Raw genomic sequence first — 43132 nt, 5'->3', positions numbered from 1 at the left:
ATGCGTTCAAGAGTTTTTGAATATATAGCTACAGATAATTCCTGCTTGGTGGAGATGGATGAAGAGCCTCCAAAGAGGCCAGATCCCAAAGCAATAGCCACAGCCATTGCAGTCAGCAGGGCCCTGAAGTGCGATATTCTGGATCATATAACATACATGAGGAAGATAGTGATAGATGGATCGAATACCACGGGTTTTCAAAGGACAGCCATAATAGGGATAAATGGTCATGTCGATACAAGCAGGGGGTCAGTCAGGATTTCTACGGTCTGTCTGGAGGAGGATGCTGCCAGGAAAATTGAGGAAAACGGAGGTAAGGTGGTGTATTCGCTTGACAGGCTTGGTATACCGTTGATTGAAATATCAACAGAGCCCGATATAATAGATGAGGAGCATGCGGTCGAAGTGGCGCGCACCATCGGATACATGGTCATCTCAACTGGAAATGCGCGGAGAACGGTCGACGCCGTCAGGCAGGATGTCAATTTTTCAATGGGATATGGCAGGGTTGAAATCAAGGGAGTTTCGAAGCTTGCTCAGATCAAGGACGTTATAGAATATGAAAAAGAGAGGCAGGAGAATCTACGAGTTGCCGTAGATATAATAAAATCAAGAGGCGGAATTGACAGATCAAGTTTCAGGCTTGTGGATGTATCGGATCGCTTCAAAAACACGAAATCCAAGATCATCAGAAGCGGGCTGGAGAAGGGCAGAATTTATGGATCGCTTCTGAGAAATATGGCCGGAACCCTTAAAAACGGTAAATTGAGGATGGGAAAGGAGATAGCGGATCTAGTGAAATCCTATGGTATCAAGGGTGTGATACACTCCGATGAACTGCCAGGATACGGTCTGAGCGAGGAGGAGATAGAGGACATATACTCTTTCTTCGGCAAGAGGGAGGAGGATGCAGTGATTTTGATAGCCATGGATCCATCGCGTGTAAACGTCATAGAATCAGCAGTGTTCAATAGGATTGAAAAGATCCTGAGCATGGATCTGTCGGAAACTAGGGGGCCATCCAGCGAAGGCACCGTATTTCTAAGGCCTATGCCTGGAAAAGATCGGATGTATCCAGAGACCGATGTACCATTGATTTCAGTTGACGATGATCTGATGGCCCTTGCCGATTCCATAAAATCCAGAACGTACAATGAAGTTGTGCAGGATCTCGTGGTGAAATACGCAATATCGCGGCAGAACGCTGAATATATAGCGTCCGAAATGCTTGTATATACCTTTGAAAAAATGGCAGATCTTGTGGACGCTAGAGAGGCCGCAAGATTGATCACGCAGATCATACCTGACCTTGAAAGGAAGTACAAGAGGGCGCTGGATCAGGACGTAATCTTGGATCTGTGCAGGAGATCAAGTGAACTGCATTTTGACAGATATCAGCTGGAAAAGGCCTTCGAAATAGCTTATGAGACCGGGGATGTTGAGTCAGCATTACGTGATCCGAGGATACAAGAACTCACGAAGGAAGATCTGAGAAACATGATCGAAGAAATTTTAAGAGATCGCGGCGACGTGAGTCAGGGTTCAGTGATTGCACTGATTAAGGATCGTACTGAGAGAGTATTCGATCCCAGAGTAGCGATCGAATGCTTCCTTGAAATAAAAAATAAAAAATGATTAATTTAATATATATTTTATCTAAAAATATTAATAAAATGTATGAATGCGTTATATAAAGGTTAGTTTTTCATCTAATTTGATCATATTTATGAATGATTGGATCAGAAAGATTCATTCAATTACGTTATAGGTTATGATTTGACGATTATCTTAAAAAAATACACGAATTCAAATTATCACATTATCGGTCAGGATTTACAAAAGAAATCTTATATAATGTCAAACGATACTCTCAATATGTTAGATGGGTATATCCCTCTGCTCATAATCATCGTCGTTATACCTCTGGCATTGATATTCGGCTTTAAAATTCTGCCCGCCCTTGGTGCCAACAGGTATGGAGACAACACGATTAAGCTAGATCCAGAAACCATATTGAAAAAGGCAGCATATGAGGATGCTCCACCTGGCGTTGACCAGAAATATCTTGAACCCTATGAAAGCGGAGAGGTGGCAAGGGAGATATGGGGAAAACCATCAATAAATCAGTATTATGTCGTTGTTCTTCTCTTCATTGTTTTTGATATTGATATGCTCCTTCTATTTCCATGGGCTGTGGATTTCAAACAGCTTGGCCTTATAAAGTTTATCGAAACTCTGATATTTCTGGCCATGCCGCTATTCGGAGTTTATTATGCCTTTAAACACGGTTACATGAGGTGGTTGAAATAAAGACTGGAGAGGTTGGCGTGGTCACTACCACGCTTGATCAGGCACTTGAATGGGCCAGAAGCAACTCGCTGTGGCCACTCACCTTCGGATTGGCCTGCTGCGCCATAGAGATGATGGCGATACAGGCTTCAGATATGGATATATCTAGGTTCGGCAGTGAGATCTTCAGAAATTCTCCCAGACAATCGGATCTTATGATCGTTTCCGGTACTGTTACGAAGAAGATGGCGCCGAGGGTTAGAAGGATATACGATGAGATGCCGTACCCTAAATACGTGATTGCACAGGGCGTTTGCGTAATACAGGGCGGCCCATATAATCAGGGTTATTCTGTTGTTCTCGGCGTGGATCGCGTTGTTCCGGTTGATGTTTATATACCTGGATGCCCGCCCACGCCGGAAGCGCTAACCAATGGAATTATCCTGTTGCAGAAGAAGATAAGGGGGGAGGCTGATAGATAATGGTGGACATTCTAGCGGAGGAAAAGACGAAAGATGGCAGAAAGGTGATCAGGGTAGCAAAGGAAAACCTTATCGAACTCATGAAGGAACTCAAGTCGCAGGGATACAACCTTTCGCTTACCACCGCGGTGGACTACATCGATCGCATTGAGGTTGTATACCATGTCTATAATATGCAGAAGAACGAATACATCATAGTGAAGACTGAAACCAGAGATAACCATGTTCCAAGTCTCACTTCCCTCTGGAATGCAGCCAACTGGGATGAGAGGGAAGAATACGATCTGGTTGGCGTGATATTTGACGGTCATCCTAACCTGAAGAGGCTCTTCCTGCCAGAGGGTTGGGTCGGTCATCCTCTGAGGAAGAACTACGACCTGAGCAAAGCTCAGTATGTTAATATGGATGAAGAGGGCAATGACTACGTTACATTTGATCCGGAGGGTGGTTGGTGATGGCTGAGTGGACTGAGGTTAACTTTGGCCCTCAGCACCCTTCAATGCACGGCGTGCTCAGATTGAGGGTTAAGCTCGATGGAGAGATAGTGAAAGAAGTGGAGCCAATCATAGGCTATCTTCACAGAAATGCCGAAAAGATAGGGGAACTTCAGTTTTATTGCGATAATATGATATATTTCGACAGGATGGATTATGTCGCAGCGATGAACATGGAGGTAGGCTACCTTGAAGCAGCCGAAAAGCTTTTGGATATAGAGGTTCCCGAGAGAGCTCAGTGGATCCGTGTCATGATGGCAGAGCTCAACAGGATCGCCAGCCATCTGGTGTGGCTGGGCGCTTTTGGTCTTGATCTTGGAATGCTCACTCCCTTCTTCTACTGCTTCAAGGAAAGAGAAAAGATCCTTAAGATATTTACTGAAGTTTCAGGATCGAGGCAGCAGCTCAATTATATGAGCATAGGCGGTGTATACCAGGATGTAACTGATGAAGCGCTTGATCACATAAGGACCTTTATAAAGGAATTTCCAAAGGAGTTGAATAAGATAGAGAGTCTTTTCGTGAAAAACGATGTTTTCATATCTAGGACTAAGGGCATAGGCGTGTTGAGCAAGGAGATGGCAATCGATTATGGTGTAACAGGGCCAATGCTCAGGGCCTCCGGAGTGGAATATGATGTAAGGAAGGCTCAGCCATATCTTGTATACGATAAGGTAAATTTCGATATCCCAGTATCATTCAAGGGAGACAACCTTGCAAGATTCCTTGTCAGGGTTGAGGAAATGAGACAGTCTATCAAGATAATCGATCAGACAGTCCAGAAGCTTCCTGCGGGTCCATACTTCAATCAGAAAGCCAAAAAGCCGCTCATGATAAGGCTCCGTGGTCAGGGAGAGGTGTATGCCAGGACAGAATCTCCTAAGGGTGAATTTGGAGTATATCTGATAGGTGATGGCTCTCTCAGGCCATATCGTGTGAGGGTAAGAAGCCCCACATTCAAAAATCTCTCAGTTTTGCCGGCTTTGGCAAAGGATCAGATGATAGCTGATCTAATTTCCATAGGTGGCTCAATCGATCTTGTTTTTGGTGAGGTGGACAGATGAATATACTTACAAGATTGCAGCTCTTTTTCCAGATAACTGGTCATTACGCATCCTACTTTCTTGCCTATATATTCGAGACCATATTCTTCCTAATATTTGTGGTCATAGCTCTCATAGCTATGATATACATCTTCAGGAAATACATGGCTAGGCTTCAGCTCAGGATTGGCCCTAACAGAGTAGGTAAATTTGGTCTGTTGCAGCTTATAGCCGACGCCCTGAAGCTGGTCGGCAAGGAGTCGATCATACCAAAGCTCAGGGATGATTTTGCCTACAAGGCAGCTCCGTATATTGTGTTTATTGGCCTTGTAGTCGGTTTCGTTCTCATACCATATGGCAGCTTCTACTGGATAGGTTCTCTGACGATAACTCATTCCAACGTATCGCTGATTCTATTCTTTGGAGCCATCGCCATGATGCCCATAGGTGAGGTATTGGCTGGAATAAGCTCCCACAACAAATATGCTGTAATAGGCGCCTTCAGGGGCATTGCGAAGGATGTCTCTTTCGAGGTACCCATGATGATAAGCGCGGTTGCGCTCGTCATGATGGATTCTGCCCTCAGCAGAACACCGTTAAATTTTGAGACCCTTGTCTCAACACAGTTCATTCCCTTCGGGATACTGCAGCCGCTGGGCCTCTTCGTGTTTATGGTAGCTATGATAGCCAGATCTTCCTATACGCCATTTGATCTGGCGGAAAGCGATAGCGAAATCGTGTCAGGTTATTCAACTGAATACTCTGGAATGAGATTTGGATTATTTTACATGGGTATGTTCGGTAGCATATTCCTGGGTTCGCTTGTTGTCTCTCTCCTCTATCTAGGCGGCTTCAACGGTCCATACTCATCGTACGCAGGTTTTGTGTACCTGCTCATAAAAGGCCTCATTCTGGTACTCATATCGTTCCTGATATGGCTTTCAATGCCCAGGATAAGGGTAGATAGATTCATCAATTTCGGCTGGAAGATACTTCTGCCCATATCTATTATCAATCTTATCTGGGCAGGATTTTTGACTTTGGGGGTGATCTCATGATAGAGGTAAAGGAACCAAAGAGAATACCGCTGATAGGTTCACTTCAGGGTATGTATACGGTGTTCAAGCATCTCTTCAAGAAGCCTATAACGGTGCAGTATCCTGAGGAAAAGGCCTACACGCCGGCTAGATTCAAGTTCAGGATTTTCTTGAGCATGGATGACTGTGTCGGATGCACACTATGTGAACAGGTATGCCCAAATCTATCAATAAGAATGATAGTGGTGGAGAGAAACAACCCGCACAATAAGAGAAATCTGTACCCTCAGGTGAACTTCGGAACCTGTACTGTATGCCGCAATTGTGAGGAGATCTGCCCAACTGAGGCCATATACCTCACCCATGAGCTGGAAACTGCAAGAACGAGGAACAATTTCTTCTACAGCCCAGAGGAACTGCAGAAGACTGAGAGCGAGGTGAAGAAATGATATATACACTTATATTCTCGCTGATAGCCATATTATTAATCGCCTTCTCGGTTATGTCAGTACGAGAGAGGAATTTAATACATTCCGTCATCTACCTTTTCCTATTTCTGGTTATCCTTTCTGCTGAATTTTTATTCATGGGTGCTTCATTCATAGCTGCTGTGGAAGTGCTGGTGTATATTGGTGCTGTTGTAACTATACTCGCATTCACTGTGATGTTGACCGGAGGTAAGGAAATTGAATAAGTATCTTGCTCTTGTATCTGTTATTCTCTTCTTCATTGCGGTGATAGTGCCTGTATTGATGATGTCAGGCGCGTTTATCCCGGTTTCACAGAATATAACATTCTATGGCTACGATCTGTTTAACCAATATGTTGTACCATTTGAGCTGATATCTGTCGTTATAGTTGGCGCCATACTGGGTATAATATACGTTGCAAGGGGTGATGAATGATGTTTGTTTCAGCCATAAGCTTTGTTGCAATACTGCTCTTCGCTATCGGTCTCTATGGCGTTATCACATCAAGAGTTGGAATCAAGATGCTGATCTCGATCGAGATAATGATAAATTCGGCCATTCTCAATCTTATAGGTATAGGATCTTATTTCTATGCCGGCTCTGGAACGATATCCCCATACGTCTTTGCTCTTTTTGCGATCGCCATAGGTGTGATTGAGTCTGCTGTAGGTCTCGGGCTTCTGATAGCAGTGTATCACAGATTCGGAAAGATAGATATATCACTGCTCAGGGAGATAAGGTGGTAAATATGTATGTATATGGCTGGATGATATTCATTTCGCCTCTCATTGGATTTCTGCTGACTCTTATAATCGGGAAGTATTACAGAAAATGGTCTGGAGCGGTAGCTTCGTTCTTCATCTTTCTGGCATTTGTATTTTCGGTAATCACGTATTTCACGGTTATAAAACATCCAATTTATAATCACTATACCTGGTTCTACAACATAGATTTCGGGATCTACATCGATAACCTCGCAATTGTCATGGCGATAATGGTTTCCTTCGTCTCGCTGATGATACATCTCTTTGCAATATACTACATGAAGGACGATCCAAACAAGCATGTATATTTCGCTGAAACTGCACTGTTCACAGCAGGTATGCTAGGATTGGTTATTTCGTCCAATCTTGTGCTTCTCTTTCTGTTCTGGGAGCTCGTTGGTCTCTGTTCATACTTGCTGATCGGTTTCTGGTTCTTCAAACCAAATGCTACCGCAGCGGCCAAAAAGGCATTCATAGTGACAAGAGTTGGCGATCTTTCATTCATAATAGGGATGTCTATCCTCTACTATTCGCTGATCAACGTTACAAAGGATCCTCTTAGTATACCATACCTCATAAGCAATGCTAGCTCCATAGCCGTAGCCATAGGCAAGGTAAGGCTTGGAATAATAGCGATATTTATTCTTGGTGCTGCAATAGGAAAATCAGCGCAGTTTCCGTTGCATGTCTGGATACCGGATGCAATGGAAGGCCCTACTACCGTTTCAGCGCTCATCCATGCAGCCACGATGGTCACCGCCGGTGTTTATCTGGTTGCAAGGCTGTTCCAGGTTTTCCTGTACGCGGCTCCATTTGCCATGTATGCTGTGGCCATTGTTGGTTCGTTTACGGCGCTGTACGCAGGTATAGTTGGTCTGGTTGTCAACGATGTTAAAAGAATACTTGCTTATTCCACCATAAGCCAGCTTGGATACATGCTGGCAGCTATAGGCCTCGCGCCCATAATAGGTGGAGTTGCCGTTTCGCTCGGTATGTTTCACCTGGTGTCCCATGCAATCTTCAAGGCATTGCTCTTCATGAGTGCAGGTGCATTCTTAGTTGCTATGATGGATCTGAGGGATGCCAAGCAGATGGGCGGACTATGGAAGAGAATGCCCATAACTACCACACTGTTCTTCATAGGATCTCTGGCGTTGGTGGCCTTCCCAGGAACAGCCGGATATTTCTCCAAGGATCCAATAATATTTGCATCTTACAACTACTTCACATCATCGCCTTCTTTCTCAGGTTTCCTGCCGTTTCTATTTCTGATAACAGGATCGCTGTTGACGACGCTTTATACGTTCAGGATGTTCTTCCTGGTCGCTACAGGCAAGCCCAGATCAACGCTGGCTGAAAGGGCAAAGGATCCGCCTGTGATCGCGCTGTTGCCCCTCATCGTGTTATCCATATTTGCGTTGATACTGGGTGTATGGCAGGCCCCGTTCTACAGCTTCGTTAAGCCCACGCTGGACATCGCTCATTATACAGTATCCGTACCCACGGCACCAGTTTACATAACTACGCTTCCTATTATATTGCTAGCGATAGGCTTTTTCGTGGATCTTTACATATACGGATTCGAGAAGTGGAAGACATGGGACATTTCAAGAACCTGGTATTATAAGCTTGTTAAGAACAAATTCTACATGGACGTTCTCTATACCAGGATCATATCAGAGCGTGTCATATTGCCTCTATCCGCAGCCTTCAGCGGCTTCGAAAATGCGTACAACAATTCAGTTAACAGGTTTGGATCAGACACTGTTTCAACTGGATCGTATTTCAGAAGGTTGCAGTCTGGTGTTTTTGAGAACTATGTTGCGGTGCTCATAATAGCTGCGATTGTTATTTTCATCGTTATTGAAATCGTGGAGCTGGTGTAAAATGTTGGCTTTTGATATTTTGATAATTTCAATAGTATTCGGGATCGCAACTTTCTTCACTGGACGTTATGCTAAGGAGGTCGCATCGATCCTCTCAGGAGTGCTGCTCATACTGATCGCTGCATTCTCCATACTGAGGTTCTCCTCCTATACGGGTGGTTTCGTTTCATCCTACAGCATTACAATATCCAGCAGCATAGGCCTGTATTTCTCAGTTGGCGTCAGCGGTCTGACCGATGCTCTGCTCATACTGACCGGCATAGTTATGCTCGTATCCATACTCATAACCGGAAGAGAGTATGGTTCAGCTTTCTTTGGTCTTGAGATGCTCGTTGAGGTGGGCCTCATAGGCCTTCTGATCTCTAGAGATTTCCTCTTCTTCTACATATTCTGGGAGCTGGTCCTCGTTCCCGTCTACTTCATGATAGGGCGTTATGGTAGAGACAACAAGGATTCGATATCATTGAAATTTTTTGTCTATACGCACATAGGATCCGTCTTCATTCTGCTTTCAATATTTACTCTTTACTCCTATTCATTTACATATTTAGGCAGTTATACATTTGAGATTGGGCCATTGATGAGCATAGTTCACCTTCTGCCTCCATTTGAACTCGGCTTCGTGCTCTTCGGGTTCCTGTTCGGATTCCTGGTAAAGATGCCATCATTCCCGATACATTCCTGGCTTCCTGATTCCTATTATTCGGCGCCATACCCGGCAACCGTTATTCTGGCAGGTGCAATTTCAATGATGGGCGGCTATGGGCTGTTCGGCATCCTGATGGAGGCGTATACGGCAATACCTCTTTGGGTTCTCTACTTCCTGATCGCTCTTGGAATCATAAGTATCATATACTTTGCACTTACCGCAATGTTCCAGAGAAACATAAAGAAGATGATGGCCTTCGCAAGCGCCTCCGCAATGGGATTTGTGACGCTATCATTTGCCGCATCCATAATAGAATCGACCGGTTCTGAATATAGCGTGAAACTCATAGAAGCCTCAGGAGGAATGTTCCAGATAGTTGCACATGGTCTCATAATGGCCCTTGTATTCTCTGCGCTTTACTATATCAGCAGAAACGCGAGGACGGACTCCGTGTACGGACTCGGAGGTATATATCGTGAGGCACCCATGCTCGCTTCATTTTCTCTGATCGGATTCCTCGCGTCCCTGGGATTGCCAGGTTTCGCTGGCTTCATTGGAGAATTTTCAATAGTTGTAGGGGTGTTTCAGGCGATTAGCTGGTATATATTCTTCGTTATATTCGGTATGATAATAACCGCATCATATCATATCTGGACTGCTCAGAGATCATTATATGGGCCGTACAATGAGAATCTGGGATTCATAAGGGATGTGAGAGCAGGAGAATTCCTGATCCTGATATTCCTCGTGCTGGTGATATTCCTTCTTGGAATATATCCCAATCTCATATTCCATAATCTGGTTAACTATACCAGCAATGTGTTTAAGGTGGTATCATGAACGCTATAGATCTTTTCTATCCAGAGATATTCCTTGCGATCATGGGCTTTGTGGTCCTGGCCGTTGGAATACCAATCAGAAAATCGAACGTCAATGCAGGAATAACGTTTGCGACACTTCTGGTAGCAATAATCATAATATTGTTTACCCCATACTCTTCAGCATACGGAATAACAATGAACAAATTCTCTGAATATTTCGCCATAGTTCTGTTGATATCGGCCCTCTTCATCTCGCTGCCAGTTGCCAAATACCTCGGAAAAAGATCAGAGATCTTCTACTCTGCGCTAATATTCTCTTCACTCGGTATGATACTTGTCGCTGCGACTTGGAATCTGATAATAGCATTTGTGGCATTCGAATCCGTTAGTATAATGACCTATGTTATGTCTGCTTACGGTGGTAAGCAGAGGAATCTGGAGGCAACTGTAAAGTATTTCTTCACCGGAACCATCGCGACCACCTTTATAATATTGGGGGTAGCATTCTATTTCTTCTCCGTACACACGTTTGTCCTATCTACGAATAATATCATTTCAATCGCAACCAGGCCATCGATGCTACTTGCACTGCTATTTCTTCTAATAGGCTTTGGATTCAAACTTGCAATATTCCCCATGCATCAGTGGGCTATCGATGCCTACGATGGAACTGAGAACGATGTATCAGCATTCCTCTCTACAGGAACAAAGATAATGGCCTTTGTGATAGTCCTGAAGATATTCCTGGTTGGTTTCAGCGCTTACACTGCTCCGGTATACTATTTCTTCGTTGTTCTTTCTGTGTTGACTATGACCTATGCCAATGTGGCAGCGCTCTCACAAAATAATGTTAAGAGACTGCTTGCATATTCTTCAGTGGCTCAGGCCGGATATCTTATACTTGTGCTTGCTGTTGTATCCTATGTTGGAATAGGGAGCGGTTCAAAGGCGGTTGATCTTGCCATAGCCTCAGGTATGTTCTATTCTCTGGTATATATATTCATGAAGGGAGGTTCTTTCCTCGCCATGAACATGGTGAAACAGGATAACGTTACGTTCGATGCAATTGCTGGGCTTGGAAAGAAATCACCATATGTCGCTGCGAGTTTCTCCATACTGCTGCTTAGTCTGGCGGGCATACCTCTGACCGGAGGTTTCCTGGCCAAATATTTCCTCTTCCTCTCCGTCATAGATGGAGGGCTCTGGTGGCTCGCTGTAATAGCCATATTGAACAGCGCCATTTCAGTCTTCTATTATATGAAGGTGATGAGATACCTGTTTTGGGAGGATCCAAAGGGTGAATTCTCCACTGATATCGGGAATAAGGCAATGGTCATCATATCTGCAGCTCTTGTTGTGCTGCTCGGTCTTCTCTACGTAATATTCCCGATGCTTATCAATATCTCATCGCAGATAGTGGGGTGAAAAGATGAATGGAAATTTAAACATGGATGTTATAAGAAGCGCCCTGCTGGCGGGCGAGATTGACGATGCATACAAAGTAATTTTCAACGCTAAGAAGAGGATAGAGCTCTACAAATCGACAACAGGCGACTCAAGATACGACGTGTACTATGGTTTCATAAGCCTACTTGATGAAGTCGTGAGGGGAAGGCGGAGCTGGAAGGACCTAAAAACATATACGGATGAGAATTTTGAGAAACTGTCAGCTTACGTTGATCCAGATTTCCTTAAGAGTTTTCCATACTATCTCTTCTTCTCAATAGACAGATACAACGTACGATTCCCGTACTATGATGGAAAGAGGTGTGATGACAGATGAGCTTCGAGAAATGCTTTCAGCATGTCGAGGATGAGGAGGAAGCCGCAGAATGCATTCACTGTCTCAAGAAATACGGCGAACAGGTCATGTACGATGATGACCTTGGCAGGCTCGTCCTCGGCAGAGAGATCTATGATGACAGGTACAGAGAAAAGATGGAAGAACTGACGAAACTGTTGAATATTAGAAATCGCAGGGACTATGAGTACATGGATAAAAAATACAATCTAACCATGTACTGATGACGATACTTTCATTCTTTTTTAGAGATCAGCTTCTACCTTGAATCCTTTATTCTTGAATTTTTCTGCCGTGGATCTTATGATGCGCTTCATGTTTTCATCTATATCTGAGAATGAAACCGACATAAGCTTCTTCTGTGCATTTATCACGACAAAGCCAACGGTCTTATCGTCCGGCATTATCTCGTCTGTTCTGGCATATCTAGATATAAAATCCATCATCACGTCAGGATCGTCCTCGTCGATTACGTCATATAGCTCGTTAAACGATTCGAGAAATCTCTCCATAACCACGCATATTGTGGTGGGATGAGATCCAGCTATCGAGATATTGTACATTGCGCAAAGAGTCATGATCTGGATATTCAATCATACTATAATTTATTTAACAAGTAATTTCAGCTAATAATTGAACCTGTACATACTATTTATCTCAAGAAGCAATGCACCATCATGTTCCCAATCGTGAGGATGAGAAGGTACAGAAAAAAACAGAATTTCAGAGATCTTTTCTCAGAGACAGATATAAGGCCAGAGAAGCTTGTCATGCCCATATTCGTTGAAGAAGGAATCCAGAAACCTGTTGAAATAGCGTCTATGCCAGGAATACAAAGGTATCCGCTGAACCAGTTGAAGGATTATGCAAAGCATCTTGAGGATATAGGCGTCAGATCCGTGCTATTGTTCGGTGTGCCGGCGCATAAGGATAGCACGGGCAGCAGCGCATATGATCAGAATGGAGTCATACAGAGGGCGATATCCTCGATTAAAGAAAACACCGATCTCATCACGATAGCCGATCTCTGCCTGTGTGAATATACCGACACAGGCCAGTGTGGATTGATAAAGAATGGCTATGTGGACAATGATTCTACTCTAGAAGTATACAGAAAGATAGCGAAGAGTTATGCTGAAGCTGGTGTCGACATAGTAGCACCAAGTGGAATGATGGACGGTCAGGTATCGGCGATCCGAGACGAGCTGGACAGTGACGGCTTTGAAAATGTGATGATAATGGCCTACAGTTCAAAGTTCTCATCCAATTTATACGGCCCTTTCAGGGAAGCCGCAGAATCCGCTCCAAAGGTGGGAGACAGGAAGAGTTATCAGATGGATTACAGGAATCAGAGAGAGGCGCTCAGGGAGATTGACCTCGATATTTATGAAGGTGCAGACATAGTTATGGTTAAACCTGCCCTGTTCTATCTCGATATCATCGCAAAGGCCAGAGAAAGATTTGATCTGCCGCTGGCCGCATACAGCGTGAGTGGAGAATACAACATGATCTACAATGCCATTAAGAACGGCTATCTTTCAGAGGACGCCATAAGAGAATCGATCGTATCAATATTCAGAGCAGGTGCGGACATCGTTATAACATATTTCACCGAACAAATACTAACTGATTCAAAATAATATAGATTAAATATTAGCATTGCACAATTCAATACCCTTATATTTTTTCTATCATTGTTCCTATGGTGATCTAAATGCCAGTTACATTGGGACAAAAGGCTCCGGATTTTACCGTGAACACATCCAAGGGTCCTATAACCCTGTCAAGCTACAGGGGAAAATGGGTTTTGCTGTTTTCGCATCCAGGCGACTTCACGCCGGTATGCACCACAGAGTTCATAGCATTCACGGAACGCTATAAAGATTTTCAAGCTCTGGGCGTAGAGCTCATTGGCCTCAGTATTGACAGCGTATACAGCCACATTGCATGGATAAGAGACATTAAGGAACATTTCGGGATAGAGATACCGTTTCCTATAATAGCTGATATCGATAAGGAAGTTGCCAGGCAGTATAACCTGATAGACGAGAAATCTGGAGCTACGGTGAGGGGAGTATTCATCATAGATCCCAATCAGATAGTAAGATGGATGATATATTATCCAGCCGAAACCGGAAGAAACATAGACGAGATAATAAGAGTCATAAAAGCGCTCCAGTTCAACTGGGAACGCAAGCTAGCAACACCTGCAAACTGGCAGCCTGGCCAGGAGGGAATAGAAGGAGCACCCTTAACAGTGGAGGCCAGCCTGAAGAGAGATGGAGAACCCGGCGTGAAGACCTGGTATCTCAAATTTGTAAAATAAAATTATTCAATCTCTATAAACCTTATTTTTGGCCATCTTTTTTCATCAGGTATTATCTGCACGAGATAAGATGATGTTTTGTTGGAGGAAACCGCAGCATATCCATTGACTGAAAATATATCCAGGGAAATATGTGATGCTGAAAACATCTTATCGTAAGTTGTATCGTCCGCAACTATGAATATCACGCCGGTGGTCCTTATGTCATCCACCACCTCTATGATCTGATTGAGGAATTCAGGTCCATATACAAGGTAGAGATAATCGGAGGAGAGGAAGTATACATATGGGCCCTTTGACTGAGCCAGTTTAACCTCTATTATTTCACGGTTAATATCATCCTTTAACCGAATGCCCTTGAGCGAGATAACGTACGGGTTGATCAAATCTGATTTTGAGGTCGTTATGTAGTTGTTGAGATATTTTCCAGCCAGAGATTTGAGAAGAACAGTGTATGTTTCATATCCGCTGGCGGTAACATCGATCACACCACGTCCCTGAATGATGTTGTTGATGATGAGGTTCGTCTTGAATAACGATATGAAGTCGTTGACCGATGGCCCTTTATCCTTGATATGCAGAATAACGATTGAACCTCCAGGTACAGTATCTGTACCCTCAGGCGTTAGCTTCCCATACTCCAGATCACCGAGAGATACCTGGAATTCGGCCGGATCGGATATTCTTGTTGGCTCATATTTAACATCAGGAAATACAAGGCTGCTACGCATCACGCTATTGAACTTACCACCGGCTAGAGAGAACATGTAGTTTGGATAAGGCCCAATGGATATGCCCCTCATCTTCTCCAGCGTGAGCGACCTTATGAGCATATCATTCTTTATGTTGTAATCCAGGCTTACAACACCATCTGCGAAGTATTCCAGCCTCTCATTTTGCTTCGCCTCCAATATGGAGATCAGGTTTGCTCCGGATCCTTCAACGAGATCATTCTTAAGCATCAGAAAGAGAAAATCCTCTGGTATGTTGTACTCCTCAGCTATAGCATCAATTGAGTCTAGAGCAATGATTGGTCTCTCACCACTGTGGGCATCGACGAATTCGTAAAGAGAATGTATAACGGGCACGATCTTCTTTGTATCTATGATGAGGCCATCCCGAAGGTAATCACCAAACTTTCCTTCTTCAACCATCTTTTCGAAGCGGTTCAGATAGTCGGTTCTAACCTTCTTTATCTCACCCTCACCGCTGAATCGTTCCTTGATCCAGGGATAGGCATCCGCTATCGAAGCTTCAGTGGTCCTTGATGATATGTAATACACGGGATGATGATCCCTTATGGACGTGAGAAAATCAAGTGTGAAGGTTGTTTTTCCAGATCCAGGTTTTCCCTTAATAACCATGGACTTTCCGAAACGTTGATCGAAAAATTGCTCGAATATATACATGATAGGATCGGTAGCCAAGTTACATCGACGCCTCCCAGATTATGTTATGTCTAACTTTTTTCTATATATTAATTTATTTACGAATGGCTAAATTTTCCACATTTTTCATTGCAGTTAATACATAAAAATGAGAACAATTTTTTAATAAAGAAGAGATACTCATCCATGGCAAGAAAGAAGATTTCTGTAATAGGCGCCGGTAATGTCGGTGCAACCGTTGCTCAGTTTTTGGCCGCAAAGCAGCTTGGCGATGTTTACCTTTTCGATGTCGTTGATGGTATTCCTGAGGGAAAGGCACTCGATATTCAGGAAGGTGCACCACACTGGAGATACGATCTTGATGTAGTCGGATTCAGCACCAGCGATGAATCGAAGTATAAGAACATGGAGGGAAGTGATGTAATAGTCGTAACTGCAGGACTTGCAAGGAAACCAGGTATGAGCAGGGACGATCTCTTCGACAAGAACGTTGAGATAATCTCAGATGTGTCCAGGAATATAAAGAAATATTCACCGGATTCGATCATCGTTGTAGTATCTAACCCTGCGGATATCATGGCCTACGCGCTTCAGAAATTTACGGGCATCACTCCGTCCAAGATCATGGGCCTCGGCGGTTCTCTGGACAGCTCAAGATTCAGGACATTCCTTGCAAAGGAGCTTAACGTATCCGTTGAGGACGTGAACGCATTCGTTATAGGAGGACACGGCGATGATATGGTACCCTTCATAAGATACTCAAGCGTAGCTGGTATACCCATTGAGAATCTTCTGTCGAAGGAGAAGATTGACGAAATAGTCAAAAGGACAAGATTCGGCGGTGGGGAGATAGTAAATTACCTGAAGACGGGCAGCGCGTTCTATGCGCCAGGCATATCCATAACCGCCATGGTTGAATCTGTGATCATGGACAAGAAGCGCGTGATCCCGTGCGCAGCATACATAACCGGAAAGCATGCGGATCACTATGGAATTAAGGACAAGTTCATAGGCGTGCCGATAAAGATAGGCGAACAGGGTGTGGAAGAGATCTATGATATAGATTTCAAACCGGATGAGCTGGAACTCTGGAAGAAGAGCGTTGCCTCGGTGGAGGCCAGCTCAAAGAAAGTGGATGAGTGGATCACAAAGCACAACCACTGATCCAAATTATTTTTTTCTACCTTTTAGATACTGTTCGTAGAATTTTGGATATTTTTCATATTCTAAAGGATCTTCCAATCCAGCCTCCATGAATCCTTTCAGTCTCAGCTGGCATGAATCGCACTCACCGCAGGCTTTATCTCCACCACGATAGCATGACCAAGTGAGACGATATGGAACGCCGAGCTTCATACCAAGTGTTATTATCTCTCCTTTTGTAAGATACTGCAAAGGAACGTTAATATGCATCCCATGTTTCAATCCTATCTCAGTCCCAAGGCTGAGCGCGTTCTCCATGGCATTGAAATATTCCGGCCTGCAGTCAGGGTATCCACTGTAGTCTATCGCATTTGCACCGATGAATATGTCCGTTGATCCAATCGATTCCGCATATGCTGCAGCAATGGCCAGAAATATTGTGTTTCTTGCCGGAACATAGGTGACCGGGATCTCATCTGATATTGATTCCAGGCTTCTGGTGGGAACTTCTATATCATCGGTCAGAGCGCTCTTCCCGATGGATCTGAGATCCACGTGTACTATTTTCCTATCCACGCCGTAATATTTCGCTAGATCCTCTGAACTTTTCATCTCCCTTGAATGCCTCTGGCCATAATCAAAGGAAATGGCATGGACATCATAGCCTTTCGAAATGGCGTAGGCTAGAACAGTACTTGAGTCAAGTCCGCCGGAGAGCAGCACGACAGCCTTTCTCTTCTCATCCATCTCCTCTTCACCCTCAAGTTCCGATCTAAGGAGGCATAGCCTCTGAGAATACTCCCTGACCCGGTCCTTCCTCCACGGAAATCTCAAGCTTTCTGATGTTCTTCTTCAGCCTTAGTTTTTCACCGACACGCTTTGCTACGTAGGCAGATAGCTCTTCGCTGGTTGTGTTGTTCACGTCAACGAGATACACGAATTCGCCCGGGATGATCATCCTCTTGTTGCTGTACACTATCTCATATTCGTCCTTTTCTTCGTCGTATTTAGCTACATTTGCCTTTGCAGGAACAAGAAGTTTATGATCCATTTCATTGATGACAGATCTTATTGCATTCTTAAGCTCAATAAAGTCTATAAGCATACCATCTATCATTTCGCCTTCAACGTTCACTATTATCCCATAGTCATGACCATGAAGACGAGAGCACTTTATGTGTGATGGTATGAAATGCGCGGCCGAAAACCGCATATTGGTATACCAGCCATTCACAGTCAATCTCATAATACCCTATTGAACATGAATATATATTATCGATGATCATTCTGCCCCCATCTCTTGATAATGTTATTGCTGGCCATGTGACCGTATCCTGAGATTAAAGAAATATGGTTGTAAAGTGTGATTTACGCATTTTGGTACAGTAAACAAATGCATTTTTCAAAAGTGGTATCGCTCAAACGTTTCATAGATTTAGTATCTTCTTCGATTGAACAGAGACTGAAAAGTTTCAGCGAGAAATGCAACTTAGATGTCGCAGAATAAACTATGAAATACCATCATTCATATACCATTCGAACTATCTAGCGTCTACGAGGATCATGTAATGATCGGTGTCGTAGGGTGAAAGATCTATGATCTCCCTGATGTTATATGAGGACATCTGATCTACGGTATTTTTGAGAATTGTCCTCGAATCCTGCGTTGAGGCTATCGATCTGGTCTTCAATATAAGAAATGCTGATCTTGGGTTGAATTTTTCCATGTTTCTCTGGAATATTGCGATTTGATTTCTCTGTGATATATCCTGATACATCACATCGATATGATCTATGAAGAAACTGTATCTTTCTGGTAAGTTGGCATCTTCCATAATCGGATAAATATTATCACGCTGTTCAGCCAGATCGAGAAGCTTTGAAAAGGGTTCGTAGGCCACCTCAACTGCAAATATGGATCCCTGGGAAGCTATATCCGAGATATGGCTTACAGTTGTACCTGTTGATGCTCCCAGATAGAGAACATAGCTTTTTTCGCCTATCGGCATATGATGAAGTCCCTTCAATATGGCTGCGGAAAGCTTGCTTCTCTCCGGCTTCCATTCTCGGTAATTGTTATGATCGAATCTAATTATGTCCTCACCGTAAACCTTCTTGTTCTTATTTGTTCTGGTGTATATCTTTGTTCCGATCTTCAATATACTCTTCGAACCATATAGAAATACTGGTTGGACTGATCTTTTCTGCTTTCTTTCTGCCATCCCGAATTAGCATCTTTAATCAATATAAATAAATTGGGAAGTTTGCTTGAAATGTCTGGACGTAATATCAAGATCAGAGAGATGGGTGTACAGTTGATGGTCGAAATGTCGTATCATCATGCTATGGTGCACATTCCATGAAGCATGACTTCTACATTCTGCATCAACTTGGTAAAAGATTAATTATCCTGAAGGCATGCATAAATCATTATGGAATGCGAAATGTGTGGTAAAAAAGTATCAAAGACAACGAAGATCATTATTGATGGTGCCGTCCTCAATGTATGCGATGACTGCGCCAAATTTGGCACTCCCGTTATAGAACATAACAAGTTCAAGCCTGTTGAACAGCCGATAAAGGTGCAGCTTCCGGATAAGCCTCAGCCCAAGGTTGTCGCGGCAAAGAAACCAGCCAGAAGGGTAAACGAAGAGGATCTCGATATCGTGGAGGATTATGCAGAACTGGTGAAGAACGCAAGGGAAAGGCTTGCTATGTCGCAGGCGGATCTGGCAGCCAAGATATTTGAAAGAAAAAATGTAATAGCGAGCATAGAGAGAGGAGAATTGATGCCTGACCTGAAGATTGCCAGAAAACTTGAGAAGATACTTGGCATAACCCTTGTGGAGAAAAGCTCCTGACGGTCTTTTTTGATATGACATAATTGCTACATAAACGTCTCTGCGGCTCTCTGAAATGGCTTAAATGGGTTATTATCGAAATTAAACGATTTTAACCTTTAATACAGGAAAAGCTTATATAATGGTCTTTTTTATTAGAAATTGGGTAAGCAAATTGAAAATAGAAATAGGGCAACGAATAGACGTTGAAGTAGAAAGGGAGGATATTGAGCGAGTCTCCAAGGGTTCGATAATCGCCATATGGTACAACAGGGGTGTACCCATATATGTCGAACTGTTTGTGAATAAGAGTCTTGTGTATGAGATTCGGAAGATGTTTGCCAACAACAATAGAAAGTCTGCCCTAATTTCTATTACACGGATCTCAAAGTCAAAATACATAGTTGAGCCCACAGTCGTGGTGCTCAACAAACAGAGAACTGATCTTACCCCTATAAAATAAATTAATATTTATAAAACCCACTTCTTGTTTTTCTTCCAAGTTGTTTTGCCTCCCTCATCCTTCTCAATATTACCGATGGTTTGTAACGTTCGCCATAGGCAGATTCAAGCACCTCCATGACGTCCACCACCACATCTATACCTATCATATCTGCAAGTTCAAGTGGTCCCATCGGGAAGCCTGCTCCTTTCTTCATTGCCGTATCTATGTCCTTTGCGGAGGCCATGCCACTGTCCAGCATTTCTGCAGCCGTATTTATCATCGGTATAAGGAGTCTGTTGACGATGAACCCTTCACGTTCCTTTACCATCACAGGGACCATACCTTCCCTGTGATTTTTCATTCTGGATATCAGATTGAATGCAAGATCTCTGATCTCACTGGATGTATACATGGATGGAACAATCTCCACCAGAGGAAGGAGATATGGCGGATTGAAAAAGTGAAGTATCAATGCGTTTTCGGGCTTCCTCAGAAAGCCCGCCATCTCGGTTATGCTCAGGGAAGAAGTGTTTGATGCTATTATGGCTCTTTCAGAGAATCCTGACAGATCCGAGAAGATCTGATCCTTTACCTTCTGATCCTCGAATGCGGCCTCGATGATCAGTTCGCACTCGGAAAGATCCGAGTACTGATCCGTTATCTTTATTCTTCTCAGTATGGGTTCTATTTCGATATTGACCTTGAGCTTCTTTTTTATGGCATCTTTCTGATCATCGCTCAGCCTTATTCCATAACTCTCTATTCTGGCTATCTCTTTGTCAGGTTTTTCATCGTTTATCCTCTTCAGATCGTTCACTATCTTCTCTATCTTCGAGTATCCTGATCTGGCCAGATCCATGTTCTGATCCTTCAGAACAACATTAAACCCATTATAGGCAAAGAGTTCGGCTATAGCAGAACCCATTGTGCCTGCTCCGATCACTCCAACGGTCTTGATCTCCATGAGAAAGTATCCAGATATGGGATAAATGTCTTCGCTGCTGACATGTCTTAGCATGGTATTTTATAGATCAGGAATTTAACATCACGATTTCATCCATGAACGTTTTATCGCAGAACAGGATAAAAAAATTTATATAGTGAAATTGTGTAATAATTCATGTTGAGCAATGGGCTCGAAAAAACTCGACGACATATTGAAGGACGAGATTGGATCGTCCGACGACATGGATAGGTTAGTCTTTGACGAGGGTAGAAAAGATAGGAGATCAAGGAACAATACGGGTTCTATCCCTAGGAAATAAGGTGGTTTCTCTTATATTGTTTAGTCCTAGAAGAATCATGGTAAGGCGTTCAAGCCCTAGCCCCCACCCAGCATGTGGAGGCATTCCATATTTAAATGCGTCTATATAGAACTGAAATGATTTAACATCCAACTTTTTTTCTCTGAATCTTTCCACCAGCATTTTCGGATCATGTACTCTCTGCGCACCTGATGTTACCTCTATCTCACGGTACTGAAGATCGAATGAATTGGTGAGCTTAGGGTCATCCTGTTTTGGCATTGTGTAGAATGGTCTCACGGATGCTGGCCACTCTGTTATGAAATAGAAGCCCTTGAACCTGGATCCGATCATCCTCAGGTGATCCGGGGAAAAATCGTCACCAAACTTGAAATCAATACCTTCGCTGGATAGTAGCTCTATGCATTTCTCATAGGTTATCCTGGGGAAAGGAGTTTCCGGAACACTGATTGATATTCCAAGAGCCTCGAAGTCATCGTTGTTTGTCCTTATTGCATTCTCTACACCAGACTTTATTGCATTTTCGAGCATTGACATAGCATCATTGTGATCTGCGAAGCTCATCTCTATATCTATCGATGTGAACTCATTCAGATGTCTGGTGGTATTGTGCTCCTCTGCCCTGAACGCAGGGCCTACCTCGAAAACGCGATCGAATCCAGCGGACATCAGAACCTCCTTATAGAGCTGTGGGCTCTGATTCAAATAGGCATCCTTCTCAAAATAACGGACTGGGAAGAGATCGGCGCCCCCCTCTGTAGCAGCCGCGACTATCTTGGGCGTATGAACCTCTATGAAATTCTGCCCATGCAGATACTCTCTTATGCCCCACAGAAGCGAGCTTTCAATGCGAAATATGGCCGAAACGTTTCTCTTTCTCAGATCGATAAATCTGCTGTTAAGCCTGGTCTCAAGATCCGCCTGAACGGGATCTATAACTGGCAATGGCAGTGGAGCTTCAGCCTCATTTACCACAGACACTGAGGTTCCCTTTATCTCTATACCTGATTTACTTACACTCTTTTTATTGATCACGCCCTGAACCTTCACAATGCTTTCCCTGTTGATTCGTTTGATGGTTTCAAGAGTGGCTTCATCATTCTTGAATGTTGCCTGTATTATTCCTGTATTATCTCTTAAAATGAGGAATGAGACATTTTTCATGATCCTGGCTTCCTGCAGCCAACCGTATATGACCACATCGGTACCATCGTCAAATCCCCTGAGAGCACCTATGTATGTTCTGGGCATAGCCGTTTATTGCAAACGCTATATTAAATTATCCCAGCCGCATATGACCATACCAGCTCCCTATTGGTGGTATCTTATCCGTATCGGCTTCATAACAGGCCATCATATACAATATGTTTGATGCGTTTTCGATGACTGTCCTTATCCTACGAAAATCGTAAGGACGATCATTGATGAAAAATATGCATATTGTTCAAAGAAAGATACATTATAACTGAAATATTCTTTTCACGCTATGAGAACAAAAATTAAAATACATTTCGATCTATGGGTATCCATCGTACTTATATCTTTGGGTATAAAATGATTGCTATTTTAATTTTCTATCGTATTGTTTGCAGAATATGAAAAATTTGTATAGAAATGATATGAGTGTATATTATTAAGGAGTAACTAAAAATAAAAAATGTTTAAATAGATCCAATGATGTAGATGCGTTATAGTGATAAGATGACTGTTGAGGGAGAAACACCAAAGCGGTGTCCTGAATGCAATTCTGAACACCTGATAAGAGACTATGAGCATGGCGAGCTTATTTGTGCTGACTGTGGTGCAGTCATTGAGGATGCATACATCGATCAGGGCCCAGAATGGAGGGCTTTTGATTCTGATCAGGACGAGAGAAGGGCTAGAACCGGATCGCCTATGACATACCTAAGCCACGATAAGGGGCTGGCAACGGAGATATCATGGTCCAATAAAGATTATTATGGCAAGAGAATACCACATAAGAATAGAGCCCAGATATATCGTGTAAGAAAATGGCACCAGAGAATCAGAGTCTCCAACGCTGCCGAGAGGAATCTTTCCCTCGCGCTTCAGCTTCTGAACGATATAGGTGCAAAGCTAGGTATTCCAAAGGACATTAAGGAAACAGCTGCGTTGATTTACAGAAAAGCTGTGGAAAAGAACCTCATAAGGGGGAGAAGCATCGAGAGTATCGTGTGCGCTTCAATTTATGCTGCCTGCAGGAAAGTCAATATACCGCGCACACTGGATGAGATCTCAAAGGCCTCAGAAGTCAACAAGAAGAAGATCGGAAAGGCCTATAGGCATCTAGCAAAGGAACTTGATCTCAATCTGAAGCCAACCACACCATTCTCTTATATATCACAGTTCTGCAATAAACTCGATCTGGACAAGCAGGCCATCGTCATAAGTGAAGATATCGTAAGGCAGGCCATGTCCATGGGTATATCTTCGGGGAAGGGCCCAACAGGTATAGCAGCAGCTGCGATATACATAGCTTCGGTGAAAGTGGGTAAGCCAAGAACACAGAAGGAAATAGCGAGAATATCAGGAGTAACTGAGGTCACCATAAGGAATAGATACAAGGAGATAAGCAAAGCATTGAATATTTCAATCTCAGAATAGATATGTTGAAGATATACGTTGTAGACAATGGCGGGCAGTGGACACACAGAGAATGGCGCGTGCTCAGGGAGCTTGGTGTGGATACGAAGATAGTCCCTAACGACATAGATTCCAGCGATCTTGATGGGCTCGACGGTCTTGTGCTCAGTGGTGGAGCTCCAAACATAGACGAGGAAATAGATAAACTTGGAAACGTTGGAAGATACATAGACGATCATAATTATCCAATATTGGGCATATGCGTTGGGGCTCAGTTCATTGCATTGCATTTCGGTGCATCGGTCGTGAAGGCAAAGCATCCAGAATTCGGCAAAACAAGGATTTCAGTCATGCGATCTGAAAACATCTTCTATGGGCTTCCATCGGAGATAACTGTATGGGAAAATCATAATGACGAGATAATGGGGCTTCCGGATGATTTTGTCCTTGCCGCATCTTCAAGCACCTGCCAGGTACAGGGATTCTATCATAAAACACGGCCTATCTACGCTACCCAATTTCACCCTGAAGTTGAGCATACGCAATTCGGGCATGAGATATTCAAAAATTTCATATCGATCTGCCTATCGCACAGGGATCTGCAGAAGGAAAGTTCCCAGCAATGAACTGACTGATCCGTCCGTTATGATTACGGACACTATTTTTTATTGAAGATGGGCCTTACGGCAACAAAGTTTTTCGCGTAGGAACGGTGGAAGGTTTCATCTCGCGAAAGATGAACGGATGGATCACAAAATTTAATACGATTTTCATCGTTATCTTTTTTGCAGTACGTTAAATGGCAGAGGTAAAATGTTGGATGAAGCGTCTGAAGCAGGCTACACTTTCGAGATAACAAATCTGATCGGGAAAGAAGTTTATACAATGAAGGGCATCAGGGTCGGCAAGGTCACAGATATAGTGCTCGATTTTGATAAGAATCAGATTCATGGCCTATTCATCATGGATAGCAATGATAAACTGGTGAAGAACGGTGATCCTATATCCATACCATACAATTATGTAAAATCAATTGGAGATATAGTAATACTGAAGTCATTTCCAGATCTGATGCATATATGATCACTAGCTTTCAACAAGCGTGTTTCTTCTGATAATGGATGATATATTCAAAGAACATCACGCGATCAGGCGAAGAAAATGGACTATTTTCGGTAGCTAATACATCAACATTTCAAATAAGAATGGTTCAAGATGTATTTTGCTGATAAATGCGTCATATTACTATCTGCGGAATGAAATTAAAAATGCAGTATGTTTTTGAGATCTACATTGCAAATGGTTCATGAGTGAGTGAAATAGGCCACGCTGTCACTGTCGGCTATATTCACATATCCGTATCTTTCTAGTTGTGCTATTCCTCTATAGCCCGCTGACATGGGTTCTATCAGTCCGCGATCTATCGATCCATCTGGCCTCAGTACTGAGAAATCCCTAGATCCATCAGGGCACCAGTTTATTATCTTTGTCTTTTCAGTCATATCAAGTCCATCGTATGATATCCTGTCGCCTTTTTTTCTGATATAGCAGAGATCCTTGAGTCTGATCCTTTCTCCTTCGTCCATCTTTGTAAGATCGGATTCGGATAGATACACTGCCCCTTCAACCTCGTACTCCCTGAACCCGTACTCAGGATGCGTTGGATGCAGTGGAAGTTTTGACTTTATCCTCGGCATGTTATCTATGACAACTTTAACGGGATTTTTGACGAAAGAAAAACGATATGATTTTGGATCCACGATCTCTCTGTTAATGGAATCAAATATCTCTATGGAGAATATTGCGTCGATCTCTCGAAGTCCCGAATTTATCCAGTATCTTCTGAAAGTTTCAGGCTGATAACCTCTCCTTGCAAATGCGCGAACTGTGCCAAGCCTGACATCTGACCACCCATCATACTGGCCACTCAGAATACCCTTCTTCATCAGCGACGTTTTCAGCTTCAGGCCTGGAAATTTTATCATTCCATAGTGATAGTAATACGGTCTCTTCCATCCGTTGTATTCAAAGATGTACCTCTGTTTGTCAGTATTCGTGAGCTGATCTTTTCCTCTTAGGACGTGCGTCAATCCCAGGTAATGATCATCTATAGCGACACTGAAGCTCATCATAGGATATACGCGGTATCTGTCTCCTACCCTTGGATGAACGGCATTTATTATTCTGAATGCGATCCAGTCTCTCACCGACGGATTTGGATGATTTAGATCCGTCTTGACGACGGCTACGGCCTCACCCTCATTTATAGTACCGTCAAGCATTTTCTCAAACAGATCCATGTTCTTTTCAGGCGGATTATCACGATCCTTGCATGGAATCGACTCCAATTTCTTCTTCTTGAACTCCTCTCTGGGGCAGGTGCAGATGTACATATGGCCATTCATTATGAGCTTTTTAGCTTCCTCATAGTAAAGATCGAAGCGATCGCTCTGAATGACTGTCTTCGTAACATTGACGCCCAGCCACTGCAGATCCTCAGGTATCATATGGTAAGCTTCAGGATCTATATTCTTTGGGTTCGTGTCCTCAATTCTCAGGATAAGTTCGCCGCCATAGCGCTTGACATATTCATCATTAAGTATTGCCATCCTTGTATGTCCAACATGAAGTGGGCCTGAGGGTGAAGGTGCCATCCTCATTACAACAGGACCATCGACACCTTCAAGATCGGGTAGCCTGTGATCCTCCGGTTTCTTTTCCTTTTTGATGGATGATGAATACCTGCTCTCCACGATCTCCTTTATTTCGGCAGGGCTCATTGCATTGACCTCATCAACTATGCGTGTGACGAGATCCTTTGCTGCTTTTGGATCACGGCGCAGATCGGCTATCTCTGCCATCACCTTTCCCATGACTGATTTTACATCGGCTTTTCCATCGTGCTGATACGCATTGATAAGGGCTATCCTTCTTATGTCGTCCTCATACATGATCATCACTCCCTCCGAATATGACATTCTTGAGTGGATCAAGGCCACCCTCGGAGTTGACGGAAATGGCTATCTCTTCCCTCTTTTCTTTGCTTATGTCCATTTTCGTCTGAACCCTAATAACATTCGGATTAATATGATCCTTTATCTGTCTATAGAGATGCTCCTGCATTTCCGATGAATATAGGGATTCATCGCTGTAATCAAAGAGAAATATGACTGTACCCTGAATATGCCTCAGGGCAAGAACAGCATTCTTTTCGATCTGATTCATCTCACTGAAATCGCGATCAAGTATTCCAGGGGTATCTATGAACTGTATTCTTTCATGCCCATGCTCGGCAATTCCGATCAATACAGATTTGGTTGTGAATGGGTAGGGCGCGATCTGGGGCTTCTTTGTGGTCAATGCAGCCAGCAGGGAACTCTTACCAACGTTTGGCATACCAGCTATTATATATGTACGCAGATTTACATCTATGTCTGGTATCTTCTTCATGTAATCTCTGCATTTTCCGAGAAACACGAGATCCTGATCTATTTCATGTACTATGGAGGCAAATCTACCGTAGTAGGATCTCATTATTCTGTTTGCATCCTCCACGGTTTTTACAGCTTTCAGTCTTCTTATATGATCGCCGCTTATCTGTTCTATCATCTGTGCCGTTCGGTCGATCTTCGATAGTGAGATCTTATACTGATCTATATCGAACATCAGATCTATGAGACTGCTGTAGAATGGATGAAGGTTGTTTATCGACGGAAATTTTTTAACAAGCCTATCAAGGAAGGATACGCTTATACTTTCAATGGTCGATATCCGATCCTGTACCTCCTTCTTTATTCTTTCTACCTTATCGGGATAATATGGTTCTTCAATTCTACTTGCCCTCGAAAAGGCCTTATCAATAAGCTCTTGTCCCCTGAGCACTGTGGGTATCTTTAGTAGCATTCCTACCTGTAGTATTACCGGCGATAAATCATTATCGAATTGTTACCGAAAGGAGACGTATGGTTTATGCAGGATCTTCTAAATAGATATTTTTCCATAATAGAATTGTGATTTATACTATGTTCACTGATATTTTTAAATGATTACTATTATTAATATTGATTTATTATCATTAAATAGCAAGTAGACTTTATCCAGTTATTTTCGATGCAGTGGACGATTTTTGACATCAAAGTTTTAATAATGGAAATAAAAAACTTAAATACATTTCGTAATGTTTAAATACTTCGATGTGATATGATAATCTGAATGCACGCTTATAAGGTAACCAACATCAGAGGTAGAGATATGGTGATTCAGCTGGATAAGCCCCTGGATCTGAAGACTAAGATATACGATGCTAGTGGAAAGAAGATAGGGGTACTCGTCAAGATAATGGGACCTGTAGATGAGCCCTATGGGCTCGTTAGTTTGGACAGTCAGGGCGTGCAGACAGATGTTGTTTATGTTAATTGAGGTGATTTAGGATGGTTGAAAATACGAAGAAGAAAAAGGTAGAGGAGATAGAAAGATGCCCTGAATGTGGTTCCACAAACCTCATAAGAGATTATGAACACGGTGAACTTGTTTGCGGTGAATGTGGAGCTGTCATTGAGGATGCATACATCGATCAGGGTCCAGAATGGAGGGCATTTGATTCAGAGCAGAATGAGAGCAGAGCAAGGGCCGGCTCTCCGATGACGTACACCATTCACGATAAGGGTCTTTCAACAGATATATCATGGAAGAATAAGGATTCTTACGGAAGATCTATACCCACTAGGAACAGAGCGCAGCTGTACAGGCTCAGGAAATGGCAGAAGAGAATTAAGGTTTCAAACGCCGCCGAGAGGAACCTCTCCCAGGCGCTTCAGGAACTTGAGAGAATGGCCTCGAATCTGAGCATACCTGATGATGTGAAGGAGACAGCGGCGGTCATTTATCGTAAAGCCGTCAAACAGAACATGATCAGGGGAAGGAGCATAGAGGGCGTAGTTGCTGGAGCACTTTATGCCGCATGCAGGATAACAAACGTACCTAGGACTCTTGGTGAGATAGCGTCCGTAACCAGAGTCAAGAAGAAGGAGATAGGCAGGACATACAGGATCATGAGCAGATACTTGAAGTTAAACATAATGCCTTCAAAGGCTGAGGACTACATCAGCAGATTCTGCTCCAAGCTGAAGCTGTCCATGGATACCAGGAACAAGGCACTTGAGATACTGAGAACCGCTGAAAATGCCGGTTTAACGTCCGGTAAGGGTCCGACAGGTGTGGCAGCAGCTGCGATATACATAGCATCACTTATGACTGGAGAACGGAGAACTCAGAGGGCGGTCGCAGAGGTAGCTGGTGTGACCGAAGTGACCATAAGAAACAGATACAAGGAACTGACAGAAAAACTGCAGCTCAACGTTGAACAGTGATCTGCGACATAAGATCCCTTATTTTTTTGAAAACCTCATAATTTCTCAGTATATCGTCCAATAATGTGAATACCGTACCATATTTATCTTCATCTATTGTTATTTTTATTCTCTCGCTGTTGCATTCCATCTTTATGTTGCCATAATTATCTGGGGAAATGGTTTTTAGAAATGGATCGCAATCCCGATCATCTATGAAAAGTTCTGATCGCATTTCCTCACTTCCAAGATGCAGAGGGCCGGATTCGAACCGGCGAATCCCTACGGAGGCAGATCTTGAGTCTGCCGCCTTTGACCTGACTCGGCAACCTCTGCAGATACATTCACCCTCAGGATCAGCGGAAGCAGATCTTAATGAAGGGCATAAATTTTGTCATTTTTCAAGGTCAATCGGTGCAGTGTTCTCGCACTCAATTTGTTCAATGCATGATTATAGCAATCACTATTCTAAAATATATATCATTCTAAATCTATTTAAATTTAAATAGACTTTAAGTATATGTACACTATGATCTGTCCAGTATGTGAGGGTAAAGTGCAGACGCTTCATGATCTCGGCGTTCATTTCGGAAATATGTCAATCAGGGGTGATGCAAACCACACCTCATGGATCTATGCCGAGCTGGGAGGTAAGTATATGGATTATTCTGATTTGGAAGAAGCCTTCGATATGGTATTCTCTCCGCAAGTATCCTTGGCGAAATGGGCGAGACTCGCATTCATTAGAAAATTCTACACAGATCCGCATCCATTCATACAGGCAATGCAGAGGCCAAGCATTCCAGTATTGCTAGGATACGTTATTGAACACAGATTTTTCCTCAGAAACTGGATCAGGACTCTTTCATCCGTTATACATTCCACAACTTCAGAAGAAGCATTCAATTATGAGATTGAGAACGTGGCGACGGAATACATAGGCTTCAACGGAAGACCATCGCATCTCGATCTGCTCATCAGGATGGGTGAGGCTCTTGGCATGACAAGAAAACGTATAATGGAATACACACCGTTACCGGAGACCTCGAAGGCAATTGAGGTTTGGTATAGTATATCCAGTCACTATTCCTGGGTGGATACTATGGGTGCAATGCATGTGCTTGAACTTGTTGCCGACAGGACGCTTGTGGATGATGGTGCCAAGATGCATTACTTCGATCCAGGCATACTCAATAGTTCAGAATATCCACAGGAGGTACGGGATTTTCTGATGGAAGGTTATAAAGCGGACGTGGATCATGCTGGAAAAGCTTTGAAGATAGTGGAATCGGAGACCATGGACGATCTTACAACAAGATCAATAATGATCCGTTCGATGGACGCTTTTTATTTATATTTAAACGCGAGGCTGAGAAGATCAAGAATGCTTGAAGCCGCTTGGGGTGAATGACTTGAATATAATCGTCAACGGAGTCAGGGCCGGTAGCAAGGCCACCGGTTGTGCGCTTTGCGGAGCAACATGGGGCGATCATCACGAGGAGATGTTCGGTGAGGATCTGTTCTTCTGCTGCGACATATGTGCTGCCGAGTTCAGAAACATGATCGAGAAGGCATTGCAGAATACTCCAATTAATAAAATAGATGAACTAAGAATAAATGGAAATTATCGAGACGGAAGACATGTCGTTATAAATAACGAAAAGAATTCCCTGAGTTTCTATGTAAAATTTGGGCCTGGTGCAGTCATAGAAGAATTTAGGATGGAGAAATGATTGCGGAAACACAATATGAAGAGACAAAGAAATTTAAATATCGTTCTTAAATTCTAAGCAAAATGGAGAACAAGAAGGATAACTTCAGCGAATGGTATAACGAGATAATCACACTTGCGGGACTAAGCGATAAAAGGTACCCAGTGAAGGGAATGAATGTGTGGCTTCCCTATGGCTGGAAGATAATGAGTCTGATCGATTCAATAGTTAGAAAGGCGGTGGATAAGAGGAATTTTCAAGAGGTTAACTTTCCAGTTCTCATAGGCCGCAGCATGCTTGAGGTTGAGTTTGAACACATAAGGGGTTTCGAAAATGAGATTTACTGGGTCACCAAAGGAGGCAAGGAGAACCTTGAGGAGGAACTCGCGTTGCGTCCCACAAGCGAATCTGCGATGTATCCAATGTTCTCACTTTGGGTCAGATCTCATGCTGATCTTCCGCTGAAAATATACCAGATAGTCAGCGTCTACAGGTATGAGACCAAGCATACCCGTTCCTTCATAAGGATAAGGGAAATACACTTCTTTGAGGCTCATACTGCCCATGCGACCTACGAGGATGCTGAAGCGCAGATGGATCAGTACAAGGAGATATGGAGGGAAATATCCGCCCAGCTTTGTCTCCCGTACTTCTACGATCAGAGGCCAGACTGGGATAAGTTCCCAGGAGCCATGTATACCATCGCTTTTGATACCGTTCTCCCCTCAGGCAGATCGCTGCAGATAGGTACGATACACCAGTACGGCACAAACTTTTCGAAGAACTATGACATAAAATATCTCAAGGAAGACGGAACATTCGATTATGCTCATCAGACAACCTATGGTATGAGCGAGAGGTTGCTGGCCGCCATCATAGGCATACATGGAGATGATAAAGGTCTCATACTTCCGCCTGACGTGGCACCTATACAGGTAATAATAGTTCCGATCCCCGGTGATGGAGTAATGGAATATGCCAGGGATATTGAGAACACCCTGAACAGCATAAACGTTCGTGTGAAGGTTGACGACAGAGAAAACTTCACCCCGGGTTATAAATTCAATGACTGGGAGATGAGAGGAGTCCCGCTCAGGATAGAGATAGGGGAGAGAGAGGTCAAAAATAAGACTGTCACATTATCCATGCGGAACATTCCTGGTAAGATAACAATAGACAGATCGAAACTCATATACGAGATACCGGACACGCTCATAAGGATAAGAGAGAAGATGATGGACGATGCGAAAAGGCAGTTCAATGAGCATGTGTTTAAGGCCTCCAGTATTGAAGAATTCAATAGGGACGGTCTTATAACAGCGTTCTGGTGTGGTTCGAAGGAATGTTCAGACAGCATAGAGGCGAAGACAGAGAAATCCGCACTCGGGTTCATGGTTGACGCGAAGGAGACTGGCAAATGTGTGGTGTGCGGTAAGGAAGGTAAATTGGCCGTCTTTTCCAGATCTTATTGAAGGATAGTGCAGATGATAAGACTGGCCATTTTTGATATGGATGGCACGTTAACGGAGGAGCCTAGCAGCTGGGAATATGTTCATCGACGCCTGCGAACAGACAACCACAGAAATTTCAGACTTTATAAAAATGGTTTTATTACATACGAGGAGTTTTTCAGAAGCGACGTTATGGCATGGCTGAGGATGCATCCGAGATTGACGAAGAATGACATCAAGGAAATCCTACGTGAAATAAGGATCAGAGAAGGCGTTATGGAGGTTATAGAAACGCTCAGGAATTCAGGTGTGATAACTGCTGTTGTTTCTGGAGGTATATCCTGGCTTTTTGATATACTGAGCGAGAGTATGAAGTTGGACTACAATATATCAAACGTCATAGGCACAGATGAACATGGCTTCGTTGAACCGTATGGTAGGATACAAGTCATACCTGAGCACAAAGACATAGCAGTACAGAATCTTCAGATGAAGCTTCAAATATCAAGGAATGAGACTGTATCGATCGGAGATCAGATGGAAAACGGAAAGATCCATGAGAATTCTTCCAAGGCCTTCGTGATAGGCAACAGAGGCATCAATGGTGAGATACCACTGGGCTACGATATGAGAAAACTAATCCAGATGTTGAAGGATGATATAAAGGCCTGAAACGAAAATATCATTGCACAGGTTCATCCTGATGCCGGGCATGCTTTTTCGCATACCAGAATATCATAATGGATGACAGGAGCGATAATATAAGATACATCATCAGGAGTTCGAATTGGATGTGCTTCATAGGATGGTGGATGTATATGAGTCCATGAAAGGTTATCAGTGCGGATGCTGTACCAACTACGAAGAATATTAGCGTGAGAAATCTTGTTAGCATATTTGGATAATAGAACAGAGCAAGTGTTCTGGAGGTTATGGGCAGAAAGAGCAGTAAAAAACCATAAAGAGCCGAAAAACTTACGTCCGCATGAGGCACGATCAGCGGCCTGGAATAGTCCATTATAAAATAGGCCAGAAGAAAGATGGCAGATATTTTTATGGATGTAGATCCCTCAAGAAATCCATATGTAATGAGGAGAGCAAACAGTATCCCCAGGGAAAAGGTATTTATGTAAAATACTATGAAATTGAGGCTGGAAAGAGGTAAATATATACGCACCAGAGATTGCAGAATATCTACCATTATTGTGAAGGCGACCATAACTGTTATGCCTCTGTATATATATGCATACTCTGGTCTGTGAAACATCATTAGGGCAACTTATACTATGTTAAATCTTTGCCGGTGGCGGGGCTTCTCATCGGTATGTTTCTTCGATTCAGTACGACGCATCTCATGACATATACTCTATTACGGTTATAACAATGCAGACAGGAAACATCGCTGCTATGCATATTGTTCATCTTCTTCAGATTGAATGGCAGTGTGGTTATGCATATGTCAAACGTATCAGATCCATGCGATGCGGATAAGACAGGGAAAATTTTAACGTGTTAGCGATATACTCCGACATGGATCTCATTTCTATGCCAGATAGGGATTTTGTAATTGAGGTTGCGAGGAGAATTATAAGGATACCGGCCATATCCCCAGCCTCCGGTGGAGAAGGAGAAAAGAACAGGGCAGACGAATTGGAAAAGATATTGAAAGAGCTTGGTTATAGTGATTACAAGAGATATGATACCAAGGATGAATACGGAAAGATCAGGTCAAACATAGTCCTGAGGACAGGAAATGCACAGAAAACGCTCTGGCTTGTAGCTCACATAGATACTGTTCCTGTTGGCGATCCTGGACTGTGGACAAAACCGCCATTCGACGTTACAGTGGATGGAGACAGGATGTATGGAAGGGGAACTGAGGATGATGGTCAGGCTGTGTTCACTGCGCTCCTTATCCTCAGAGATATGAAAGTCAAGAATCTGAAGTCCAAAATAGGCTTCGGTGTGGCTTTTGTTGCTGATGAGGAGATGGGAAGCAAATACGGAATACAGTACCTTCTTGACAAGAATATATTCGGCAAATCCGATCTTATAATAGTGCCGGACGCTGGAAGCGAGGATGGTATGACAATAGAGGTGGCGGAGAAGAGCATCCTCTGGGTAAAATTCAGCGTGATGGGCAAGCAGTGGCATGCGAGCATGCCTGTAAACGCCATAAACGCCTTCAGGGAAGGTGCCAGGTTCATGCTTGATCTCGATAAGATCCTTCATGAGAAATACACGGCAAGGGACGATCTCTTCAACGTTCCATATTCTACCTTTGAGCCCACTAAACATGAAAAGAATGTGGACAACGTCAATACAATACCTGGAACAGACGTCTTTTACTTTGACTGCAGAGTCCTGCCGGAGTACAATCTTGATGACGTTCTGAAAACGATAGATGGCGCCATAAGCAGTTTTCAGAAGGAGAGCAAAGCCAGAATAACTTACGAACTCATACAGAAGGAACAAGCACCGGCGAAGACTCCGGAAGATTCAGAAGTTGTGACGAGACTGAAGGAATCAATAAAAAAGAAGAGGGGAAAGGAACCCAGGGCCATAGGCATCGGCGGAGGAACATGCGCCGCATTTTTCAGGAGGCTTGGCATGCCAGCAGTCGTGTGGTTCACGACGATAGAGGAGAACGCCCACAAGCCAGATGAATTCTGTCTGATCTCGCATATACTTATGGACAGAGACGTACTCGAAGACGTTCTCGTCTCATAATTTTTTTGATCATTTTGGGCATCATACAGGCTATCTGGTCATTTTTTCGGCCTGAAGCCCTGACCGTTTAACCGTAATGGCACTTCATTTACCATTTTCATGATAGCCTTAAGATGGTTCACTTTATTTTTACGATGAAGAGGGCAGGCACAAGGGAAATTATGCCAAGGAGATACCATCCAGTATTCACGGATACGCTGTATATTGCATATGTATACAAATACGGTACAGCAGAGCTTATCATCATCTGAACAAAATTAACCACAGAGAGCGAGAAGGAGACGGCAGATCTGTTTATGTTACTGGCCTCCATATAGAGATATGAAAACCCATAGATTGAAAGGACGCTGAATGCGAAAAGCGTGATCAATATCTCGGCCAGATTTCTCTCAAAGGGGACAAAGAAGAATATGAGAGACATCAGGACAAAGAGTGACGTCACCTGCGCCTTCCTGCTGTACCTGCGTATTATAAATGCAGAGATAAAGCCTCCAGGCAATCCAACAAAGAGGAAAAACGATCCAGCAAGGGATGCAATTATCGCCGAGAAATGTCTGTACTCTTCAAGATAATAGACAAATAGCTGTCCCATTATGGTTTCAGAAACCGCACTTCCAACGGTAACAACTGGAAGAATCCAGAGGGCAGGCTTCTTCACGGCAGCTATGAGATCGCTCATCGGCCTTCTCTTCTTCAGATTTTCTCTCCTCATCAGTATAAACAGAGCAAGATCCGCCAGAATGAGAAGCAAACCGCCAATGACAAGGGATAGACGCCAGCCAGTGATCGTGTCTAGGTAACCGAAGGCAAATATGCCCGTTCCAGCTCCGAAACTGAACGCTCCATTGTAAACACTCACATAGGATCCGTATCTTTCAACCGGTACTATATCTGATATTATGCCAAGCGCAGGCGAAAAGAACAGTGCTGATCCGGCTCCAGCCATGAACCTGGATATAGACAGTTCCACGAAGTTTGTGGAGAGCCCAGAAAATATACCAAATGTCCCAAGTATCCCAAGACCAGTTACCGATACAACCAGATTCCCGATACGATGCGCCAGAGATCCGCCCACAAGCTGGAAAAGAGCCAGACCTATATAGAATGAAGTGGTGGCCAACCCTATCTGTATGACGTTCATGTGTAGATCCGCTGATATGTATTTCAGCGCTGGCGCAATATCGAACCAGTTAAGCGCGTACAGAGATCTGGCAAATATTATGCTGTAAGCTTTGGGCCTGTAATCCATTTGGATAGGGAAATGTATAGGCTTAATAAAACTGTATCAGTCTAGATGCTGTGATTAAATTTCTGGATCAAGTTTTCAAGCAGCATGGCGTCTATACTGCTGTCTTCATAGAGTTCGCGCATCTTCTTCGGCGTCCTTCTTACCACCTTGAAATCAACTCCTTCGTAATATATTTCCCAGAGTATCAGATTATTCGGTCTTGCAACTCTAGGATATCTGCCTTCTATCGAAAACGGATCGATTCCGGTTTCAGCATTATCCTGTGCAAATGCCACCATGGTTCTGACCTGATTCCAGAGAAAACTTCTGGCTTTAAATTCAATATATTTGTGATTATCCTCTTCACCGCATTTTGCATCGAGTATCGTTCTCATCGTCCTTCTGCTGTCTACCCTTGCGAAACTGCGAAAATCATGCGTTCCTATGAATTTCCTGATAACATTTTCCATGGCCCGGCAGTCTATATCATCAAAGAGATAATATCTGTATGTCTTGTATGTGCAGTGTCTGGGATTAAAGTCATCCGGAACAACCGCATATGAATGCACAAAGATATGTCTTTCCTTTGAGTTTATAAGATTGGCCACTGAATCGGGTTCCCTCATCGTTTCTAGAGCGAAAACATTGGAAACTGCCGAGACATAGCGATCGGTCCTTGCTGCGGTTCTTATATCATATTCGAAGTTATTTTCTCGGAGGACGTAGATTATTGCATCCTCTATGCTGTGTTCACCATTACCTCTCTGGAACCCTGTAAAATACTGACCCTCATAACCGAATTTGAATGCGTAGTGCGTCATGATGTACTTTTCATTGAATATCGTCTATGTCCATGCCGACGATGGCGCTTAGCTTTCTGTGCAGATCACCTATTCTCTCAGCAGCATCATTCAGTCCTCTTTTCCGATAGGTTTCAATGATATCCCTGACCTTCAATCTTCTGTTTCCTGCAAATAGATTGTCGGCATGCGCAACTATCATCTCCTCCAGTGACTCAGGGATATAATCCTTAGGCGGGAGCCCAAGTTTAACAGCTTCTTCCATGGATATTCCGGCACCGATATGTCTTTCCACGACCTGTACAACGCTTTCATGTATATTCTCGGATCTGAGTATCCCTGCACCGACCACGGCATGATCTATACCATTGGTTTTTGTACGGCCTATATCGTGAAGAAGAGATCCGGCAACCACGATGCGCTGATCTGCATTGCAGCGTTCGGCTATCCTCACCGCAAGTTCCTTTACGGCTTTAACATGTTCTATAAGTTTCTCGCTAGCTCCATATTTTTTCAGGAGATCCATGCACTCCTGTTCATCTGGGATCAGCTTCACTATCTTCCCTCTATCTGTGGGTTGCACGTTTATCCTCCCTATAAACTCCTTATTGAGTTCAGCGCCTTGATAATAGCGATCCAGGAATATAGCGAGAGCGGAAACCTCACTTATGGGTTGATTTGTTACCGAGACATTGTAATCAGCTATCTCATAGGCCTCCATGGGAACCTTTTCCGATCCGACGAGAATCATGAGATCTTTGCCGCTTAGCCTAATCTCATCTATCACATCTGATATCTTCCGTCCGTACATGGTCAGATGCACTCTAATTCCATTGAAATTCCTGAACTCTGATACCCAGCTGCATCCTGTCTTTATGGAGAAATTTCCTCCAAAATTTTTGACAACATCATTTATAGTGTTTTCCAGCGTCTCGTCTTTCTCATCAACCAGTATTGAGGAGGCACCGAAGGCCCTTGCAGTCAATGCCACATGCGTTGTTATTCTCTTATCTCGGAATGGTCTATGATTTATCCTGAGTACGGTGATCATTCAGCACCAGAAACCAGCTCTATCTTATATCCTTTTATCTCAAGGATGCTCGATCTCTTGACTATACCCCTTATGAGCGTCTGCGAAATGCCGAGAGCATCCGAGACATCGCCAAGAAATACACCTTCGCCATTTTTCATCATGGATCTTATCTTCTCCTCATATTCCCCGAGCTGTTCATCTGAAAGCGTTGCGGCATATATGATGTCTGAGAGCTCGCTTAGCGAGCCCATTATGTTTATCTGAACATTTGTATAATATGTATGGTAGGCTTTTTCAGGTCCATTTTGCCCAGTGATCCACTGCGTCTCTATCATCTTGATCTTGTCCAGGTATAGAAGGGCCTTTCTCCCCTCCTTTCCGTATTTCTGCTCTATCACAGGCAGTGTGATCCATCCGGTGGATAGATCCAGAAGCAATTTTCTCTTGATCTCACTATCAGCAGCATGAAATATGGATACCAGTTCACCAGGGTCGTTAACAACTTTTATTCTGCTTACCATAATATTCAGGATATGCTAAAAAATAATATAACTTTTATTGAGAGTGAAAGGATTATCATGAAATTGAATTATGGGCCCCATATAACTGGTTCACCTCCATACAGGTGCATGGTTAACGACTATATGATGAGCGAATACTTACGTTTTCAGTGGAAAAAAACTTAAATATGTATGATCATATGTCGATATAGCCGCATAGGCCAAAGTTTACAAAGGAATATCCATGGAAGGAGAAAAGAAAGTTGCTTTTCCCGGGGACATAATAGCCACTACGGAGGAATACCTGCCAGGACGCAATACTGAGGAGAAGAACGGTGAGATAGTAGCAACAAAATTCGGGAATATAATCAGGGATGATATAAACCTCATGATATCAGTGGATACTGAAAAAAAGGAGTTCACATTGAAAAAGGGCGATGTTGTGTATGGGCAGGTAATAAAGAACGATTCGCACAGATACATAGTCAGGGTTGTTGGTGTCTTCCAGAGAGGAACAGGCCTGAAGGAAGTTGATGAAGAGATGCAGCTTTCTTTTGGAATGTCCAAGAGGCCCCAGTCCGATTTCATCTCTGTGGGAGATCTGATAAGGGGTTATGTGGTGAGGACTGGAGATATGCCGGAAATATCAATAAATGGCAACCATTATGGAGTCATAAGTGCGGTATGTTCCAGATGCAGGCAGCCTCTCGTGAAGAAGAATATAACTCTGTACTGTGAGAACTGTCAGCGCACGGAGATACGCAAGATAGCGGATGATTATGGCAATGTAGATATATTCAATTACGAAAACAGGATAACCCATGGCAACAGCCATGGTGAGGCCCGCAGGCAAAATTAAGGGGGTTTTGATGATGAAATACGCAGGTAATGATAAGGCGAAGGATGTTGAGGCACTCAACAAGGAAGTCAAAAATATGAGAAAGGAGCTGGATGATGTTAAAGAGGTACTCCGTGGTCTGATACAGGTCATAATGAGCCGCGAAGATAACTTTGATGATGATGAATACAATTGAGGGGTGAAATGATATTGATGATGCCAATGAAAATGCTTGAGGAAAGCGTTAATAAAAGGGTTTCTTTGCTGTTGAAGGATAACCGTGTACTTGAAGGCGTGCTCACAGGATTTGACGAGTATATGAATATGGTACTGGATGATGTGGACGAAAGCAGCGAAAACGTATCAAGGAAACTTGGCACGGTAGTGGTTAGAGGAAGCAACGTTGTAAGAATAGTACCAAAATAATCAGGTGAGTGAATTAAAATTCAGTTAACTCAACCGATTTTATATCGGATCGATGAGAAACGGTTTGGTAGATAAACTTTACATTTTTGTATTACCTTATTTTTGATGATGCGGTTGTTGATATTTTAGTGAACGGTTTGCCTCTTATTTTGCGCAATTCATATCCGGAGTATCCTCAGCGTGGTTGAAACATGAAACATCTTGGGTGCGTACGACTTTACAATATGGGAGTCCTCCACCGATGAAAGATAGCCCATCGTGGATGTATAGTGCATTATATCATATCTATATCTGGTGAGATTTTCCTGCGATACAAGATGGTGGAGTATTATTCTCGTGTTTTCCTTCGATCGCTTGAGTGCTGCGGGTAGAAACATCAGGGATTTGAAATTGCCCATGATTATGGAATCGAATGGGCCCTTGGGACATGAGACTCTTGAATCTCCGATGATTGGTATTATTCTCTCTTCCACACGGTTAATTCTAGCATTCTCCTTTAGATAATGAACTGCCAATGGATTTATGTCGCAGGCATATACTTCTTCCGGCTGGCCATATTTTGCGATGGGCAGAGTGAAATAACCTATGCCACAGAACATATCAAGCACGGTTTCCCCCTGAAATTTTAGAAGGCTCATCCTCGTTCTTTCATTGGTATTTCCAGGGGAAAACATAACCTTCTCCGGATCGAAGAGATACCTTATGCCATTTTCTATATGAAGAACCTCGCCTCTCCTCCCATATAGAAATTCAACCACCGGTATCCTTTCTGCTGATGCGATTCCATGATAGACGTATATCGAATCTATACCGAGAACACGCTTCATAACTTCAAAGACAGATTCTTCGACAGGTCTATTCAGGAAGAGGCTGTTTCCATACCTCACCCATTTTTCAGGTATATATCCAGTGTATCCATACTCCCTGGAAAGGATATCACCTATCATATCCTTCACATTGGCATCCTTTCTGCTTTCAAATTCCAAATACTTTGATTCGAAATTATATGAAGTATCCTCATCGAATATTGGAACTGCAACATAATCCCCGATCTTGCGGATCTTCAGATCCTTTCTGATCCTACCAGATGCTATCAGATCCCTTATGACCCGATCGGCTAAGCTGCGTGGAATAAGATAGGCCTTGGATCTCATCCAATCGTGTATGTACATCGACATATAAACGCGATCATGATCATTTCGGACGCCAGAGGACATTTGCGTAAAAGTATAATATAGGCAAATCATTTAAGGCTTGATAGGTATGACAGAGGAACTGGCTCAGGTTGAGGTATCTAAGGATGGCGATATATATTATGCGAAAATAATTCTACCGAGCGGAGAAATATTCACCTTTGAGAACGAGGACTTCGAAGAGATGCTGGAGCAGATAGCCAACGACCTTCAGGAGAGGTTCAGCCAGTGAGATTGTGGGCGGGGATGGCCCAGAGGTAAGGCGGCAGCCTGCTAAGCTGTTTCTCTTATGAGAGCGTGGGTTCGAATCCCACTCCCCGCGTTTTTCCTAATCTATAAAAATATTCAGCGGAAGGCCGAATAGAGGGGCAGTATTTTTTGTGATACGAACTTTAAATAATCCCGTCAAAATATCGTAAATAAATGATTGAGGATCAGGCCATATTCGGTTATTCCAGGTACGGAAAAATTGGCGATGTAGTTTTTCCGGCATTACTCAGAACAGCATCTGATATAAATTATGATGAGAAATATATCGAAATTCTTGGAGAGAGAATACCGAGGCAGATACTCTATCCAGCAAAGATAAAGCAGGAATTGTTGGAGACCGAAAATCTCATCATAATACCCAACGGCATGGAACTTGTAAGGAGACCAAAGGATCTTGTCAGGCTGATCATGGATATACATTCGAAATACGGTTTCTCCAAGTTGATATTTATCTCAGGATTGAGCGATCCCTATTCGATACCAGCGCTAGTTTACCTCGGTGTATCGTTTTTCGATGATTCAGTCCTGGATATGCAGGGTAAGATGGGCTATAGATTCACTCCATTCGGAATAGATCGAACGGATCATGACGTTTCAGCTGAGAATAATGCGTTCATCTCTGAGATCATCCAGGACATACGCAGCTCAATAGCAGACGGTACGCTGAGAGAAATTGTCGAAAAAACCGTCGTATCCAGCAAGGCTGCAGAGATAGTGCGCATAGCCGATTATTCATATTATCAGGAATTCGAGATCGTATTTCCTGCGCGTACTCCTTACATAAAGGCGAACACCATAGAGGATCTGTACAGGCCAGACCTGATAAGATATCGTAATTATATAAGCAACTCATACGTCAAGCCAGATCTGGATGTGGCGCTTATACTTCCATGCTCTGCAAAGAAGCCCTATTCTTATTCCAGAAGCCATCAGAAGGTGATCGGGGCCATAGGTGATCTGAGAAAATATATTCATGAGATAATAGTTACATCACCTCTTGGTATAGTACCCAGGGAGCTGGAAGAAACGTATCCGCCGAGGTTTTACGACATACCTGTGATCGGGCTCTGGTATGAGGATGAAAAGGTCATGATGAAACGCATGATGCGGAGCTATATGGATCGCAACAGATACAGAAAGGTAGTAGCCTTCATTCCTGATGATCTGGAATTTATCACTGAGGCCATACCATATCCATATGAAGTCATAGAGTTCAAATCTACAAATCTGTCGAAACTAAATGATATATTGAAGAAAGAGGTAGATTCCGGTAAATCAGTAAATCAGAAAATTGTCAAATATAATTCCATACTTAAATACCAGTTTGGGGATTGGCTAATGCCATTGATATCTGGATACACCATAAGGAGAAATTACAATCAGGATATGCTAGTAAAGGATGGGAAAATTCTCTTTGTATACAATGAAAAGATGGGAAAGTTCACAATAAATAAGGCTTCAGCAGACATGTTTCTGAACAATGGAAAATTCCTTGTCGAGATAGATGATTTCAAACCCACCTCAAACGTATACGCTATGGGAGTTGTTGATGCCACTGAGGACATAAGACAGGAAGACGAAGTTGTGCTTGTCCATAATGGTGAGATCCGTGGGGTCGGCATCGCAAAGATGCCGGCAAGGGCAATGATAGAATTGAAGAAGGGTGTGGCGGTTAAGGTAAGATGAGGCTGTATTCTGTCATAAATCGTAGAATAAGTCTCATTAGAGTATGGCCTGTTCTCTCTGAGACATCTGCCTTTCCGGACATCCGTATAAGCCCGAAGTAACGATCTACACAGGCGTATATTCGGATCTCAGCGATTTTACTAAAGTATCATCCACTTGGTTATCGTGGA

51 protein-coding genes and 2 tRNA genes are annotated in these 43132 nt (G+C 43.2%); 36 read left to right on the top strand and 17 right to left on the bottom strand.

Annotated elements, in window-relative coordinates; translation table 11 throughout:
• The 15 genes from gatE to Q0C15_RS02400 form a co-directional block, all read left to right on the top strand.
• Positions 1-1635, top strand: a 1635-nt coding sequence (gene gatE / locus Q0C15_RS02470) for a Glu-tRNA(Gln) amidotransferase subunit GatE (protein ID WP_297215685.1), incomplete at its 5' end; no start/stop codon positions are given.
• Between the two features lie 240 nt (positions 1636-1875).
• The gene (gene ndhC / locus Q0C15_RS02465) at positions 1876-2310 is read left to right on the top strand and encodes an NADH-quinone oxidoreductase subunit A (protein WP_237265325.1); all 435 of its coding nucleotides are present in this window, start codon (positions 1876-1878) and stop codon (positions 2308-2310) included.
• Positions 2298-2771 carry an NADH-quinone oxidoreductase subunit B gene (locus tag Q0C15_RS02460; protein WP_110641750.1) on the top strand — a complete coding sequence of 158 codons (474 nt, stop codon included), beginning with the start codon at positions 2298-2300 and terminating at the stop codon, positions 2769-2771. The genes ndhC and Q0C15_RS02460 overlap by 13 nt, the downstream gene beginning before the upstream one ends.
• Positions 2771-3226 carry an NADH-quinone oxidoreductase subunit C gene (locus Q0C15_RS02455; protein WP_110641748.1) on the top strand — a complete coding sequence of 152 codons (456 nt, stop codon included), beginning with the start codon at positions 2771-2773 and terminating at the stop codon, positions 3224-3226. Before Q0C15_RS02460 ends, Q0C15_RS02455 begins: the two co-directional genes overlap by 1 nt.
• Positions 3226-4329 carry an NADH-quinone oxidoreductase subunit D gene (locus Q0C15_RS02450; RefSeq protein ID WP_297215679.1) on the top strand — a complete coding sequence of 368 codons (1104 nt, stop codon included), beginning with the start codon at positions 3226-3228 and terminating at the stop codon, positions 4327-4329. The genes Q0C15_RS02455 and Q0C15_RS02450 overlap by 1 nt, the downstream gene beginning before the upstream one ends.
• Entirely contained in the window at positions 4326-5366 is a 1041-nt protein-coding gene (gene nuoH / locus Q0C15_RS02445; protein WP_110641744.1) for an NADH-quinone oxidoreductase subunit NuoH, read from the top strand. Before Q0C15_RS02450 ends, nuoH begins: the two co-directional genes overlap by 4 nt.
• The gene (gene nuoI, locus Q0C15_RS02440) at positions 5363-5794 is read left to right on the top strand and encodes an NADH-quinone oxidoreductase subunit NuoI (RefSeq protein ID WP_297215675.1); all 432 of its coding nucleotides are present in this window, start codon (positions 5363-5365) and stop codon (positions 5792-5794) included. Before nuoH ends, nuoI begins: the two co-directional genes overlap by 4 nt.
• Complete coding sequence (locus Q0C15_RS02435) at positions 5791-6039, top strand: NADH-quinone oxidoreductase subunit J (RefSeq protein WP_110641740.1); 249 nt, start codon at positions 5791-5793, stop codon at positions 6037-6039. Before nuoI ends, Q0C15_RS02435 begins: the two co-directional genes overlap by 4 nt.
• A complete protein-coding gene (locus Q0C15_RS02430; RefSeq protein WP_297215670.1) occupies positions 6032-6250 on the top strand; it encodes a hypothetical protein in 219 nt (72 codons plus the stop codon). The genes Q0C15_RS02435 and Q0C15_RS02430 overlap by 8 nt, the downstream gene beginning before the upstream one ends.
• The gene (nuoK, locus tag Q0C15_RS02425; RefSeq protein WP_297215665.1) at positions 6247-6561 is read left to right on the top strand and encodes an NADH-quinone oxidoreductase subunit NuoK; all 315 of its coding nucleotides are present in this window, start codon (positions 6247-6249) and stop codon (positions 6559-6561) included. Before Q0C15_RS02430 ends, nuoK begins: the two co-directional genes overlap by 4 nt.
• A 2-nt stretch (positions 6562-6563) precedes the next feature.
• Positions 6564-8465 carry an NADH-quinone oxidoreductase subunit L gene (locus Q0C15_RS02420; protein WP_297215662.1) on the top strand — a complete coding sequence of 634 codons (1902 nt, stop codon included), beginning with the start codon at positions 6564-6566 and terminating at the stop codon, positions 8463-8465.
• A 1-nt stretch (position 8466) separates the two neighbouring features.
• Entirely contained in the window at positions 8467-9954 is a 1488-nt protein-coding gene (locus Q0C15_RS02415) for an NADH-quinone oxidoreductase subunit M (protein WP_297215660.1), read from the top strand.
• Entirely contained in the window at positions 9951-11360 is a 1410-nt protein-coding gene (nuoN, locus tag Q0C15_RS02410; RefSeq protein ID WP_297215657.1) for an NADH-quinone oxidoreductase subunit NuoN, read from the top strand. Before Q0C15_RS02415 ends, nuoN begins: the two co-directional genes overlap by 4 nt.
• 4 nt (positions 11361-11364) lie before the next feature.
• Positions 11365-11718 (top strand): hypothetical protein, encoded by a 354-nt coding sequence (locus Q0C15_RS02405; protein ID WP_297215654.1) that lies wholly within the window; start codon positions 11365-11367, stop codon positions 11716-11718.
• Positions 11715-11960 carry a hypothetical protein gene (locus Q0C15_RS02400; RefSeq protein ID WP_297215651.1) on the top strand — a complete coding sequence of 82 codons (246 nt, stop codon included), beginning with the start codon at positions 11715-11717 and terminating at the stop codon, positions 11958-11960. The genes Q0C15_RS02405 and Q0C15_RS02400 overlap by 4 nt, the downstream gene beginning before the upstream one ends.
• A 21-nt stretch (positions 11961-11981) precedes the next feature.
• Here the strand turns inward: Q0C15_RS02400 and Q0C15_RS02395 are convergent, their stop codons facing one another.
• Positions 11982-12314, bottom strand: a complete 333-nt coding sequence (locus tag Q0C15_RS02395) for a TA0956 family protein (protein WP_297215648.1) — start codon at positions 12312-12314, stop codon at positions 11982-11984.
• A gap of 99 nt (positions 12315-12413) precedes the next feature.
• Between Q0C15_RS02395 and hemB the strand changes: the two genes are divergently transcribed.
• A complete protein-coding gene (gene hemB, locus Q0C15_RS02390) occupies positions 12414-13376 on the top strand; it encodes a porphobilinogen synthase (protein WP_297215645.1) in 963 nt (320 codons plus the stop codon).
• A 74-nt stretch (positions 13377-13450) separates the two neighbouring features.
• Entirely contained in the window at positions 13451-14062 is a 612-nt protein-coding gene (locus tag Q0C15_RS02385; RefSeq protein ID WP_297215643.1) for a peroxiredoxin, read from the top strand.
• A 2-nt stretch (positions 14063-14064) separates the two neighbouring features.
• Here the strand turns inward: Q0C15_RS02385 and Q0C15_RS02380 are convergent, their stop codons facing one another.
• A complete protein-coding gene (locus tag Q0C15_RS02380) occupies positions 14065-15471 on the bottom strand; it encodes a gas vesicle protein GvpD basic region 2 domain-containing protein (protein WP_297215640.1) in 1407 nt (468 codons plus the stop codon).
• Between the two features lie 165 nt (positions 15472-15636).
• Between Q0C15_RS02380 and mdh the strand changes: the two genes are divergently transcribed.
• The gene (gene mdh, locus Q0C15_RS02375) at positions 15637-16614 is read left to right on the top strand and encodes a malate dehydrogenase (RefSeq protein ID WP_110641964.1); all 978 of its coding nucleotides are present in this window, start codon (positions 15637-15639) and stop codon (positions 16612-16614) included.
• Between the two features lie 6 nt (positions 16615-16620).
• Here the strand turns inward: mdh and queC are convergent, their stop codons facing one another.
• From queC to Q0C15_RS02360, 3 genes are all read right to left on the bottom strand, one after another.
• Positions 16621-17340 carry a 7-cyano-7-deazaguanine synthase QueC gene (gene queC, locus Q0C15_RS02370; protein WP_297215632.1) on the bottom strand — a complete coding sequence of 240 codons (720 nt, stop codon included), beginning with the start codon at positions 17338-17340 and terminating at the stop codon, positions 16621-16623.
• Positions 17341-17365: 25 nt separating this feature from the next.
• Entirely contained in the window at positions 17366-17839 is a 474-nt protein-coding gene (locus tag Q0C15_RS02365; protein WP_297215629.1) for a 6-pyruvoyl tetrahydropterin synthase family protein, read from the bottom strand.
• A 295-nt stretch (positions 17840-18134) separates the two neighbouring features.
• Entirely contained in the window at positions 18135-18815 is a 681-nt protein-coding gene (locus Q0C15_RS02360; RefSeq protein ID WP_297215626.1) for a fibrillarin-like rRNA/tRNA 2'-O-methyltransferase, read from the bottom strand.
• 210 nt (positions 18816-19025) lie between these two features.
• Between Q0C15_RS02360 and Q0C15_RS02355 the strand changes: the two genes are divergently transcribed.
• Complete coding sequence (locus Q0C15_RS02355) at positions 19026-19454, top strand: multiprotein bridging factor aMBF1 (RefSeq protein ID WP_297215624.1); 429 nt, start codon at positions 19026-19028, stop codon at positions 19452-19454.
• A 154-nt stretch (positions 19455-19608) separates the two neighbouring features.
• A complete protein-coding gene (locus tag Q0C15_RS02350; RefSeq protein WP_110641960.1) occupies positions 19609-19896 on the top strand; it encodes a hypothetical protein in 288 nt (95 codons plus the stop codon).
• 1 nt (position 19897) lies between these two features.
• Here Q0C15_RS02350 and Q0C15_RS02345 read toward each other — a convergent pair whose 3' ends face one another.
• Both Q0C15_RS02345 and aspS read right to left on the bottom strand, forming a co-directional pair.
• Positions 19898-20842: a 3-hydroxyacyl-CoA dehydrogenase family protein gene (locus Q0C15_RS02345; RefSeq protein WP_297215621.1), complete on the bottom strand. Its 945-nt coding sequence runs from the start codon at positions 20840-20842 to the stop codon at positions 19898-19900.
• A 265-nt stretch (positions 20843-21107) separates the two neighbouring features.
• The gene (aspS, locus tag Q0C15_RS02340; RefSeq protein ID WP_297215618.1) at positions 21108-22394 is read right to left on the bottom strand and encodes an aspartate--tRNA(Asn) ligase; all 1287 of its coding nucleotides are present in this window, start codon (positions 22392-22394) and stop codon (positions 21108-21110) included.
• A 450-nt stretch (positions 22395-22844) separates the two neighbouring features.
• Between aspS and Q0C15_RS02335 the strand changes: the two genes are divergently transcribed.
• The 3 genes from Q0C15_RS02335 to Q0C15_RS02325 all read left to right on the top strand — a co-directional run bounded on the left by Q0C15_RS02335 (position 22845) and on the right by Q0C15_RS02325 (position 24830).
• On the top strand, positions 22845-23768 hold the full coding sequence (locus Q0C15_RS02335; RefSeq protein WP_010901355.1) for a transcription initiation factor IIB: 924 nt from the start codon (positions 22845-22847) through the stop codon (positions 23766-23768).
• Positions 23769-23770: 2 nt separating this feature from the next.
• Entirely contained in the window at positions 23771-24373 is a 603-nt protein-coding gene (locus tag Q0C15_RS02330; RefSeq protein ID WP_110641708.1) for a GMP synthase subunit A, read from the top strand.
• A 190-nt stretch (positions 24374-24563) separates the two neighbouring features.
• A complete protein-coding gene (locus tag Q0C15_RS02325; RefSeq protein WP_297215614.1) occupies positions 24564-24830 on the top strand; it encodes a PRC-barrel domain-containing protein in 267 nt (88 codons plus the stop codon).
• 221 nt (positions 24831-25051) lie between these two features.
• On the opposite strand, the gene Q0C15_RS02320 is transcribed toward Q0C15_RS02325, so the two are convergent.
• Both Q0C15_RS02320 and Q0C15_RS02315 read right to left on the bottom strand, forming a co-directional pair.
• Positions 25052-26698 (bottom strand): glutamate--tRNA ligase, encoded by a 1647-nt coding sequence (locus tag Q0C15_RS02320; protein ID WP_297215611.1) that lies wholly within the window; start codon positions 26696-26698, stop codon positions 25052-25054.
• Complete coding sequence (locus Q0C15_RS02315; protein ID WP_297215610.1) at positions 26691-27650, bottom strand: NOG1 family protein; 960 nt, start codon at positions 27648-27650, stop codon at positions 26691-26693. Before Q0C15_RS02315 ends, Q0C15_RS02320 begins: the two co-directional genes overlap by 8 nt.
• Positions 27651-27959: 309 nt before the next feature.
• Here Q0C15_RS02315 and Q0C15_RS02310 point away from each other — a divergent pair, with 309 nt between their 5' ends.
• Both Q0C15_RS02310 and Q0C15_RS02305 read left to right on the top strand, forming a co-directional pair.
• Positions 27960-28166 (top strand): Gar1/Naf1 family protein, encoded by a 207-nt coding sequence (locus tag Q0C15_RS02310; RefSeq protein WP_110641704.1) that lies wholly within the window; start codon positions 27960-27962, stop codon positions 28164-28166.
• A gap of 11 nt (positions 28167-28177) precedes the next feature.
• Positions 28178-29116, top strand: a complete 939-nt coding sequence (locus Q0C15_RS02305) for a transcription initiation factor IIB (RefSeq protein WP_110641702.1) — start codon at positions 28178-28180, stop codon at positions 29114-29116.
• Here Q0C15_RS02305 and Q0C15_RS02300 read toward each other — a convergent pair.
• Both Q0C15_RS02300 and Q0C15_RS02295 read right to left on the bottom strand, forming a co-directional pair.
• The gene (locus Q0C15_RS02300) at positions 29100-29330 is read right to left on the bottom strand and encodes a hypothetical protein (protein ID WP_297215606.1); all 231 of its coding nucleotides are present in this window, start codon (positions 29328-29330) and stop codon (positions 29100-29102) included. The genes Q0C15_RS02305 and Q0C15_RS02300 overlap by 17 nt on opposite strands.
• A gap of 16 nt (positions 29331-29346) precedes the next feature.
• Positions 29347-29431: transfer RNA gene (locus Q0C15_RS02295), tRNA-Leu, on the bottom strand.
• Between the two features lie 193 nt (positions 29432-29624).
• Here Q0C15_RS02295 and Q0C15_RS02290 point away from each other — a divergent pair.
• From Q0C15_RS02290 to Q0C15_RS02275, 4 genes are all read left to right on the top strand, one after another.
• Positions 29625-30506, top strand: a complete 882-nt coding sequence (locus tag Q0C15_RS02290; protein ID WP_297215604.1) for an iron-containing redox enzyme family protein — start codon at positions 29625-29627, stop codon at positions 30504-30506.
• A 1-nt stretch (position 30507) separates the two neighbouring features.
• Positions 30508-30828 (top strand): TA0938 family protein, encoded by a 321-nt coding sequence (locus Q0C15_RS02285; protein WP_367181949.1) that lies wholly within the window; start codon positions 30508-30510, stop codon positions 30826-30828.
• A 62-nt stretch (positions 30829-30890) separates the two neighbouring features.
• Positions 30891-32279 (top strand): proline--tRNA ligase, encoded by a 1389-nt coding sequence (gene proS / locus Q0C15_RS02280; protein ID WP_297215599.1) that lies wholly within the window; start codon positions 30891-30893, stop codon positions 32277-32279.
• Between the two features lie 12 nt (positions 32280-32291).
• On the top strand, positions 32292-32930 hold the full coding sequence (locus tag Q0C15_RS02275) for an HAD-IB family phosphatase (RefSeq protein WP_297215597.1): 639 nt from the start codon (positions 32292-32294) through the stop codon (positions 32928-32930).
• 10 nt (positions 32931-32940) lie between these two features.
• On the opposite strand, the gene Q0C15_RS02270 is transcribed toward Q0C15_RS02275, so the two are convergent.
• Positions 32941-33525, bottom strand: a complete 585-nt coding sequence (locus Q0C15_RS02270) for a hypothetical protein (RefSeq protein WP_297215594.1) — start codon at positions 33523-33525, stop codon at positions 32941-32943.
• A 263-nt stretch (positions 33526-33788) separates the two neighbouring features.
• Here Q0C15_RS02270 and Q0C15_RS02265 point away from each other — a divergent pair, with 263 nt between their 5' ends.
• Positions 33789-34988, top strand: a complete 1200-nt coding sequence (locus Q0C15_RS02265; protein WP_297215592.1) for a M20 family metallo-hydrolase — start codon at positions 33789-33791, stop codon at positions 34986-34988.
• Positions 34989-35106: 118 nt separating this feature from the next.
• On the opposite strand, the gene Q0C15_RS02260 is transcribed toward Q0C15_RS02265, so the two are convergent.
• Genes Q0C15_RS02260 through Q0C15_RS02245 form a run of 4 tightly spaced genes read right to left on the bottom strand, consistent with a single transcriptional unit; the run spans position 35107 to position 38570 of the window.
• Entirely contained in the window at positions 35107-36237 is a 1131-nt protein-coding gene (locus Q0C15_RS02260; RefSeq protein ID WP_297215589.1) for an MFS transporter, read from the bottom strand.
• A gap of 41 nt (positions 36238-36278) precedes the next feature.
• Positions 36279-37037 carry a hypothetical protein gene (locus Q0C15_RS02255; protein WP_297215586.1) on the bottom strand — a complete coding sequence of 253 codons (759 nt, stop codon included), beginning with the start codon at positions 37035-37037 and terminating at the stop codon, positions 36279-36281.
• Positions 37038-37047: 10 nt separating this feature from the next.
• Positions 37048-38067: a tRNA (cytidine(56)-2'-O)-methyltransferase gene (locus Q0C15_RS02250; protein ID WP_297215583.1), complete on the bottom strand. Its 1020-nt coding sequence runs from the start codon at positions 38065-38067 to the stop codon at positions 37048-37050.
• Positions 38064-38570: an ArsR family transcriptional regulator gene (locus tag Q0C15_RS02245; RefSeq protein WP_297215581.1), complete on the bottom strand. Its 507-nt coding sequence runs from the start codon at positions 38568-38570 to the stop codon at positions 38064-38066. The genes Q0C15_RS02250 and Q0C15_RS02245 overlap by 4 nt, the downstream gene beginning before the upstream one ends.
• Before the next feature lie 223 nt (positions 38571-38793).
• Here Q0C15_RS02245 and Q0C15_RS02240 point away from each other — a divergent pair, with 223 nt between their 5' ends.
• From Q0C15_RS02240 to Q0C15_RS02230, 3 genes are read left to right on the top strand one after another with little or no spacing between them, the layout of a single operon-like run.
• A complete protein-coding gene (locus Q0C15_RS02240; RefSeq protein ID WP_297215578.1) occupies positions 38794-39408 on the top strand; it encodes an exosome complex RNA-binding protein Csl4 in 615 nt (204 codons plus the stop codon).
• A gap of 10 nt (positions 39409-39418) precedes the next feature.
• The gene (locus Q0C15_RS02235; protein WP_297215576.1) at positions 39419-39583 is read left to right on the top strand and encodes a hypothetical protein; all 165 of its coding nucleotides are present in this window, start codon (positions 39419-39421) and stop codon (positions 39581-39583) included.
• 14 nt (positions 39584-39597) lie between these two features.
• Positions 39598-39813, top strand: coding sequence for an LSM domain-containing protein (locus tag Q0C15_RS02230; protein WP_110641945.1), 216 nt, complete (start codon positions 39598-39600; stop codon positions 39811-39813).
• Between the two features lie 158 nt (positions 39814-39971).
• Here Q0C15_RS02230 and Q0C15_RS02225 read toward each other — a convergent pair whose 3' ends face one another.
• The gene (locus Q0C15_RS02225; protein ID WP_297215570.1) at positions 39972-40967 is read right to left on the bottom strand and encodes a class I SAM-dependent methyltransferase family protein; all 996 of its coding nucleotides are present in this window, start codon (positions 40965-40967) and stop codon (positions 39972-39974) included.
• A 109-nt stretch (positions 40968-41076) separates the two neighbouring features.
• Between Q0C15_RS02225 and Q0C15_RS02220 the strand changes: the two genes are divergently transcribed.
• The 3 genes from Q0C15_RS02220 to Q0C15_RS02210 all read left to right on the top strand — a co-directional run bounded on the left by Q0C15_RS02220 (position 41077) and on the right by Q0C15_RS02210 (position 42962).
• Entirely contained in the window at positions 41077-41238 is a 162-nt protein-coding gene (locus Q0C15_RS02220) for a hypothetical protein (RefSeq protein WP_201796935.1), read from the top strand.
• Positions 41239-41246: 8 nt separating this feature from the next.
• A tRNA-Ser gene (locus Q0C15_RS02215) sits at positions 41247-41328 on the top strand.
• A gap of 101 nt (positions 41329-41429) precedes the next feature.
• Positions 41430-42962, top strand: a complete 1533-nt coding sequence (locus Q0C15_RS02210) for a DUF5591 domain-containing protein (RefSeq protein WP_297215566.1) — start codon at positions 41430-41432, stop codon at positions 42960-42962.
• The last annotated feature ends 170 nt before the right edge of the window (positions 42963-43132 follow it).

Source organism: Thermoplasma sp. (assembly GCF_023256435.1).
GTDB lineage: Archaea > Thermoplasmatota > Thermoplasmata > Thermoplasmatales > Thermoplasmataceae > Thermoplasma.
Note: the sequence above shows the minus strand (reverse complement) of the source record. Positions and strands in the feature narration are given on the sequence as shown.

Coding starts and splice junctions, on each gene's coding strand:
- Q0C15_RS02260 (WP_297215589.1), bottom strand. CDS start 36,237: ATGGATTACAGGCCCAAAGCTTACAGCATAATATTTGCCAGATCTCTG.
- nuoH (WP_110641744.1), top strand. CDS start 4,326: ATGAATATACTTACAAGATTGCAGCTCTTTTTCCAGATAACTGGTCAT.
- mdh (WP_110641964.1), top strand. CDS start 15,637: ATGGCAAGAAAGAAGATTTCTGTAATAGGCGCCGGTAATGTCGGTGCA.
- nuoK (WP_297215665.1), top strand. CDS start 6,247: ATGATGTTTGTTTCAGCCATAAGCTTTGTTGCAATACTGCTCTTCGCT.
- Q0C15_RS02250 (WP_297215583.1), bottom strand. CDS start 38,067: ATGATCACCGTACTCAGGATAAATCATAGACCATTCCGAGATAAGAGA.
- Q0C15_RS02220 (WP_201796935.1), top strand. CDS start 41,077: ATGACAGAGGAACTGGCTCAGGTTGAGGTATCTAAGGATGGCGATATA.
- Q0C15_RS02305 (WP_110641702.1), top strand. CDS start 28,178: ATGGTTGAAAATACGAAGAAGAAAAAGGTAGAGGAGATAGAAAGATGC.
- Q0C15_RS02290 (WP_297215604.1), top strand. CDS start 29,625: ATGATCTGTCCAGTATGTGAGGGTAAAGTGCAGACGCTTCATGATCTC.
- Q0C15_RS02385 (WP_297215643.1), top strand. CDS start 13,451: ATGCCAGTTACATTGGGACAAAAGGCTCCGGATTTTACCGTGAACACA.
- Q0C15_RS02415 (WP_297215660.1), top strand. CDS start 8,467: ATGTTGGCTTTTGATATTTTGATAATTTCAATAGTATTCGGGATCGCA.
- queC (WP_297215632.1), bottom strand. CDS start 17,340: ATGGATGAGAAGAGAAAGGCTGTCGTGCTGCTCTCCGGCGGACTTGAC.
- Q0C15_RS02225 (WP_297215570.1), bottom strand. CDS start 40,967: ATGAGATCCAAGGCCTATCTTATTCCACGCAGCTTAGCCGATCGGGTC.
- Q0C15_RS02310 (WP_110641704.1), top strand. CDS start 27,960: ATGCACGCTTATAAGGTAACCAACATCAGAGGTAGAGATATGGTGATT.
- Q0C15_RS02275 (WP_297215597.1), top strand. CDS start 32,292: ATGATAAGACTGGCCATTTTTGATATGGATGGCACGTTAACGGAGGAG.
- aspS (WP_297215618.1), bottom strand. CDS start 22,394: ATGCCCAGAACATACATAGGTGCTCTCAGGGGATTTGACGATGGTACC.
- Q0C15_RS02300 (WP_297215606.1), bottom strand. CDS start 29,330: ATGCGATCAGAACTTTTCATAGATGATCGGGATTGCGATCCATTTCTA.
- Q0C15_RS02405 (WP_297215654.1), top strand. CDS start 11,365: ATGAATGGAAATTTAAACATGGATGTTATAAGAAGCGCCCTGCTGGCG.
- Q0C15_RS02355 (WP_297215624.1), top strand. CDS start 19,026: ATGGAATGCGAAATGTGTGGTAAAAAAGTATCAAAGACAACGAAGATC.
- Q0C15_RS02210 (WP_297215566.1), top strand. CDS start 41,430: ATGATTGAGGATCAGGCCATATTCGGTTATTCCAGGTACGGAAAAATT.
- Q0C15_RS02320 (WP_297215611.1), bottom strand. CDS start 26,698: ATGTATGAGGACGACATAAGAAGGATAGCCCTTATCAATGCGTATCAG.
- Q0C15_RS02435 (WP_110641740.1), top strand. CDS start 5,791: ATGATATATACACTTATATTCTCGCTGATAGCCATATTATTAATCGCC.
- Q0C15_RS02265 (WP_297215592.1), top strand. CDS start 33,789: ATGGATCTCATTTCTATGCCAGATAGGGATTTTGTAATTGAGGTTGCG.
- Q0C15_RS02255 (WP_297215586.1), bottom strand. CDS start 37,037: ATGACGCACTACGCATTCAAATTCGGTTATGAGGGTCAGTATTTTACA.
- Q0C15_RS02235 (WP_297215576.1), top strand. CDS start 39,419: ATGATGAAATACGCAGGTAATGATAAGGCGAAGGATGTTGAGGCACTC.
- hemB (WP_297215645.1), top strand. CDS start 12,414: ATGTTCCCAATCGTGAGGATGAGAAGGTACAGAAAAAAACAGAATTTC.
- Q0C15_RS02240 (WP_297215578.1), top strand. CDS start 38,794: ATGGAAGGAGAAAAGAAAGTTGCTTTTCCCGGGGACATAATAGCCACT.
- Q0C15_RS02365 (WP_297215629.1), bottom strand. CDS start 17,839: ATGAGATTGACTGTGAATGGCTGGTATACCAATATGCGGTTTTCGGCC.
- ndhC (WP_237265325.1), top strand. CDS start 1,876: ATGTTAGATGGGTATATCCCTCTGCTCATAATCATCGTCGTTATACCT.
- Q0C15_RS02345 (WP_297215621.1), bottom strand. CDS start 20,842: ATGGAGATCAAGACCGTTGGAGTGATCGGAGCAGGCACAATGGGTTCT.
- Q0C15_RS02455 (WP_110641748.1), top strand. CDS start 2,771: ATGGTGGACATTCTAGCGGAGGAAAAGACGAAAGATGGCAGAAAGGTG.
- Q0C15_RS02400 (WP_297215651.1), top strand. CDS start 11,715: ATGAGCTTCGAGAAATGCTTTCAGCATGTCGAGGATGAGGAGGAAGCC.
- Q0C15_RS02360 (WP_297215626.1), bottom strand. CDS start 18,815: ATGGCAGAAAGAAAGCAGAAAAGATCAGTCCAACCAGTATTTCTATAT.
- Q0C15_RS02270 (WP_297215594.1), bottom strand. CDS start 33,525: ATGTTTCACAGACCAGAGTATGCATATATATACAGAGGCATAACAGTT.
- nuoI (WP_297215675.1), top strand. CDS start 5,363: ATGATAGAGGTAAAGGAACCAAAGAGAATACCGCTGATAGGTTCACTT.
- Q0C15_RS02315 (WP_297215610.1), bottom strand. CDS start 27,650: ATGCTACTAAAGATACCCACAGTGCTCAGGGGACAAGAGCTTATTGAT.
- Q0C15_RS02245 (WP_297215581.1), bottom strand. CDS start 38,570: ATGGTAAGCAGAATAAAAGTTGTTAACGACCCTGGTGAACTGGTATCC.
- Q0C15_RS02380 (WP_297215640.1), bottom strand. CDS start 15,471: ATGTATATATTCGAGCAATTTTTCGATCAACGTTTCGGAAAGTCCATG.
- nuoN (WP_297215657.1), top strand. CDS start 9,951: ATGAACGCTATAGATCTTTTCTATCCAGAGATATTCCTTGCGATCATG.
- Q0C15_RS02450 (WP_297215679.1), top strand. CDS start 3,226: ATGGCTGAGTGGACTGAGGTTAACTTTGGCCCTCAGCACCCTTCAATG.
- proS (WP_297215599.1), top strand. CDS start 30,891: ATGGAGAACAAGAAGGATAACTTCAGCGAATGGTATAACGAGATAATC.
- Q0C15_RS02420 (WP_297215662.1), top strand. CDS start 6,564: ATGTATGTATATGGCTGGATGATATTCATTTCGCCTCTCATTGGATTT.
- Q0C15_RS02330 (WP_110641708.1), top strand. CDS start 23,771: ATGTTGAAGATATACGTTGTAGACAATGGCGGGCAGTGGACACACAGA.
- Q0C15_RS02395 (WP_297215648.1), bottom strand. CDS start 12,314: ATGACTCTTTGCGCAATGTACAATATCTCGATAGCTGGATCTCATCCC.
- Q0C15_RS02335 (WP_010901355.1), top strand. CDS start 22,845: ATGACTGTTGAGGGAGAAACACCAAAGCGGTGTCCTGAATGCAATTCT.